General features: G+C 77.1%; 49 protein-coding genes (2 of these 49 running past the window's edge). 25 read left to right on the forward strand and 24 right to left on the reverse strand.

Features of this window, described 5'->3' with window-relative positions; genetic code table 11:
- Window positions 1-97 carry the start of a ubiquitin carboxyl-terminal hydrolase 14 gene (locus tag ACI79B_RS14210; protein WP_456928933.1) on the reverse strand. It extends 161 nt beyond the left edge of the window, so only the first 97 of its 258 coding nucleotides appear in the window; it begins with the start codon at window positions 95-97; its stop codon lies off the left edge, out of view.
- 132 nt (window positions 98-229) lie between these two features.
- On the opposite strand from ACI79B_RS14210, the gene ACI79B_RS14215 reads away from it, so the two are divergent.
- Window positions 230-1,162: a hypothetical protein gene (locus ACI79B_RS14215; protein ID WP_456928932.1), complete on the forward strand. Its 933-nt coding sequence runs from the start codon at window positions 230-232 to the stop codon at window positions 1,160-1,162.
- 54 nt (window positions 1,163-1,216) lie between these two features.
- The gene (locus ACI79B_RS14220) at window positions 1,217-2,023 is read left to right on the forward strand and encodes an SDR family oxidoreductase (protein WP_456928931.1); all 807 of its coding nucleotides are present in this window, start codon (window positions 1,217-1,219) and stop codon (window positions 2,021-2,023) included.
- Here the strand turns inward: ACI79B_RS14220 and ACI79B_RS14225 are convergent.
- From ACI79B_RS14225 to ACI79B_RS14235, 3 genes are all read right to left on the reverse strand, one after another.
- A complete protein-coding gene (locus ACI79B_RS14225; protein WP_456928930.1) occupies window positions 2,020-3,417 on the reverse strand; it encodes an NAD(P)/FAD-dependent oxidoreductase in 1,398 nt (465 codons plus the stop codon). The two genes, ACI79B_RS14220 and ACI79B_RS14225, sit on opposite strands and share 4 nt — an antisense overlap.
- Window positions 3,418-3,570: 153 nt before the next feature.
- On the reverse strand, window positions 3,571-4,506 hold the full coding sequence (locus ACI79B_RS14230) for a GGDEF domain-containing protein (protein WP_456928929.1): 936 nt from the start codon (window positions 4,504-4,506) through the stop codon (window positions 3,571-3,573).
- Window positions 4,507-4,604: 98 nt separating this feature from the next.
- On the reverse strand, window positions 4,605-5,549 hold the full coding sequence (locus ACI79B_RS14235; RefSeq protein ID WP_456928928.1) for a S1C family serine protease: 945 nt from the start codon (window positions 5,547-5,549) through the stop codon (window positions 4,605-4,607).
- Window positions 5,550-5,847: 298 nt separating this feature from the next.
- Here ACI79B_RS14235 and ACI79B_RS14240 point away from each other — a divergent pair, with 298 nt between their 5' ends.
- The 3 genes from ACI79B_RS14240 to ACI79B_RS14250 are packed head-to-tail and all read left to right on the forward strand — an operon-like array spanning window position 5,848 to window position 8,933.
- Window positions 5,848-6,984 (forward strand): carboxylate-amine ligase, encoded by a 1,137-nt coding sequence (locus tag ACI79B_RS14240; RefSeq protein WP_456928927.1) that lies wholly within the window; start codon window positions 5,848-5,850, stop codon window positions 6,982-6,984.
- Entirely contained in the window at window positions 6,985-8,265 is a 1,281-nt protein-coding gene (locus ACI79B_RS14245; RefSeq protein WP_456928926.1) for an erythromycin esterase family protein, read from the forward strand.
- Window positions 8,266-8,267: 2 nt separating this feature from the next.
- Window positions 8,268-8,933 (forward strand): alpha/beta hydrolase, encoded by a 666-nt coding sequence (locus tag ACI79B_RS14250; RefSeq protein ID WP_456928925.1) that lies wholly within the window; start codon window positions 8,268-8,270, stop codon window positions 8,931-8,933.
- Between the two features lie 80 nt (window positions 8,934-9,013).
- On the opposite strand, the gene ACI79B_RS14255 is transcribed toward ACI79B_RS14250, so the two are convergent.
- Window positions 9,014-10,459 carry an NAD(P)/FAD-dependent oxidoreductase gene (locus ACI79B_RS14255; protein WP_456928924.1) on the reverse strand — a complete coding sequence of 482 codons (1,446 nt, stop codon included), beginning with the start codon at window positions 10,457-10,459 and terminating at the stop codon, window positions 9,014-9,016.
- Between the two features lie 131 nt (window positions 10,460-10,590).
- On the opposite strand from ACI79B_RS14255, the gene ACI79B_RS14260 reads away from it, so the two are divergent.
- From ACI79B_RS14260 to ACI79B_RS14290, 7 genes are all read left to right on the forward strand, one after another.
- Window positions 10,591-11,280: an alpha/beta fold hydrolase gene (locus ACI79B_RS14260; RefSeq protein ID WP_456928923.1), complete on the forward strand. Its 690-nt coding sequence runs from the start codon at window positions 10,591-10,593 to the stop codon at window positions 11,278-11,280.
- 4 nt (window positions 11,281-11,284) lie between these two features.
- Entirely contained in the window at window positions 11,285-12,451 is a 1,167-nt protein-coding gene (locus ACI79B_RS14265; RefSeq protein WP_456928922.1) for an ROK family protein, read from the forward strand.
- Window positions 12,452-12,655: 204 nt separating this feature from the next.
- Entirely contained in the window at window positions 12,656-14,206 is a 1,551-nt protein-coding gene (locus tag ACI79B_RS14270; RefSeq protein ID WP_456928921.1) for a sugar ABC transporter ATP-binding protein, read from the forward strand.
- Window positions 14,207-14,217: 11 nt separating this feature from the next.
- Window positions 14,218-15,378, forward strand: a complete 1,161-nt coding sequence (locus ACI79B_RS14275) for an ABC transporter permease (protein WP_456928920.1) — start codon at window positions 14,218-14,220, stop codon at window positions 15,376-15,378.
- A 98-nt stretch (window positions 15,379-15,476) separates the two neighbouring features.
- Window positions 15,477-16,529, forward strand: coding sequence for a substrate-binding domain-containing protein (locus ACI79B_RS14280; RefSeq protein ID WP_456928919.1), 1,053 nt, complete (start codon window positions 15,477-15,479; stop codon window positions 16,527-16,529).
- A gap of 154 nt (window positions 16,530-16,683) precedes the next feature.
- A complete protein-coding gene (locus tag ACI79B_RS14285; protein WP_456928918.1) occupies window positions 16,684-17,865 on the forward strand; it encodes a Gfo/Idh/MocA family protein in 1,182 nt (393 codons plus the stop codon).
- A gap of 20 nt (window positions 17,866-17,885) precedes the next feature.
- Window positions 17,886-18,893 (forward strand): sugar phosphate isomerase/epimerase family protein, encoded by a 1,008-nt coding sequence (locus tag ACI79B_RS14290; protein WP_456928917.1) that lies wholly within the window; start codon window positions 17,886-17,888, stop codon window positions 18,891-18,893.
- A gap of 199 nt (window positions 18,894-19,092) precedes the next feature.
- Here the strand turns inward: ACI79B_RS14290 and ACI79B_RS14295 are convergent, their stop codons facing one another.
- Window positions 19,093-20,031 (reverse strand): alpha/beta hydrolase, encoded by a 939-nt coding sequence (locus ACI79B_RS14295; RefSeq protein WP_456928916.1) that lies wholly within the window; start codon window positions 20,029-20,031, stop codon window positions 19,093-19,095.
- Entirely contained in the window at window positions 20,028-20,366 is a 339-nt protein-coding gene (locus tag ACI79B_RS14300; protein WP_456928915.1) for a hypothetical protein, read from the reverse strand. Before ACI79B_RS14300 ends, ACI79B_RS14295 begins: the two co-directional genes overlap by 4 nt.
- 64 nt (window positions 20,367-20,430) lie before the next feature.
- Between ACI79B_RS14300 and ACI79B_RS14305 the strand changes: the two genes are divergently transcribed.
- Window positions 20,431-20,970 carry a helix-turn-helix domain-containing protein gene (locus ACI79B_RS14305; RefSeq protein WP_456928914.1) on the forward strand — a complete coding sequence of 180 codons (540 nt, stop codon included), beginning with the start codon at window positions 20,431-20,433 and terminating at the stop codon, window positions 20,968-20,970.
- A 100-nt stretch (window positions 20,971-21,070) separates the two neighbouring features.
- Here ACI79B_RS14305 and ACI79B_RS14310 read toward each other — a convergent pair whose 3' ends face one another.
- The 3 genes from ACI79B_RS14310 to ACI79B_RS14320 all read right to left on the reverse strand — a co-directional run bounded on the left by ACI79B_RS14310 (window position 21,071) and on the right by ACI79B_RS14320 (window position 24,325).
- Window positions 21,071-21,595 carry a hypothetical protein gene (locus tag ACI79B_RS14310; RefSeq protein ID WP_456928913.1) on the reverse strand — a complete coding sequence of 175 codons (525 nt, stop codon included), beginning with the start codon at window positions 21,593-21,595 and terminating at the stop codon, window positions 21,071-21,073.
- A gap of 74 nt (window positions 21,596-21,669) precedes the next feature.
- A complete protein-coding gene (locus tag ACI79B_RS14315) occupies window positions 21,670-23,259 on the reverse strand; it encodes a DEAD/DEAH box helicase (protein ID WP_456928912.1) in 1,590 nt (529 codons plus the stop codon).
- Window positions 23,260-23,494: 235 nt separating this feature from the next.
- A complete protein-coding gene (locus ACI79B_RS14320; RefSeq protein ID WP_456928911.1) occupies window positions 23,495-24,325 on the reverse strand; it encodes a GlxA family transcriptional regulator in 831 nt (276 codons plus the stop codon).
- Window positions 24,326-24,612: 287 nt separating this feature from the next.
- Here ACI79B_RS14320 and ACI79B_RS14325 point away from each other — a divergent pair, with 287 nt between their 5' ends.
- A complete protein-coding gene (locus tag ACI79B_RS14325) occupies window positions 24,613-25,935 on the forward strand; it encodes an MFS transporter (protein WP_456928910.1) in 1,323 nt (440 codons plus the stop codon).
- Window positions 25,936-25,950: 15 nt separating this feature from the next.
- On the opposite strand, the gene ACI79B_RS14330 is transcribed toward ACI79B_RS14325, so the two are convergent.
- The 4 genes from ACI79B_RS14330 to ACI79B_RS14345 all read right to left on the reverse strand — a co-directional run bounded on the left by ACI79B_RS14330 (window position 25,951) and on the right by ACI79B_RS14345 (window position 30,686).
- Complete coding sequence (locus ACI79B_RS14330) at window positions 25,951-26,787, reverse strand: DUF2182 domain-containing protein (RefSeq protein ID WP_456928909.1); 837 nt, start codon at window positions 26,785-26,787, stop codon at window positions 25,951-25,953.
- Between the two features lie 6 nt (window positions 26,788-26,793).
- Entirely contained in the window at window positions 26,794-27,429 is a 636-nt protein-coding gene (locus ACI79B_RS14335) for a DUF1326 domain-containing protein (RefSeq protein ID WP_456928908.1), read from the reverse strand.
- A gap of 111 nt (window positions 27,430-27,540) precedes the next feature.
- The gene (locus ACI79B_RS14340) at window positions 27,541-29,151 is read right to left on the reverse strand and encodes a GMC family oxidoreductase (RefSeq protein WP_456928907.1); all 1,611 of its coding nucleotides are present in this window, start codon (window positions 29,149-29,151) and stop codon (window positions 27,541-27,543) included.
- Window positions 29,148-30,686, reverse strand: a complete 1,539-nt coding sequence (locus ACI79B_RS14345) for an aldehyde dehydrogenase family protein (RefSeq protein ID WP_456928906.1) — start codon at window positions 30,684-30,686, stop codon at window positions 29,148-29,150. The genes ACI79B_RS14340 and ACI79B_RS14345 overlap by 4 nt, the downstream gene beginning before the upstream one ends.
- Before the next feature lie 87 nt (window positions 30,687-30,773).
- Between ACI79B_RS14345 and ACI79B_RS14350 the strand changes: the two genes are divergently transcribed.
- On the forward strand, window positions 30,774-33,806 hold the full coding sequence (locus ACI79B_RS14350) for a sacsin N-terminal ATP-binding-like domain-containing protein (RefSeq protein WP_456928905.1): 3,033 nt from the start codon (window positions 30,774-30,776) through the stop codon (window positions 33,804-33,806).
- Between the two features lie 429 nt (window positions 33,807-34,235).
- On the opposite strand, the gene ACI79B_RS14355 is transcribed toward ACI79B_RS14350, so the two are convergent.
- Complete coding sequence (locus tag ACI79B_RS14355) at window positions 34,236-34,550, reverse strand: hypothetical protein (protein WP_456928904.1); 315 nt, start codon at window positions 34,548-34,550, stop codon at window positions 34,236-34,238.
- Window positions 34,551-34,823: 273 nt separating this feature from the next.
- On the opposite strand from ACI79B_RS14355, the gene ACI79B_RS14360 reads away from it, so the two are divergent.
- From ACI79B_RS14360 to ACI79B_RS14370, 3 genes are all read left to right on the forward strand, one after another.
- The gene (locus ACI79B_RS14360) at window positions 34,824-35,213 is read left to right on the forward strand and encodes an STAS domain-containing protein (protein WP_456928903.1); all 390 of its coding nucleotides are present in this window, start codon (window positions 34,824-34,826) and stop codon (window positions 35,211-35,213) included.
- Window positions 35,214-35,374: 161 nt separating this feature from the next.
- Window positions 35,375-36,586, forward strand: coding sequence for an acetyl-CoA C-acetyltransferase (locus ACI79B_RS14365; protein WP_457000176.1), 1,212 nt, complete (start codon window positions 35,375-35,377; stop codon window positions 36,584-36,586).
- Between the two features lie 74 nt (window positions 36,587-36,660).
- The gene (locus ACI79B_RS14370; protein ID WP_456928901.1) at window positions 36,661-37,422 is read left to right on the forward strand and encodes an SDR family oxidoreductase; all 762 of its coding nucleotides are present in this window, start codon (window positions 36,661-36,663) and stop codon (window positions 37,420-37,422) included.
- Window positions 37,423-37,473: 51 nt separating this feature from the next.
- On the opposite strand, the gene ACI79B_RS14375 is transcribed toward ACI79B_RS14370, so the two are convergent.
- From ACI79B_RS14375 to ACI79B_RS14385, 3 genes are all read right to left on the reverse strand, one after another.
- Window positions 37,474-38,331, reverse strand: a complete 858-nt coding sequence (locus ACI79B_RS14375; RefSeq protein ID WP_456928900.1) for a DUF1206 domain-containing protein — start codon at window positions 38,329-38,331, stop codon at window positions 37,474-37,476.
- Window positions 38,328-39,158: a DUF1206 domain-containing protein gene (locus ACI79B_RS14380; protein WP_456928899.1), complete on the reverse strand. Its 831-nt coding sequence runs from the start codon at window positions 39,156-39,158 to the stop codon at window positions 38,328-38,330. Before ACI79B_RS14380 ends, ACI79B_RS14375 begins: the two co-directional genes overlap by 4 nt.
- Before the next feature lie 65 nt (window positions 39,159-39,223).
- Window positions 39,224-40,066 (reverse strand): DUF1206 domain-containing protein, encoded by an 843-nt coding sequence (locus ACI79B_RS14385; RefSeq protein WP_456928898.1) that lies wholly within the window; start codon window positions 40,064-40,066, stop codon window positions 39,224-39,226.
- A 109-nt stretch (window positions 40,067-40,175) separates the two neighbouring features.
- Here ACI79B_RS14385 and ACI79B_RS14390 point away from each other — a divergent pair, with 109 nt between their 5' ends.
- Window positions 40,176-40,832: a hypothetical protein gene (locus tag ACI79B_RS14390; protein ID WP_456928897.1), complete on the forward strand. Its 657-nt coding sequence runs from the start codon at window positions 40,176-40,178 to the stop codon at window positions 40,830-40,832.
- Here ACI79B_RS14390 and ACI79B_RS14395 read toward each other — a convergent pair.
- Window positions 40,829-41,923, reverse strand: coding sequence for a hypothetical protein (locus ACI79B_RS14395; RefSeq protein ID WP_456928896.1), 1,095 nt, complete (start codon window positions 41,921-41,923; stop codon window positions 40,829-40,831). The genes ACI79B_RS14390 and ACI79B_RS14395 overlap by 4 nt on opposite strands.
- Window positions 41,924-42,019: 96 nt before the next feature.
- Here ACI79B_RS14395 and ACI79B_RS14400 point away from each other — a divergent pair, with 96 nt between their 5' ends.
- Complete coding sequence (locus tag ACI79B_RS14400) at window positions 42,020-43,660, forward strand: SIR2 family protein (protein WP_456928895.1); 1,641 nt, start codon at window positions 42,020-42,022, stop codon at window positions 43,658-43,660.
- A 54-nt stretch (window positions 43,661-43,714) separates the two neighbouring features.
- Entirely contained in the window at window positions 43,715-44,935 is a 1,221-nt protein-coding gene (locus ACI79B_RS14405; protein ID WP_456928894.1) for a cytochrome P450, read from the forward strand.
- 68 nt (window positions 44,936-45,003) lie between these two features.
- Here the strand turns inward: ACI79B_RS14405 and ACI79B_RS14410 are convergent, their stop codons facing one another.
- The 5 genes from ACI79B_RS14410 to ACI79B_RS14430 all read right to left on the reverse strand — a co-directional run bounded on the left by ACI79B_RS14410 (window position 45,004) and on the right by ACI79B_RS14430 (window position 51,337).
- Window positions 45,004-46,206, reverse strand: coding sequence for a hypothetical protein (locus ACI79B_RS14410; RefSeq protein ID WP_456928893.1), 1,203 nt, complete (start codon window positions 46,204-46,206; stop codon window positions 45,004-45,006).
- Between the two features lie 55 nt (window positions 46,207-46,261).
- Window positions 46,262-48,592 carry a HelD family protein gene (locus ACI79B_RS14415; RefSeq protein ID WP_456928892.1) on the reverse strand — a complete coding sequence of 777 codons (2,331 nt, stop codon included), beginning with the start codon at window positions 48,590-48,592 and terminating at the stop codon, window positions 46,262-46,264.
- 107 nt (window positions 48,593-48,699) lie between these two features.
- Entirely contained in the window at window positions 48,700-49,446 is a 747-nt protein-coding gene (locus tag ACI79B_RS14420) for an alpha/beta fold hydrolase (protein ID WP_456928891.1), read from the reverse strand.
- A gap of 8 nt (window positions 49,447-49,454) precedes the next feature.
- Window positions 49,455-50,195: a hypothetical protein gene (locus tag ACI79B_RS14425; RefSeq protein ID WP_456928890.1), complete on the reverse strand. Its 741-nt coding sequence runs from the start codon at window positions 50,193-50,195 to the stop codon at window positions 49,455-49,457.
- A 416-nt stretch (window positions 50,196-50,611) separates the two neighbouring features.
- Window positions 50,612-51,337 (reverse strand): hemerythrin domain-containing protein, encoded by a 726-nt coding sequence (locus ACI79B_RS14430; RefSeq protein WP_456928889.1) that lies wholly within the window; start codon window positions 51,335-51,337, stop codon window positions 50,612-50,614.
- A 149-nt stretch (window positions 51,338-51,486) separates the two neighbouring features.
- Here ACI79B_RS14430 and ACI79B_RS14435 point away from each other — a divergent pair, with 149 nt between their 5' ends.
- The 4 genes from ACI79B_RS14435 to ACI79B_RS14450 all read left to right on the forward strand — a co-directional run.
- Window positions 51,487-52,293 carry an alpha/beta fold hydrolase gene (locus tag ACI79B_RS14435; RefSeq protein WP_456928888.1) on the forward strand — a complete coding sequence of 269 codons (807 nt, stop codon included), beginning with the start codon at window positions 51,487-51,489 and terminating at the stop codon, window positions 52,291-52,293.
- Window positions 52,290-54,932: a SpoIIE family protein phosphatase gene (locus ACI79B_RS14440; RefSeq protein ID WP_456928887.1), complete on the forward strand. Its 2,643-nt coding sequence runs from the start codon at window positions 52,290-52,292 to the stop codon at window positions 54,930-54,932. The genes ACI79B_RS14435 and ACI79B_RS14440 overlap by 4 nt, the downstream gene beginning before the upstream one ends.
- A 117-nt stretch (window positions 54,933-55,049) precedes the next feature.
- Entirely contained in the window at window positions 55,050-56,219 is a 1,170-nt protein-coding gene (locus ACI79B_RS14445) for an acyl-CoA dehydrogenase family protein (protein WP_456928886.1), read from the forward strand.
- A protein-coding gene (locus tag ACI79B_RS14450) for an acyl-CoA dehydrogenase family protein (protein WP_456928885.1) crosses the window boundary here: on the forward strand, window positions 56,216-56,823 show its 5' portion. Its footprint extends 466 nt past the window's final position; 608 of the gene's 1,074 nt are visible here — the first part of the coding sequence; the start codon lies at window positions 56,216-56,218; its stop codon lies beyond the right edge, outside the window. The genes ACI79B_RS14445 and ACI79B_RS14450 overlap by 4 nt, the downstream gene beginning before the upstream one ends.

Raw genomic sequence — 56,823 nt, forward strand, 5'->3', positions numbered from 1 at the left:
GCACCCACCGGCTGCCGATGGCCAGGCAGTCGCCGCAGCCCTCGTCCGAGTCCGGCGACACGTCGCGGATCTGGTCCAGGTGCCCGCACGTCGTCATCACGGTCCCCCTCTCGTCGCGGCCGTCGCCGGGAGTCGACCACCCGCGCGACGCGGGCGGCAACGTCCCCCGGCCGGTCCGCTCTTCCCGTGGCAGGGTCGGCGGCGATCGTCCGAGCCGGGAGGAGGCGCCGTGGACCTCGACGAGGTCGCCGAGGAGGTCTACGCGGTGCCGCCCGGGCAGTTCGTCGCCGCCCGCACCGAGGCCGCCCGCCGCGCCCGGGCCGCCGGGGACCGGGCGCTCGCGCGGGAGATCGGCGCCCTCGGCCGGCCCTCGACCGCGGCGTGGGCGTGCAACGTCCTGGTGCGCGAGCAGCCCGACGAGATCGCCGGCCTCGTGGAGCTCGGCGACCTGCTGCGCGAGGCCCAGCAGACCCTGGCCGGCGACGAGCTGCGGCAGCTGGGCACCCAGCGCTCCCGGCTGCTGGCCGCGCTCACCCGCCAGGCCCGGGCGGTGGCCGCGCGCCGCGGCACCCCGCTCAGCGACGCCGTCGCCGACCAGGTGGAGGAGACGCTGCGGGCCGCGCTGGCCGACCCGGACGCGGGGGAGGCGCTGCTGGGCGGCCGGCTGACCGCGCCGCTGTCCTCCCGCGGCCTCGGGCCCGGCTTCGGCACCCGCCCGGACCTGCGGGTGGTGCCCCCGCCGCGGACCGGGCGCACCCCGCCGGCCGCCCCGCGGGCGAGCGCCCGGGAGGACGCCGCCCGGCGCGCGGCCGAGGAGCGGCGGCGGGCCGCGCAGGAGCGGCGGGACCGCGAGCTGGCCGCCGCCCGCGAGGAGGCGGAGGCGGCCGAGCGGGACGCCGCGGAGGCGGAGGCGGCCGCCCGGGCCGCGCACGAGCGGGCCGGGCGGGCCGCCCGCCGGCAGGAGGAGCTCGCCGCCCGCGTCGAGGAGCTGGCGGCCGAGCTCGAGCGGGTGCGCGCCGACGCGGAGGCGGCCGGCGCCGAGGCCGCTCGGACCGGCCGGCGGGCGGAGGCGGCCGACCGGGCGGCGCGGCGGGCGGCGGCCGACCGCGACCGCGCCGCCGACCGCGTCAGCGAGCTGGAGCGGGCGCCGCTGGAGGCCTGACCGGTGCACCGCCGCCGCGTCGCGGGCCCCCGATCCCGCCCCCAGCATGGGGGCATGACGGAGTCAGCGGGCCGCGTCGCGGTCGTCACCGGGTCGGAGTCGGGCATCGGGCGGGCGGTCGCGGTCGCGCTGGCCGAGCAGGGGTGCGACGTCGGCATCACCTGGTACCGGGACGAGGCGCACGCCCAGGCGACCGCCGACGAGGTGCGGGCCCGCGGGCGGCGGGCCGAGGTGCGCCACGTCGACCTCACGCAGCTGCCGCAGGCCGCCGGCGTCGTCGACGACCTCGCCGAGGCCCTCGGCGGCATCGACGTCCTGGTCAACGACGCCGGCACCGGCCACTCCACGCTGATCCTGGACACCGACTACGAGACCTGGCGCGAGGTGCTGGCCACCGACCTCGACGCGGCGTTCCTCTGCCTGCAGCGCGCGGCCCGCCGCATGGTCGCCGCCGGGCGGGGCGGGCGGATCGTGAACGTCACGAGCGTGCACGAGCACCAGCCGCGGGTCGGCGCGGCCGCCTACTGCGCGGCCAAGGGCGGGCTCGGCCTGCTCACCCGGGTCGCGGCGATCGAGCTGGCCGAGCACGGCATCACCGTCAACGCCGTCGCGCCGGGGGAGATCGCCACCCCGATGACCGGCCAGGAGGACGAGGACCCGACCGCGCCCGGCCACGAGCGCCCCGGCGTCCCGGCCGGCCGGCCGGGGAACGCGCACGAGGTGGCCGCCGTCGTCGCCTTCCTCGCCTCCCCGCAGGCGTCCTACGTGACCGGCTCCTCCTACGCCGTCGACGGCGGCATGCTGCAGATGGGCCCGATGGCGGGCTCGCACCTGACCGGCGACGACTGGCGCCGTCCCTAGGCGGCCAGCAGCTCCAGCAGCCGGGCGCGGTCGGGCCCGGGGAACGGGCGCGGCGGACCGGGCACCGCCCCGGCCACCCGCTCGCGGACCAGCGGCACGGCCAGCAGGTCGGCCAGCGGCGCCATGCACAGCCGGTACTCGAGCATCGCCCGGAACACGTCGGCGTCCAGCATCGCGACCCCGAGGAAGGCCGCGAGCTCCGGGTACAGCGGCGGCTCGGCCACCCCGCGCCGGGCGGCGTCCATCTGGGCCAGCCGGGAGCGGTCCTCGGCCAGCTGGTCGGTGACCAGCGGCCCGACCCGCTGCTGCGTCGCCGCGTCGAAGGCCGCGGCGAGGGCGACGGGCCGGTCCAGGTCGCGGGCGACCGCGGCGCGCAGCAGCGCGGCGTGCGCGATGCCGATCGACAGGCCGCGGCCGGCCGACGGGTTGGTGCACGCCCACGCGTCCCCGACGGCGGCGAAGCCGGTCACCACCGGCCGGCCGTCGACGGTGAAGCGGCGGCTGCGGTCCAGGCCCCCGGCCATCGCGGCGACCCCGCCCAGCGGCCGCCCGTCCAGCCAGTGCGCCTGCAGCGGGCACGCCGCCACCACCCGGTCGAACACGGCGGGGTCGCGCAGCTCCCGCAGCGGCCGGTCACCGGTCTGCCCGAACACGGTCACCGACCAGGTGTCGTTGTCGCTCTCCACGGTGAGCACCGAGACGCTGCCCAGCGGCATGAGTCCGGGAGCACGGCGCACCGGCCGGTCGGGGCCGGTGAAGTACCGCGTGTAGTAGACGAACCCGGAGGCCTGGGCTCGCTCCTCCGGCGGCCGGGCGCCGAGGTCGGCCAGCCACCGTGCCGAGCGGGTGCGCCGGCCGGTGGCGTCGACCACGAGGTCCGCCCGCAGCTGCTCGCCCGCCGCCGTCCGCACCCCCGCCACGTGCGGGACGCCGTCGGCCGCGGGCGGCCCCGGCAGGAGGCCGGCCACCTGCACGCCGCGGCGCACCGTGACCCGCGGGGTGTCCTCGGCGGCGGCCGCCACGGTGGACTCCACCACCGGACGGCGCCCGGTGACGAAGCGCAGCCGCTCGTCGGCGACCCGGGGCGCGCGGTCGGGGATCGACCGCGGCAGCATCGTGGTGTAGTCGATCCACACGCACCCGTCGGCGACCAGCCGGTCGGTGAGGCCGGGGAGCTCGTCGTCGGCGACCGCGCGGAAGCGGGCGAAGAGGTTGTGCGGCTGCCGGAACTGCGCGACCCCGGCGCGCCGCCAGGACTCCCACGCCTCGGCGGGCGTGGCCGGGGCGCCGTCGGGATCGCCCTCGAGCACGGTGACGTCGTGCCCGTCGGCCGCGAGCATCATCGCGGCGCACAGCCCCACCACGCCGCCGCCGCAGACCACCACCGAGGCCATGACCGCCCCCTCGTGCCCGGCACGGCGCGCGCGGCCGGTCGCCGGGCCGGCCCAGGGTGGCACCGGCGGCGGCGTCGGGGCGCCTGCCGCCGGGGCGCGGCCGCGGGGTCCGTGGCGCGTCGGCACCGAGGGGCGCCGGGCCGACGCGGGAGGTCAGCCGGCGGCCGAGTGGCGGGCGCGCTTCTCCCGGTACAGCGCGGCGTCGGCGCGGGCCAGCGTCGCGGCGAGGTCCTCGCCGGGCCGGGCGCCGGCCGCCCCGGCCGACCACGCCCCGACGGAGACGGCGCGCAGCCGGTCCAGCAGCTCGGCGGCGCGGTCGGGGCCGGTGCCGGGCAGGCAGAGCACGAACTCGTCCCCGCCGAGGCGGCCGAGCAGGTCGGAGCGGCGCAGCTCCCGGCTCCAGGCCGAGGCGAGGGAGCGCAGCAGCGCGTCGCCGGCGGAGTGGCCCTCGGTGTCGTTGACGGCCTTGAACCCGTCGAGGTCGAGGACGACGACGGTCAGCGGCTCCCCGGTGCGCTGCGCGTGGGCGAGCAGCCGGGCGGACTCGGCCTCCCAGGCGCGGCGGTTGGGCACGCCGGTCAGCGCGTCGGTGCCGGCCGCGCGGCGCAGCGCCCCGGCCTGCCGGATCTGCGCCTCGGTGAGCACCGCGACCGTGGTGACGGCGGCCAGCCAGGCGGAGAGGAACCCGTCCGGCGTCGCGGCGAGCGCGCCGGCGGTGACGACGGCGACCCCGCCCGCGACGTGCAGCCGTGCCTGCGCCGGCGGGAGGACGTGGCCGGCGAGCACCCCGAGCGCGACCACCACCGGGCCGAGGCCGACGACGCCGACCGCGGTGACCGAGCGCCAGGCGAGCAGCGCGGTGAGCAGGGACAGCAGCGCGAGGGCGGCGTGCACGGCGCCCATCGGCGCGCGCTCGCGCCCGTGCCACAGCGCCGCGGAGCCGAGCCCGCCCACGGCCGCGAGCGCCGTCAGCAGGACGACCGGCGTGCGGGGGTGCATCGGCCACAGCGCACCGGCGGCACACAGGACGGCGGCGCAGCCGTAGAGCAGCGCGAGCAGGCCCAGCCCGCCCCTGCGGTCACCGTGCACGGGTCCTCCCTCGGTCGCGGACGACATCGTCACCCATCGCGCCGGTCCTGAGCGCGACGGCGGCCGTCCCCCTCGGGGGAGGGGCGTCGGGGGGAGGGTCAGCCGGTGAGCTCGGTGGGCACCGCGATGACGTCGACCATCGCCCCGAGCCGGTACACGGTGACCGGCAGCGGCCGGCCGATCGCCTCGGCGAACAGCAGCCGCTGCAGGCTCTGCGCCTCGGCCACCGGCGCCCGCCCGGCCTCCAGCACCAGGTCGCCGGCGCGCAGCCCGGCCCGGTCGGCCGGCGACCCCGGGACGACGTCGACCACCCGCAGGCCGCGGCGCCGGCCGGTGCGCTCGGCCAGCGGGGCCGGCAGCGGCGCGGGGCTGCTGACCAGGCCCAGGTAGGCGCGGCGCACCCGCCCGTCGCGGACCAGCGCGTCGACGATGCGGCGGGTGGTGGCGTTGACCGGCACGGCGAGTCCCAGGCCCCACCCGGCGACGGCGGTGTTGATGCCGACCACCCGGCTGGCCGAGTCGGCGAGCGCGCCGCCGGAGTTGCCGGGGTTGAGGGCGGCGTCGGTCTGGATGACGTCCTCGACCACCCGGGCGGTGCGCCCGTCGCGGGTGGGCAGCGAACGGCCCAGGCCGCTGACCACGCCCGCGGTCACCGACCCGGCCAGCCCGAGCGGGTTGCCGACGGCGACGACGAGCTGGCCCACCCGCAGCTGCGCGGCGTCGCCGAGTTCCGCGGGCTCCGGCGCGCCGGCGGTCGCCCGGACGACGGCGAGGTCGGACAGCGGGTCGGTGCCCACCACCTCGACCGGCGTCTCGGTGCCGTCGCCGAACACCGCGCGCCCGCTGCGCGCCCGGCCGACGACGTGCGCGTTGGTGAGCATCAGCCCGTCGCCGGGGACGACGACCGCGGAGCCGGCGCCGCCCCCGCGGCCGTCGGGCGCGGTCACCTGCAGCGCGGCGACGTGCGGGGTGAGGTCCGCGGCGACCGCGGTGACCACCTGGGAGTAGGCGTCCAGGGCCGCGTCGGTGTCGGGTCGGGCCACGGTCCACCTCCGGTCGTGATTACAGCGTTGCACCGACCAGTGGACGCCTCGCCGGACCGCGCTGCCACCCCCTCCGTTCCGCCTTCGGTGAACGGCGGGAGGCGTCCCGGGCGTGCTCGTGCTCTGCCCACACCTGTGGGCAGAGCACGAGCGTCCACGGCGGCACCTGCGGCGGCTCCCTTCGTGCTCTGCACACGTGGGTGTGCAGAGCACGAGCGTGCTGGTCCGCAGGTGCGGCGGGGCCCCGGCGGCCGTAGCGTCGGCCTGCCCGGCGTCCGGACCGGCACCGAGGAGGGGCGTGCGCACCGACGGCCTGCAGACCGAGGGCGGTGCGGTCGGGCGCACCCTCGGCGTCGAGGAGGAGTTCCACCTCGTCTCCCCGGACACCCTGGAGCTGACGCCCGGCCCGCGGGCGTCCGCGGCGGCGCTGGCCGGTCAGGCGGGGGAGCGGGTGCACCCGGAGATCGCCACCACGCAGCTGGAGATCGCCACCGGCGTGTGCACCACGCTCGAGCAGGTGCGCGCGGAGCTGGTGGCGGCCCGCACCGAGGCGGCCGCCGCGGCCGAGCGGGACGGCCTGCTGCTCCTGCCCGCCTCCACCCACCCGTGGGACTCCTGGCACACCATGCCGGTCACCCCCGGCGAGCGGTACGAGGCAATGGTCGACCGCTGGGCCGGGCTCGCGCGCCAGCAGGACATCTGCGGCTGCCACGTGCACGTCGGCGTCCCCGACCTCGACACCGCCGTCGCCGTGCTCGACCGCACCCGCCCCTACCTGCCGGTGCTGCTCGCGATGACCGGCAGCTCGCCGTTCCACGACGGCGTGGACACCGGCTACGAGTCCTGGCGGACGCTGTGGTGGACCCGCTTCCCGCACGCCGGCGCGCCCGAGCCGCTCGGCGACGCCGACGGCTACCGCCGGGTGCTCACCGCGCTGGTCGCCTCCGGCGTGGTGGCCGACGGGTCGCACCTGTACTGGGACGTCCGCCCCTCGGCCCGGCTGCCCACGATCGAGTTCCGGCTGGCCGACGTCTGCACCACCCTCGACGACACCGTCCTGCACGCCGCGCTGGTCCGCTCCCTGGTGCGGGTGCTCGCCGGACGGGCGCAGCGGGGCGAGCCGGTGCCGGAGCTGCGCCCGGAGGTGCTGCGCGCGGCGCGGTGGCGGGCGGCCCGCTCCGGGCTCACCGGCCCGCTGTTCGACCCGCTGCGCGAGGAGCTGGTCGATGCCCGCACGGCGGTGACCGGGCTGCTGGCCGAGCTGGAGGAGGACCTGACCGGCGCGGGGGAGTGGGACGAGGTCACCGCCCGGGTGCAGGACCTGCTCGGCCGGGGTACGTCGGCGGCGCGGCAGCGGAGCACCTGGCTGCGCACGGGCGACCGCCGGGCGGTCGCGGAGTGGGTCGTCCGCGAGGGGGCGGCCGGGAGGACCTGAATGGACCGCTTCGGGGAGCTGGCCCGCCCGCTGCGCGACGACGCCGACCTGGACCCGCTGCTCGAGCGGATCGGGGACGCGCGCGTGGTGGCGGTCGGCGAGGCCAGTCACGGCACGCACGAGTACTACGCCTGGCGCGCCGCGCTGACCTGCCGGCTGGTCGAGGAGCACGGGTTCGGGCTGGTCGCCGTCGAGGGCGACTGGCCCGACTGCGACCGCGTCGACCGCAGCGTGCGGCTGCGGCCCGGGGGCGCCGAGGACCCGCGGACGGCGCTGGACGCGATCGGCCGCTGGCCGACCTGGATGTGGGCCAACGACGACGTCGTCGACTTCTGCCGCCGGCTGCGGGAGTGGAACGCCGGCCGTCCCGGGGCCGAGCGGGTGCGCTTCGCCGGCCTCGACGTCTACAGCCTCTGGGACTCGATGCACGAGCTGCTGGCGTGGGTGCAGGAGCACGAGCCCGGGCACGTCGACGCGGCGAGGCGGGCCCTGCGCTGCTTCGAGCCCTTCGGCGAGGACGGCGTCGAGTACGCCTTCGCCCAGCGGTTCGCCCCGGCGGCGTGCGAGGAGACCGTCGTCGCGCTGCTGAGCCGGCTGTGCGAGCAGCGCGGCGCGGACGGCGCGGGGGACGACGCCGACGACCGGTTCGCCGCCGAGCAGAACGCCGCGGTGGTCGTCGGCGCCGAGCGCTACTACCGCGCGATGGTCGGCGGCTCGGCGGAGTCGTGGAACGTCCGGGACGTGCACATGGCCGACACCCTCGACCGGCTGGTCGACCACACCGGCGCGAAGGCCGTGGTCTGGGAGCACAACACACACGTCGGCGACGCCCGGGCCACCGACATGGCCGACGCCGGCATGACCAACCTCGGCCAGCTGCTGCGCGAGCGGCACGGCGCCGGCGACGTCGTCCTGGTGGGGTTCGCCGGCCACCGCGGCGGCGTGATCGCGGGCCGGGAGTGGGGCGCGCAGATGGAGCGGATGACCGTGCCGCCCGCGCGCGAGGGGAGCCTCGAGGACCTGCTGCACCGCGCGGTCGGGCACGACGCGCTCGTCGTCGTCCCGCCCGGGGAGCGCCCGGACTGGCTGGACCGGCGGCTGGGGCACCGGGCGATCGGCGTCGTCTACCGGCCCGAGCGGGAGCGCTGGGGCAACTACGTGCCCACCGTGACCGGCGACCGCTACGACGCCCTGCTCTACCTGGAGGAGACGACGCCGCTGCAGCCGCTGCACCTCGAGCGGCCGGACGAGCACGTGCCGCCGATGGCGCACGCCGTCTGACCGTGGCCGCCCCCGCCGCCACCGGTCGCCTCGACACCCGGCCGGGTCCGCAGCCGACCGGCCCGCCGCTGCCGCCCGGCACGACGGCGCTGGAGCTGGGCGGCCCGCAGGCGCTGGTCGCCGTCCCCGGCGGCCCGCCCGGCCCGCGGCCGCTGCTCGTGTTCTGCCACGGGGCGGGCGGGACGGCGGACCACTCGCTGGCCGCGGTGGGCGGGGTCGCCGCCGCCCGCGGGGTCGCCGTCCTCGCGACCTCCTCGGTCGCCTCGACCTGGGACCTGCTGGCCGGCGGGCTCGGCCGGGACGTGGCGGTCCTCGACGCCGCGCTGGAGCGGGTCTCCGCCGGCCTCGCGGTCTCCCGGGTCGCGCTCGGCGGCTTCTCCGACGGCGGCTCGTACGCGCTCTCGCTCGGGCTGGCCAACGGCGACCTGTTCGAGGCGCTGCTGGCCTTCTCGCCGGGCTTCGTCGCCCCGCCCGGCCGCACCGGACGGCCGCGGATCTGGATCGCACACGGCACCCGCGACCGCGTGCTGCCGGTGGCGCGCTGCGGCCGCCGGGTGTCCCGGGACCTCGCCGCGGCCGGCTACGACGTCACCTACGACGAGTTCGACGGCGGCCACCTGGTGACCCCGGACCTGGTCGCCGCGGCGCTGGACACCTGGCTGCGCTGAACACCGGGCCGGGCGTGGCCCGGACGCGCGACGGCCCGGACCCCTCGCGAGGGGTCCGGGCCGTCGGACGTCCGGTGCGGCTAGGCGGTGCGGCGGCCGACGAAGTCGTGCTGCTGCTCGCCGTTGACCTCGTCCGGGGTGTCCGGGTGGTCCTTCGGCCCGCCGGTCTTCGACGCCTCGAAGCCCGGGCCGAGCTTCTCCAGCGCCAGCCGGCCGTAGACCTGCTGCTGGGTGGCGACCCGCTGCGAGCGGCCGCGGCCGAGGAAGCTGACCATCCAGTGCAGCACCGTGGTGACCCGGCTCTTGAAGCCGATGATGTAGAAGAGGTGCACCACCAGCCAGATCACCCAGGCGATGAAGCCCTCGAACTTCATCTTCTTGATGTCGGCGACCGCGGAGAACCGCGAGATCGTCGCCATGTTGCCCTTGTCCCGGTACCGGAACGCCCCGCGCGGCGCCCGGCCGGCGAGCTTGCGCTTGATCTGGTCGGCGGAGTACCGCCCGCCCTGGATGGCCACCTGCGCGACGCCGGGCAGCCGGTCGGGGTGGTTGGCCATGTCGCCGACGACGTGGATCTCGGGGTGGCCGGGCAGCGTCAGGTCCGACTGGACGGCGATGCGCCCGGCGCGGTCGACCTCGGCACCCGTCCTGTCCCCGAGCAGCCGGCCCAGCGGCGAGGCCTGCACACCGGCCGCCCACACCTTGGTGGCCGCGGAGATCCGGCGCTGCTGGCCGTCGGCGTCCTTGACGGTCAGGCCGTCGGCGTCCATGTCGGTGACCAGCGCGCCGAGCTGCACCTCGACGCCGATCTCGTTGAGGTGCCGGCGGGCCTTCTCGCCCAGCTTGGGCCCGAACGGCGGCAGCACCTGCGGCGCACCGTCGAGCAGGATGATGCGGGCCCGCTGCGGGTCGATGTTGCGGAAGTCGCGGCGCAGCGTGCGGTGCGCGAGCTCGGCGATCTGCCCGGCCATCTCCACACCGGTCGGGCCGGCGCCGACGACCACGAAGGTCATCAGCCGGTCGACCTCGGCGGGGTCGGTGGCGAGCTCGGCCAGCTCGAACGCGCCGAAGATGCGGCCGCGCAGCTCGAGGGCGTCGTCGATGCTCTTCATGCCGGGGGCGAACTCGGCGAACCGGTCGTTGCCGAAGTACGACTGCCCCGCACCCGCGGCCACGATCAGCTCGTCGTAGGGGTGGATCGTGGTGCGGCCCAGGATGGTCGAGGTGACCGTGCGGGCGTCCACGTCGATGTCCACGACCTCGCCGAGGACCACCTTGGCGTTCTTCTGGTGGCGCAGCACCTCGCGGGTGGCCGGGGCGATCTCGCCCTCGGAGAGGATGCCGGTGGCCACCTGGTAGAGCAGCGGCTGGAAGAGGTGGTGGCCGGTCTTGGCCACCACGGTGACGTCGACGTCGGCGTTGCGCAGGGCCTTCGCGGCGAACAGCCCGCCGAAGCCGGAGCCGATGATCACCACCCGCGGCCGGCCGGTCGACGAGCTGGCGGTGGGCGCAGGTGATGTCGTCATGATGACTGTGATCCTCTCCCGTCAGGGGCTCCGCTGTCTCCCGGTGGGCCGGTCACGGGGGTGATACCCGTCACGGCTGCCCTCCGCCGGTGCACTCGCGGTGTCCGGTCCTGCCCGGTACAACCAGGTCGGTGCCCGTCGTCATCCCCCGGCTGGTGGTCGTCCCGGGTCTGGGCCTGGACGGGCGGTCGTGGTCACGGCTGTGCCGGCGGTTGCCCGCCGACGTCGTCCTCCTACCCGGGATGGGCCGGTCTGCACCTGTGCCCCCGCTGGACGTGCTGGCCGCCCGGCTGCGGGACCGGCTCGGCCCCGGTCCGGTCGTGCTGGCCGGGCACTCGCAGGGCTGCCAGGTGGTGGCCGCGGCCGCCGTCGACCCGCGGGTGGCCGGCGTCGTCCTGCTCGGCCCGACGACCGACCCGCGGCTGCGCCGGCCGCCGCGGCTGGCCGGGTGGTGGCTCCGGACGGCGCTGCGCGAGCCCTGGTGGCAGGTGCCGCTGATCCTGGCGCAGTGGCTGGGCACCGGCCCGCGGGCGATGCGGGCGCTGTGGCGGGTGGCCGCGCCCGACCGCATCGAGGCCCGGCTGCGCGCCGTCGGCGTCCCGGTGACCGTCGTCCGCGGCACGCGCGACCGGCTCTGTCGCGCCGACTGGGCGGCCGCGGTGGCCGCCGCCGCGCCGTCGGGTCGGGTGGTCGAGGTGCCCGGGGCCGCCCACATGACGGTCCAGACCCATCCGGACGCCGTCGCCGCCGTCCTCCGGCAGGTTCTCCGAACTGCCGGGATCGCGGAGGAGGGGGGACGCGCCTCCGGCGTGTCACCATGACGGCATGGCCTCCACCTCCGCCTCGGCCGGCGCACTGCTGCACCACGTGCGCACCGGCCGCGCGCGGAGCCGGGCCGAGCTGGTCGCGCTCACCGGGGCCGCGCGCAACACCGTCAGCGCCCGCGTCGACCAGCTGATCGCCAGCGGCCTGCTGCAGGAGGGCGGCCGCGGCGGCAGCACCGGCGGGCGCCCGCCGACTCTGCTGCGGTTCAACAGCGGCGCCGGCTGCGTGCTCGCCGTCGACCTGGGGGTCACCAGCGTCGACGTCGCGGTCACCGACCTGTCCGCGCAGATCCTCGCCACCGTGGGGCACCCGATCGACATCGCCGACGGCCCCGACGTGGTGCTCGCCGAGGTGGACCGGCTGGCCCAGAAGGTGCTCGCCGAGGCGGGGCTGACCCCGGCCGACGTGTGCGCCGTCGGGGTGGGCGTGCCCGGGCCGGTGGAGTTCTCGACGGGCCGGCCGTCGCACCCGCCGATCATGCCGGGCTGGCACGACCACGACATCCCCGGCGCGTTCGCCCGCTACGGCTGCCCGGTCCTGGTCGACAACGACGTCAACGTCATGGCGCTCGGGGAGATCGGCGTCGGTGGCTCGGCCGAGGACGTGCTGGTGGTCAAGGTGGGCACCGGCATCGGCTGCGGGGTGATCGTCGACGGCGAGGTGTACCGGGGAGCGCAGGGCAGCGCCGGCGACATCGGGCACATCCACGTGCCGACGCCGGACGGCCGCACCGTGCTCTGCCGGTGCGGCAACGAGAACTGCCTCGAGGCGCTGGCCGGCGGTGGTGCGCTGCTGCGCGACGCCGTCGAGGCGGGGCTGCCGGTGACCAGCACCCGGGAGGTCATCGAGCTCGCCGCGCAGGGCGACGGCCCGGCGCTGGAGCTGGTCCGGCGGGCCGGGCGCACCATCGGCACGGTGCTGGCCGCGCTGGTCAACTTCTTCAACCCGCACCGGATCGTGATGACCGGCGGGGTCGCGCAGGCCGGCGCGCCGCTGCTGGCCGGGATCCGCGAGGCGGTCTACGGCCGCTCGATGCCGCTGGCCGCCCGCGCACTGGAGATCACCGTCAGCGACGCCCCCGACCTGTCCGGCCGGGTGGGCGCCGCGCTCATGGCCATCCAGGGCTACCTCGACGAGGACTCGGTCCACCAGGCCCTGGCCCGCTGAGCCGTCCTCGCCGTCCGGGGGGCGTTCACCCCGGGTGACCGCGTCCCGCGGTCGCGGTCACGGCCGGTTCCGTCTCGCTCGACGTGCGCTAGGTCTCGGTTCGGTGACACCGCTCACGGTCCCTTGACCCCTTGTGACTCCGTTCATATGGTCACCGCTGCACAGACTAATGGTCAGCGTTGAGCAGAAGTCCGAGGTGAGGCCATGCCACCGGCAGAGGCGCCGCTGCTGGAGATGCACGGCATCGTCAAGACCTTCCCGGGCGTGCGCGCGCTCGGGGGCGTGGACCTCGACGTCCGCCCGGGGGAGGTGCACTGCCTCCTCGGCCAGAACGGCGCCGGCAAGTCGACCCTGATCAAGGTCCTCGCCGGCGCCCACCAGCCCGACGAGGGCGCCATCTACTGGCGCGGCGAGCAGGTCCGGCTGTCCACGCCGCAGGCCGCGCTCGGACTGGGCATCGCGACGATCTACCAGGAGCTCGACCTCGTCGCCGGGCTCACCGTCGCCGACAACGTCTTCCTCGGCCGGGAGCAGGCCCAGATGGGCTTCGTGCGGCCGCGCGAGCTGAACCGGCGGGCGGGGGAGCTGCTCACCCGGCTCGGCCACCCCGAGATCCGGCCGGCGGCCGAGGTCGGGTCGCTGCCCGCGGCCTCCCAGCAGATGGTGAGCATCGCGCGGGCGCTGTCCCAGGACGCGCGGCTGATCATCATGGACGAGCCCTCGGCGGTCCTCGACAACGAGGAGGTCGAGCGGCTGTTCACGGTCATCCGCGACCTCACCGCGCACGACGTCGCCGTCGTCTACATCTCCCACCGGCTGGAGGAGATCCGCGAGATCGGCGACCGGATCACCGTCCTCAAGGACGGCCGGACCGTCGCCACCGGGCTGCCCGCCCGCGAGACGCCGACCCGCGAGGTCATCACGCTGATGACCGGCCGGGACATCGAGTACGTCTTCCCCGAGCGGCACCACCGCCCCGCGCCCACCGCCGAGCCGGTGCTCGAGGTCGAGGACCTGTCGCTGCACGGCTCCTTCTCCCACGTCTCCTTCTCGGTCCGGCCGGGCGAGATCGTCGGGCTGGCCGGGCTGGTCGGCTCGGGCCGGTCGGAGATCCTCGAGACCCTCTACGGCGCCCGGCACGCGAGCGGCGGCACGGTCCGCGTGGACGGGCGCCGGCTGCGGCCCGGCGACGTCGGCGTCGCGGTGGCTGCGGGCGTGGGGCTCGCGCCGGAGGAGCGCAAGAGCCAGGCGCTGCTGCTCGGCGAGTCCGTGGCCCGCAACATCAGCATCTCCAGCCTGGCCCGCTTCGCCCGCGGCGGCTTCCTCTCCGGCGCCGCCGAGCGCGAGGCCGCCCGCGAGCAGGTCACCGCGCTGGAGGTCCGGCCGGCCGACGTCACCCGCGAGGTGCGGACGCTGTCCGGCGGCAACCAGCAGAAGGTCGTGCTCGCCCGCTGGCTGCTGCGCGACTGCCGGGTGCTGCTGCTCGACGAGCCCACCCGCGGCGTCGACGTCGGGGCGCGCTCGGAGATCTACGCACTGGTGCGCGACCTCGCCGACCGCGGCGTCGCCGTGGTCGTCGTCTCCAGCGAGATCCCGGAGGTGCTCGGTCTGGCCGACCGGGTCCTCGTCGTCGCGGAGGGCCGGGTGCTGGCGGAGGAGCCCGCCTCGGCCCTCGACGAGCACCGCGTACTCGACCTGGTCATGGAGGGGACGTCGACGCACGGCGTCCCGGTGCACGAAGGGGACGTCGCATGAGTGGGCAGGGCATGAGTGAGGGCAGCACCGCGGTGACCGCGGGCTCCGGCAAGGACGCCGGCCGGAACCGGTCGGGAGGCGGGTTCATGAGCGGACCGGTCGGCCGCAACCTGGGCCTGGTCGTCGCGCTGGTCGTCCTGTGCGTGGTCGGCGTCATCACGGCGGGGGACCGCTTCGCCGACGTCGACAACATCCTGACCATCCTGCGGCTGGCCTCGGTCATCGGCGTGGTGAGCGTCGGCATGACGTTCGTGATCATCGGCGGCGGCATCGACCTGTCGGTCGGCGCGCTGGTGGCGCTGGCGTCGGTGTGGGCCACGACGCTGGCCACCCAGCAGATGGCCGAGGACTTCCACTGGATCGTCATGGTCTTCACCGCGCTGGTCGTCGGCGCGGTGGCCGGGCTGGTCAACGGCGTGGTCATCGCCTACGGCAAGCTCGCGGCCTTCATCGCCACCCTCGCCATGCTCGCCGCCGCGCGCGGCCTGGCCGAGATCATCGCCAACCGGCGCACCCAGATCGTGCGGGACAGCGACTTCCTGTCCTTCTTCTCCGGTGACGTGCTCGGCGTCCCGACCCTGGTGATCATCTTCGCGCTGGTCGCGGTCGCCGGGTGGGTGCTGCTCAACCGGACCACGTTCGGCCGGCGCACCTTCGCCGTCGGCGGCAACGCCGAGGCCGCCCGCCTCGCCGGCATCCGGGTGCAGCGGCACACCGTCAAGCTCTACGTGCTCTCCGGCATCACCTGCGGCATCGCCGCGGTGATGATCATGGCGCGGACGACGACGGGCAGCTCGACCCACGGCACGCTCTACGAGCTCGACGCCATCGCCGCGGTCGTCATCGGCGGCACGCTGCTCATCGGCGGGCGCGGGACGATCGTCGGCACCGTCCTCGGCGTCCTCATCTTCACGACGCTCGGCAACGTCTTCACGCTCAACAACCTGTCGAGCTCGGCCCAGGCCGTCGCCCGCGGCGTGATCATCGTCCTCGCCGTCCTGCTGCAGCAGCGGCTGGCCACCGGCGGGTTCAGCTTCCGCCGGCCCACCGCGGGACCGCCGTCCGGCGGCCTGCCCGCCGCGGGCGGCCCGGCCGGCGCGGTCTCCGGCGGCTCGACCGCCGACGGCGGACCGGGCGGCACCCGCCCGGCCGCGAGCGGCAAGACCCTCTGACTCCCGGCGCGACCCGCGCCGGACCGCACCACCCACCGGACCTCCGTCCGGTGGCAGCCCACCCGCCTCCGGAGAGGGGGCGACATCGAGGAGAGAGCATGTCCGCAACGAGGCAGCGTCCGTTCCGCCGCCTGCCGTACGCCACGGTCGCCCTGCTCAGCGCGGGCGTGCTCGTGGCCGGCTGCACGAGCAACACCCCGGAGGAGTCCGGCGGCGGCGGGGGCAACCAGGCCGCCAGCGCCAACGACGAGGCCGGCGAGACCGTCACCATCGGCTTCTCGGCGCCGGCCGCCGACCACGGCTGGATGGCCGGCATCACCGAGGCCGCCCGCGCCGAGGCCGAGCAGTACGAGGACGTCGAGTTGGTGGTCGCGGAGGGCACCAACGACGTCAGCACCCAGATCAGCCAGGTCGAGACGTTCATCAACGACGGCGTCGACGCCATCGTGCTGCTGCCCTTCGACGGCGCCGCGCTGACCCCGGTCGCGCTGCAGGCGATGGAGGCCGGCATCCCGGTCATCAACGTCGACCGCGAGTTCGACAGCCCGTTCGCCGCCCGGTCCACGGTCCTCGGCGACAACTACGGCATGGGCGTCTCGGCCGGCACCTACATCTGCGAGCAGCTCGGCGACAACCCCGACGCCGTCGTCGCGGAGATCGCCGGCATCGACTCGCTGCCGCTGACCCAGGACCGCAGCCAGGGCTTCGCCGACGCGCTGGCCGACTGCGGGCTCAACGTCGACAACCGCGTGGCCGCGGACTTCACCGTCGAGGGCGGCGAGGAGGCGGCGGCCAACCTGCTGCAGGCCGCGCCGCAGATCGACGCGATCTGGAACCACGACGACGACCAGGGCGTCGGTGTCCTGGCCGCGATCCAGAACGCCGGCCGCGACGAGTTCTTCATGGTCGGCGGCGCCGGCTCGGCCAACGCCATGCGGGCGATCCAGGAGGGCAACTCGGTCCTCCAGGCGACCGTCATCTACCCGTCGACCCAGGCCGCCGACGGCATCAGCCTCGCCCGGCTGATCGCCCAGGACAAGGCCCTGTCCGACCTGGTCGAGGTCGAGATCCCGCGGCAGATCGTGCTCAACGCGCCGGTCGTGACCGCGGACAACGTCGACCAGTACATCGACAGCGCCTTCGAGTCCTGATCCACCCGGGTGGGGGGGCGCCGGGCGCCCTCGGCCGCCCCACGCCCGAACCCCCCCCTCCCCACCCACCCCCCACCCCCCCCCCCCCCCCCCCCCCCCCCCCCCCCCCCCCCCCCCCCCCCCCCCCCCCCCCCCCCCCGTTCCGGGAGCCCCCATGACCTCACCTGACCGGCCGACCCTCGGGGTGGGCCTCATCGGACACGCCTTCATGGGCGCGGCGCACTCGCAGGCCTGGCGCACCGCCCCCCACTTCTTCGACCTCCCGCTGCGTCCCGAGCTCACGGTGCTCGCCGGCCGCGACCGGGAGCGGGCCACCGACGCCGCCGCGCGCCTGGGCTGGGCCTCGGTGGAGACCGACTGGCGGCGGGTCCTCGAGCGCGACGACGTCGGCCTGGTCGACGTCTGCACCCCCGGCGACACCCACGCCGAGATCGCCATCGCGGCGCTGGAGGCCGGCAAGCACGTCCTGTGCGAGAAGCCGCTGGCCAACTCCGTCGCCGAGGCCGAGGCCATGACCGAGGCGGCCGAGCGGGCCGCCGCGCGCGGCGTCCGCTCGATGGTCGGGTTCACCTACCGCCGGGTGCCGGCGATCGGGCTGGCCCGGCAGCTGGTCGCCGAGGGCCGGATCGGTCAGGTGCGCCACGTGCGCGCCCAGTACCTGCAGGACTGGATCGCCGACCCGTCGGCGCCGATGTCGTGGCGGCTGGAGAAGGACAAGGCCGGCTCGGGGGCGCTCGGCGACATCGGCGCGCACATCGTCGACCTCACGCAGTACATCACCGGGGAGACGGTCACCGGCGTCAGCGCCCTGCTCGAGACGTTCGTCAAGGAGCGCCCGCTGCCCGCCGCGGCCGGATCGCTGTCCGGCGTCGCGGGGGAGGGCACCGGCCGGGTCACCGTCGACGACACCGCGGTGTTCCTCGGCCGGTTCTCCGGCGGCGCGGTGGCCACCTTCGAGGCGACCAGGTTCGCCCTGGGCCGCAAGAACGCCATCCGCATCGAGGTCAACGGCTCCGCCGGCAGCCTCGCCTTCGACTTCGAGGACATGAACGTCCTGCAGCTGTTCGACGGCAGCGAGCCGGACGAGGTGGCGGGCTTCCGCCGCATCCTCGTGACCGAGCCCGGGCACCCCTACGTGTCGGCCTGGTGGCCGGCCGGGCACGGGCTGGGCTACGAGCACGGCTTCACCCACCAGGTCGTCGACCTGGTCACCGCCATCGCCAAGCAGGAGGACCCCACGCCGTCCTTCGCCGACGGCCTGCAGGTGCAGCGGGTGCTCGAGGCCGTCGAGCGCAGCGCCGCGGCCGACTCCGTGTGGACCTCCGTCCCCGCCTGACCCGAGAGGACACCCCCGCCATGCCCCGTCCCGTCACCCTGTTCACCGGCCAGTGGGCCGACCTGCCGTTCGAGGAGGTGGCCCGGCTCGCGTCCGAGTGGGGCTACGACGGCCTGGAGATCGCCTGCTGGGGCGACCACCTCGACGTCGAGCGCGCCGCGAACGACGACTCCTACGTCGAGGAGCGGCTCGCGCTGCTCGACAAGTACGGCCTGAAGGTCTGGGCCATCTCCAACCACCTCAACGGCCAGGCCGTCTGCGACGACCCGATCGACGAGCGGCACCGCGACATCGTCAACAAGCGCGTCTGGGGCGACGGCGACCCCGAGGGCGTGCGGCAGCGCGCCGCCGAGGAGATGAAGCTGACCGCCCGCGCGGCGGCCAAGCTCGGTGTGAAGACCGTCGTCGGGTTCACCGGGTCGAAGATCTGGAAGGCCGTGGCGATGTTCCCGCCGGCCCCGGCCTCGATGATCGAGGACGGCTACGCCGACTTCGCCGCCCGCTGGAACCCGATCCTCGACGTGTTCGACGAGGTCGGCGTCCGGTTCGCCCACGAGGTGCACCCGTCGGAGATCGCCTACGACTACTGGACGACGGTCCGCACCCTCGAGGCGATCGGCCACCGCGAGGCGTTCGGCCTGAACTGGGACCCCAGCCACTTCGTGTGGCAGGACCTCGACCCGGTCTCGTTCATCTGGGACTTCAAGGACCGGATCTACCACGTCGACTGCAAGGACGCGAAGCGCCAGGTGGGCAACGGCCGCAACGGCCGGATGGGCTCGCACCTGCCGTGGGCCGACCCGCGGCGCGGCTGGGACTTCGTCTCCACCGGGCACGGCGACGTCCCGTGGGAGGCCTGCTTCCGGATGCTCAACACCATCGGCTACGACGGGCCGATCTCGGTGGAGTGGGAGGACGCCGGCATGGACCGCCTGGTCGGCGCCCCCGAGGCGCTCGCGTTCGTCCGCCGGCTGGCGTTCGACCCGCCGGCCGCGGCGTTCGACGCGGCGTTCTCCAGCGGCAACTGACGACGTACCCCAGGAGGGCCGGGCACCCAGCCGGGGGGCCGGCCCCCCCCGCGCCCCCCCCGGGGCCCCCCCCCCCCCCCCCCCCCACCCGCCCCCCCCCCCCCCCCCCCCCCCCCCCCCCCCCCCCCCCCCCCCCCCCCCCCCCCCCCCCCCCCCCCCCCCCCCCCCCCCCCCCCCCCCCCCCCCCCCCTCCGGCGTCTCAGGCGGGGACGCGCTCCAGGCCGGTCACCTGGCGGCACCAGCGGACGACGGCGCCGAGCACCTCGACGTCGACCGGCCGGCGCAGCTCCTCCCGGTAGGCGCGCAGCGACGCCGGCCCCGGCTGCCGGCGCAGCGTGTGGGTGAGGTCGGGGACCAGCAGCGTCTCCACCGGCCCGGGGACCGTCGCCGCGATCGTCCCCAGGTCCGCGGCGGGCACCTGCACGTCCTTGCCGCCGGTCACCGCGAGCACCGGCACGGTCAGCCGGGCGAGGTCGGTGCGCGGGTCGTGGTCGAGGAACTCCCGGGTCCAGCGCGCGTTGATCCGGGCGCCGTCGACCCGCGCGACGTCGGTGGTCGTCGCCCGGATCCGCGCGTGGTTGGCGGCCACCCGCTTCTCCAGGTCGGTGCGCAGCAGCCGGAACAGGCCGCGGACCGGCGCGGGCAGCATCGGGGCGATCCGGCGCGCCTGCCAGCGGAGCAGCTCGTCTCCCGGCGTCGCGGAGCCGGCGAGCAGGACCACCCCGGCCACCGGGACGCCCCGGGCGGCGACCGCCGCGGCGAGCAGCGCGCCCTCGCTGTGGCCGGCCAGCACGACCCGGCCGGGGTCCACCTCCGGACGGGCGGCCAGCGCGTCCCGGGCCCGGGCCAGGTCGTCGACGTTGTCGGTGAGGCCGGCGTGCCGCCAGTCCCCGCCGCCGCTGGCCCCGACGCCGCGCTTGTCGTACCGCAGCGAGGCCAGGCCGCCCTCGGCCAGCGCGTGCGCCAGCTCGCGGGTGACGCCGAACCGGGCGCGCCGGTGGTCGGAGTCGCGGTCGACCGGTCCCGAGCCGGGGGCCAGCAGCACCGCCGGCACCGGGCCGGGTGCGTCGGGGAGGGTGAGCGTGCCGGCCAGCGGGGGCTCGCCGGGCACGGTCACCGGCACCTCGCGGGAGCTCATCGCGGGGTCCCCGACAGGGCCGCGACGACGGCGGGCGCGTCGTCGACGGTCACCAGGACGGTGTCGACGCGCTGACCGGTCAGCTCCAGGCGCACGGCCGCCCCGCGCCGGACGCTCACGAACGACGTCCCGCCCCGCCGGCGCCAGGTGCCGATCTTGCGCACGCCGGGCACGCCGAGCCCGGGGGCGCGCAGGCCGCGGGCGGCGGTCAGCCCGTCGGGGACGACCTCGGCCGCGCGCACCGCGGTCAGCGGGACCTCCAGGTCGCGCAGCAGGCCGAGCGCCTTCTCGGCCGGGGTGAGGGTGATCCGCAGGGTCTCGGGTGTCGTCGTCACGGTCGCCATGGCATGATCATTCCCAATAGCGAGACCGTTGTCAATCATGAGAGAGGTCGAGCGCGTGGCGTCTGCGGACCTGCTGCTCCACCCGGTGCGCCTGCGCGTGGTGCAGGCCCTGCTGGGCGACCGGAGCCTGACCACCGGCGAGCTGCACGCCGAGCTGCCCGACGTCCCGGTGGCCACGCTCTACCGGCACGTCGGCGTGCTCGCCGAGGCCGGCGTGCTGGAGGTCGTGGGGGAGCGCCGGGTGCGGGGCAGCACCGAGCGCACCTACCGGCTGGTGACCGCCGCGGCCTCCGTCGGGCCGGAGGAGGCGGCGGGCATGACGCCCGAGCAGCACCGCCGCGCCTTCGGCACCTTCGTCGCGGCGCTGCTCGCGGACTTCGACCGGTGGGTCGACGCCGGTGCCGCCGCCCCGGACGGGCTGGATCCCGCCCGGGACGGCGTGGGCTACCGGATGACCGGGCTGTGGCTGGACGACGAGGAGTTCGCCGGCCTGCTCGACGACGTGCGCGCCGCCCTCCGCGCGCGGCTGGGGAACGCGCCGCGCGAGGGGCGCCGCCGCCGGCTGGTCGGAACGGTGTTCCTACCCGGTTCCTGACTCCAGGGGGAGGTGCGCGTCGAAGCCCGGCCATGTCCCCTCCGGCCCCGCCCAGAGGCTCGCGCCGAGTCCGCGAGGCGGGAGGGGACGGGGTCCTTCGTCAGGCGGCGGCGCGGGCGGCCTTCCGCTCGGCCCGGCGCTCGGCCTTCGACACCCGCGCGTTGGCCTTGGCCAGGGTCTTCGCGGCCTGCTGCACCCGGCGCGAGCCGCGGTCCACGGTGCCGCGGGTGAGCAGGCCGACGCCGATGCCGAGCAGCCACACGTCCTTGGCGACGGTCAGGCCCTGCTCGGTCGGGGCCAGGCTGCCCTCCTTGCGCATGCCGGGCGTGCGCAGGTAGAGGCCGAGCAGGCCGCCGGCGAACCCGGTGAGCAGGGCGCCGGCGAGGGCGGTGGGGACGAACGGCGTCAGCAGCGCGGCGCCGACCGCGATCTCCGCCGTCGACAGCGCCTGGACGAACTGCCGCGGCTCGACGTCCTTGAGGAACGGGTACGAGCCGGAGGCGAAGCCGTGCAGGCCGGCGGCGGTCTGCTCGTCGGCGCCGCGCTTGCCCAGCCCGCTGTTGAGGATGAACGCGCCGGCCGAGATCCGCGGGCCGATCTCGGACAGGGTGATGGGCAGGGCCATCGGGCACCTCACAGGGTCGTCGGGGACGGTCGGGACGACTCTTCCCGACCGTCCCCGGCGTGACACCCCCGGGGTCAGCGGCCCCCGCGCCGCGAGCGGCCGCTGAACGACGCCGCCGAGTGGGTCCCGGCGCGGGCGGCGAGCTCCGCGCGCGTGCGGGCCGGGCCCTGCGGGCTGCGGGCCTGTCCGCGGCTGCCGGTCGCCTTGCCGGCCGCCTTGGCGGGTGCCGCCGGGGTGGCCGTGGAGCCCCCGGCGGAGCGCCGGCGCCGGCCGCCGCCCTGGCCCTGCGGCTGGGGAGCCGGGGCCGGGGCGGGCTCGACGTGCGGCGCGGCCGGGCCGGTGAGCGCCGTGATCTGCTCCACGCCGGGGCGGACCTGGCTCACGACCGGGGTGATGCCGGCCTGGCGCGTGAGCGTGCGCACCTCGCCGTTCTGGTCCGGGGTGGACAGCGTCACGACCGTGCCGCCGGCGCCGGCGCGGGCGGTGCGGCCGGAGCGGTGCAGGTAGGCCTTGTGCTCGGTCGGCGGGTCGACGTGCACGACCAGCGCGACGTCGTCGACGTGGATGCCGCGCGCGGCGATGTCGGTCGCGCACAGCACCCGGGTGCCGCCGGTGCTGAACGCCTCGAGGTTGCGCTCGCGGGCGTTCTGGCTGAGGTTGCCGTGCAGGTCGACGGCGGGGATGCCGGCCGCGGTGAGCTGCCTGGCCAGCTTCTTCGCCTGGTGCTTGGTCCGGGTGAACAGCACGCTGCGGCCGAGGCCCGAGGCGAGCTGGCGCACGACCTCGGCCTTGTCGGCGGCGCTGACCTGGAACACGTGGTGGGTCATGGTGGCGACCGGCGCGACGGCGGGGTCCACCGAGTGCGTGACCGGCTGCGACAGGTAGCGCTTGACCAGCACGTCGACGCCGTTGTCCAGCGTGGCGGAGAACAGCAGCCGCTGGCCGCCCTGCGGGGTGCGGTCCAGCAGCCGCTTGACGCCGGGCAGGAAGCCGAGGTCGGCCATGTGGTCGGCCTCGTCGAGCACGGTCACCTCGACGGCGGACAGGTCGGCGTGGCCCTGGCCGATGAGGTCCTCGAGCCGGCCGGGGCAGGCGACGACGACGTCGACACCGGCGGCCAGCGCCTGCACCTGCGGGTTCTGCCCGACGCCGCCGAAGACGGTGGTGGCGCGCAGGCCGAGCGCCGTGGCCAGCGGCTCGACGGTGGCCATCACCTGGTTGGCCAGCTCGCGGGTCGGCACCAGGACCAGGGCCCGCGGCCTGCGCGGCTGCCGCTTCGTGGTCGAGGCGGCCAGGCGGGCCACCAGCGGCAGGCTGAAGGCGATGGTCTTGCCCGAGCCGGTGCGGCCGCGGCCGAGCACGTCGCGGCCGGCGAGGGAGTCGGGCAGCGTCGCGACCTGGATGGGGAACGGCGCGGTGATGCCGCTGGCGGTGAGCACCTCGACCAGCGGGGCGGGCACGCCGAGCTCGGCGAAGGTGGCGTCGGTGGGGAGCACGGTGGCGACGTCGCCGGCCGGGATCTCCTGCGGCTCCGGGGCCGTCGCGGTGGTGACCGCCGCCGAGGTGGCGGGGGCGGCGCTGCTGCCGGCGCCGCGACCGCGGCCGCCGCGGCGGCGGCGGGGCCGGGACGTGCCGGCGGGCGTGGGGGACTGCGGGGAGGTCATGGGTTCCTCGGTGGTACTCGGGTCGCCGTCCTCGGCCACCGCACGCGGGCGCACGCCGGCCCCGTCTGCGGGGCGGGTCGCGCCGTGGGCGACGTCGGACAGCCGGGCGCGCCTCCGTGGCGCTGCACCAGCCCGACGTCGAGTCCTGCAGCTCCGGATGAGCGAGGGCGGCGCCGGTATGCCCCACTCAACCAGACGCGGGGGCCGATCCTGCCGCGGGCGGGGGAGTCGCGCGTCACACCGCCGTGCGGCCGGCCCCGCGGTAGGTGCGGCGGTAGGCGCCGGGCGAGACTCCGATCGCGGCGCGCAGGTGGGCGCGCAGCGACGCCGGCGTGCCGAACCCGGCGTCGGCGGCGACCCGGTCGACGGGGACGTCGGTGGACTCCAGCAGCCGGCGGGCCAGCGCGATCCGCTGCCCGGCGAGCCACCGCTGCGGCGACACCCCCGTCTCCTCGCGGAACCGCCGGGTGAAGGTGCGCACGCTCATCCGCGCGTGCGCGGCGAGGTCGGCGAGGGTCAGCGGCTCACCCAGGCGGTCGAGCGCCCAGGCGCGGGTGGGCGCGGTCCCGGCGTCGCCGGCCTCGGGCAGCGGCCGCTCGACGAACTGCGACTGCCCGCCCTCCCGCCACGGCGCGACGACGTTGCGCCGCGCGACCCGGTTGGCCACCTCGCTGCCGTGGTCGCGTCGCACCAGGTGCAGGAGCAGGTCGATGCCCGCGGCCACGCCGGCCGAGGTGAGCACGTCGCCGTCGTCGACGAACAGGACGTCGGGGTCGAGCCGGACGGCGGGGAAGTTGCGGCGGAAGTGCTCGACGTCGCGCCAGTGCGTGGCGGCCGGCCGCCCGTCGAGCAGGCCGGCCGCGGCGAGCACCGAGGACCCGGTGCAGACCGACACCATCCGCGCCCGGCCGGCCGCCTCCCGCAGGGCGTCGCGCAGCTCGCCGGGGATCCGGCCCTCGACGACGGCCGGGCCGCCCATGATGCCCGGGACGACGACGGTGTCCGCCTCCGCGAGCACCGACCCGTCGTGGTCGGGCAGCACCGAGAAGCCGTCGGCGGTGCGCACCGGCCACCCGCACCCGGTAGAGCGGCCGGCCGCGCGCGTCCTCGGCCAGTCCGAGCAGGCGGTAGGGCAGCCCGAGCTCGAAGCCGACGACGCGGTCGACGGCTACCACGACCACCTCGTGCAGGGCCGGGGCCGGTGTCGTGGCCGGACTCGGGCCGGATGTCGTGGCCGGACTCGGGCCGGATGTCGTGGCCGGACTCGGGCCGGATGTCATGGCCGGATCTTTGCACGTGATGGCCGTCGGGCCACTGGTCCGGGAACCGGACCGTCGGTCATGCTCTCCGTTCGTGACCACCGCCGCGCCGCCGCACGCCCGCCGTGTCCACCCCGCCTGGTGGGTGGCCGCGGTGACCTTCCTGGCGCTGGTCGGAGCCGCGGCCTTCCGTGCGGTGCCCGGGGTGCTCATCGACCCGCTGCGCGAGGAGTTCGGCTGGTCGGTGTCGACCATCTCGGCCGCCGTCGCGGTGAACATGGCGCTGTACGGACTGACCGCGCCGTTCGCCGCGGCGCTCATGGAGCGGTTCGGCATCCGCCGGGTCGTCGTCGGGGCGCTGCTGCTCACCGCCCTCGGCAGCGGGCTGACCGTGTTCATGACGGCGAGCTGGCAGCTGGTCCTGCTGTGGGGGTTCGCGGTCGGGCTGGGCACCGGCTCGATGGCGCTGTCGCTGGTGGCCACGGTGACCGGCCGCTGGTTCGTCGCCCGCCGCGGGCTGGTCTCGGGGATCCTCACCGCCGGCGGCGCCACCGGGCAGCTGGTGTTCCTGCCGGTGGTCGCGGCGGTCGCGCAGACCGGCGGCGGCTGGCGGGCGGCGTCGCTCGGCACCACGGCCGCCGCGCTCGCCGTCGTCCCGCTGGTGGCCTGGCTGCTGCGCGACCGCCCGCGCGACGTCGGCGCCGTCCCCTACGGCGGGACCGCCGCCGACGACGCCGAGCCGGTGCGCACCGGTGCCGCGCGCACCGCCGTCCGCGGGCTGCTCGACGCCGCGCGCACCCGGCCGTTCTGGCTGCTCGCCGCGGGCTTCTTCATCTGCGGCGCCTCGACCAACGGGCTGGTGCAGCCGCACTTCATCCCGGCCGCGCACGACCACGGCATGCCGGTGACGACGGCGGCGTCGCTGCTCGCCGTCGTCGGGGTCTTCGACATCGCCGGGACCGTGCTGTCCGGGTGGCTCACCGACCGCACCGACCCGCGGGTGCTGCTGCTGGCCTACTACGCGCTGCGCGGGTTCTCGCTGTTCCTGCTGCCGCCCCTGTTCGGGCCGGACCTGCACGTCAGCATGATCGCGTTCATCGTCTTCTACGGGCTGGACTGGGTGGCCACCGTGCCGCCGACCCTCGCGCTGTGCCGCGAGCACTTCGGCGCGCGGGCGCCGGTCGTGTTCGGCTGGGTGTTCGCCTCGCACCAGGTGGGGTCGGCGGTGGCCGCGTTCGGCGGTGGCGTCGTCCGCGACGTCACCGGCTCCTACGACCTGGCCTGGTTCGGCGCCGGCGCGCTGTGCCTCGTGGCCGCGGCGCTGTCGATCTCCATCCGGCGTGCCCGCGTCGCGTCGCCCGACGTCGGCCTGCCGCCATCGCCTGCGCAGGCCGCGGCCGGCCAGGCGCACGGCTGAGGCGGTCCACAGCCGTCAGCCGGCAGGGCCGGGGACGGACGGCGCGGCACAGGTCCCGTGGTGGCACGGCGTCGCTGTCGGGAAGAACAGTGCCGACGAGCAGACCGCGACGCCGCAGAGCAGGAGCGCGATGCCGACCGGCCGGACCAGCCGCGCGCCCCAGCGGGTCGTCTTCTCGGCGACCATGACGGCGGTGAGGGCGAGCATCCACGCCAGGCTGCCCGCGCCGGTGACGAGCAGGAGCAGCATCAGCGCCCAACAGCAGCCCAGGCACCACAGTCCGGCCCGGACACCGAGCCGAGCGGCGCCGCCGAACCCGCGGCGGTAGTGCTGCCACAGGAACGACGCCGGGGACCGGCAGGTGGTCAGGCAGGCCTCCTTGAAGCGGCTGAACTGGTAGCCCCCGGCCAGGAGCAGGGCCGCACCCAGGACCAGCCCGTCGCGGGCCGCCAGCCACGGCCACACCCCCACCGGCCACTGCAGCACCCAGGCCGCGGCCAGGGCCACCGGCGCGACCGCGATCCAGGTCGCCAGGTAGCCGCTGTAGAGGCCGCCCCGGGTGAGGTGCGGGCGGGCCGCGCGGGCGCTGACCACCGCGAACAGCCGGGCGAGCGGCACCAGGGTGGGCAGCATCATCGCGCCGAGCATGACCGTCCAGGCGGCCAGGAAGACGGCGACCTGCACCGGCCACGGGAGGCCGGCATCCACGGGCGCGTGCGCGTGCGCGGTCCCCCACGTGAGGACCAGCGCGAGCGTGCCCGCCCAGCACGCGCCGGCCACACCCCACAGGAGCAGTGCCGGATCGTGCCGGAGGCGGACCGCGGGGGTCGCCCGCGGCGCCGTCGGCGTCATGCCGGCTCAGCCGGTGAACCGGAAGTGGCCCTGGATGGCGTTCTTGCCGGAGACGTCGATGTCGGATCGGCCGAGCATCCGCCCGGCCTGCCGGTAGACGGTGGCCTTGCCGGGGAAGGCGGGGGAGCCGGGGATGGTGCTGAACACCGTCTCGTTCAGCGTGGTCGTCCGGCCGGTGGCGCCCTGGAACGGGGCGAGGTGGGCCTCCACGACGTCCCCGACGCGCAGCGTGCCGGCACCCTTCTCGACGGTGAAGGTCAGCGGGGCCCTCTGCACGGAGACGACCTCACCGATCAGTGCGGCGAGGTCGGCGGTGGGGCCGCCGAGCTGCCCGGTGAACACGTCGAGGAGCGCCTGGTGCTGCTCGTCCGTGCAGCGGTCGTCCACGAAGAGGGCGACGCGCCAGTTCCCGGCGAGCACGTTGCCGGGGATGTGGGTGACCGCCGCCAGCGCCCGGTCGGAGACGTCGACCCCACGCACCGTGCCGGAGTCGACGTACCAGGCCAGCGACGAGTCGCAGACACCCCCGTCGGGGTCCTCGCCGACCCAGCAGGGACAGATGGCGTCACACGTGCAGACCTCCAGGAGGCGGCCCTCGAGGGTGTAGGTCGTGCCCTCTGTGGTCACGGCGGTCGCGGTCATGGGAGCCCTCCCTAGCGCGCCGGGTCTGCGGGCACCTCCATCGCAGCACCGCCGGGCCGGCGGAGGCAGGGTCGCCGGTCCCTGACCGGGAGGGACCCTGCCGCCACCGGTTCAGGCGTGGGCGGCCAGGGTCGGGTCGACGGTGCGGCCGGCCATGAGGTCGGCCGCGCGCTCGGCGATCATGATCGTCGGCGCGTTCGTGTTGCCGCGGACCAGCGTCGGCATCACCGAGGCGTCGACCACCCGCAGGCCGTCCAGCCCGTGCACCCGCAGCTGCGGGTCGACCACCGCGTCACCGTCGGTGCCCATCCGGCACGAGGACACCGGGTGGTACAGCGACTCCAGCGTCTCCCGCACCTTCGCCCGCAGCGCGTCGGCCGTGCGCACCGTGCCGCCCGGCGACCACTCCGCGGCCAGCACGGAGGCCAGCGGCCCGACCGAGGCGATCTCGCGGGCCTTCTCCACGCCGGTCACCAGCGCGTCGAGGTCGCGCTCGTCGGTGAGGTAGCCGGCGTCGATGGCCGGGGCCCACGTCGGGTCGGCCGAGCGCAGCCGCACCGACCCGCGCGAGTGCACGTGCACCAGGACGGCGGCGGCGGTGAACGCGTCGACGTCGGGGTCGACCTCCGCCTGGCGCCAGAACTTGACCGGCAGGAAGTGGTACTGCAGGTCGGGCTGGTCGAGGTCCGGCCACGAGCGGGTGAACAGCCCCGCCTCGGCCAGGTTCGACGACAGCGGCCCGCGGCGGGCGCCGAACCACTGCGCGTACCCCGACGGCGACTCCGCCCGGAGGAGCGACTTCCCGGAGCGCACGTCCCAGATGACCGGCACCAGCGGGTGGTCCTGCAGCCCGCCGCCCACGCCGGGCAGGTCGTGGACGACGTCGACGCCGACCTCGCGCAGGTGCGCGCCCGGCCCGATGCCCGACAGCATGAGCAGCTGCGGCGAGTTCACCGCGCCGCCGCACAGCACGACCTCGCCGGCCGCGTGCGCGGTGTGCGTCTGTCCGCCGCGCCGGTACTCGACGCCGGTCGCCCGCCCGCCCGAGACCAGCACCCGGGTGGTCAGCGCGCCGGTGAGCACGGTGAGGTTCGGCCGGCCCAGCGCCGGGCGCAGGTAGGCGTCGGCGGCCGACCAGCGGCGGCCCCGCTTCTGCGTCACCTGGTACTGGCCCACGCCCTCCTGGGTGGCGCCGTTGAAGTCGGCGTTGCGCGGGTAGCCGGCCGCGACCGCCGACTCGACCACCGCGCGCGTCCACGGGTGCGGCGAGCGCAGGTCCTCCACCCGCAGCGGCCCGCCGGCGCCGTGGAAGCGGTCGGCGCCGCGCGCGTTGTCCTCCATCCTCCGGAACAGCGGCAGCACCGACTCGTAGGACCACGACGGGTCACCGGTGAGCTGCGCCCACTCGTCGTAGTCGGCCGCCGCCCCGCGGACGTAGATCATCGCGTTGATCGACGACGACCCGCCCAGCAGCTTCCCGCGCGGCCAGAACAGCCCGCGCCCGCCGAGGCCCGGCTGCGGCTCGGTCGTGTAGTTCCAGTCCCGCCGGGTGCGCCAGACCTTGTACAGCGCCGCCGGGATCTGCACCTCGAGGACGTCGTCGGAGCCGCCGGCCTCCAGCAGCAGCACCCGCACCGACGGGTCCTCGGTCAGCCGCGCGGCCAGCGCACAGCCGGCCGAGCCCGCCCCGACGACGACGACGTCGTACTCGTCGGCGCTCACCGGTGCCGCCCGTGGACCATGCCCATGACCCGCGCCAGCGCGTCGGCCGCCGCCGGCGGGCGGGCGAAGGACATGAGGTTGACCGGCAGCGCGTACTTCTGGCGGGTGATCGCCTTGGCGCGGGTGAACTCCTTGAGCCCGTCCTCGCCGTGGATCCGGCCGAAGCCGCTCTCGCCCACGCCGCCGAAGGGCAGCGCCGGGATCGAGGCGAAGGTCAGCACCGAGTTGACGCTGGTCATGCCGCTGCGCATCCGGCGGGCCAGGTCCATCGCCCGCGCCTTCGACCGGGAGAACACCGCGCCGGCCAGCCCGTACGCCGTCGCGTTGGTGCGCTCCAGCGCCTCCTCGGCGTCGGCCACGCGGGTGATGGTCAGGGTCGGGCCGAAGGTCTCCTCGCGGACCGCGGCCGAGGACTCGGGCACGTCGAGCAGCACGGTCGGCGCCACGAAGCCGCCGTCCACGCTGCCGCCGAGGACGGCCCGGCCGCCGGAGGACGTCGCGTCGTCGAGGTGCCGCCGCACGACGTCGGTCTGCGACGCCATGGTCATCGGGCCGTAGGCGGCCTCGTCGTCGGAGCCGGGGCGCAGGGCGCGCACCCGCTCGGTGACCTCGGCGACGAACGCGTCGTAGACCTTCTCCGTGGCGTAGACCCGCTCGATGCCGATGCAGGTCTGCCCGGCGTTGCTCATGCCGCCCCACACGGCGGCGTCGGCGGCGGCGGCCACGTCGGCGTCGTCGTCGACGATCATCGCGTCCTTGCCGCCGAGCTCCATGAGCACCGGGGTGAGCGTCTCGGCGCAGGCGGCCATGACCTTGCGGCCGGTGGGCCCGGAGCCGGTGAAGGCGAGCTTGTCCACGCCGGCCCGGCACAGCGCGGCGCCGGTCTCGCCGAACCCGGTGACCACCTGGAAGGCGTCGGCGACGTCGGGGACGGCCGCGCGCCACGCGGCGGCCAGCCAGGCGCCGACGGCGGGGGTGAACTCCGAGGGCTTGAAGACGACGGCGTTGCCGGCGGCCAGCGCGTAGGCGATCGAGCCCATCGGCGTGAACACCGGGTAGTTCCACGGGCCGATGACGCCGACGACGCCCATCGGCTGGTACTCGAGGTGGGCGGCGTGGTTGGCCGCGAGCATCCCGGCGCGCACCCGCCGCGGGCCGAGCGTCTTCCGCGCGTGCGCCCCGGCCCAGGCCAGGTGGTCGACGGTCAGGGTGATCTCGAGGATGGCGTCGGCGTGCGGCTTGCCGTTCTCCCGGTGCACCAGGTCGGCCAGCTCGTGCATCCGCCGGGCGAGGTAGCCGCGGTAGGCGGCCAGCCGCTGCCGGCGACCGTCGAACCCGAGCCCGGCCCAGCGCGCGGCGGCCGGCCGGGCACGCTCGACGGTCCGGCGGACGGCGTCGGCGTCGTGGACCGGGAAGACGCCGACGACGGCGCCGGTGGCCGGGTTCGTCGACTCGAAGGTCTGGGTGGTGGCGTGCCGGTCGACCGTGCCCGCGGCGGCGTCGGTGACCGTGTCCATCTGCTCGGCGAGCGACATGTGGCGCAGGTTACCTCGCAAGTTACCGGCGCGTAGCTCCGGTCCGGGACCCGTCCGGGTGGTCCGCGCGCTGCCATGCTGGCGCCCGTGGCCGACCCCTTCGACACCGCGGGGCTGCGCCGCCGCGTGCTCGCCGCGTGGACCGACTCCCCGGCGCGCTTCCGCGAGGACGCCAACGCCGAGGAGGACCTGGTCCGCGGCGGCTACCGGGACCGGCTGCTGGTCGAGCTGGCGCAGAACGCCGCCGACGCCGCGGTGCGCGCGGGCGTGCCCGGGCGGCTGCGGCTGGAGCTGGCCACGGTGGGCGGCGGGGGAGAGGTGCTGCGCGCGGCGAACACCGGCGCCCCGCTGGACGCCGCCGGCGTGGGCGGCCTGGCCACGCTCCGTGCCTCCGCCAAGCGCGACGAGGTGCAGACCGTCGGCAGGTCCGTGGGTCCGGGCGGGCCGCAGCTCCACACGGTCGGCAGGTTCGGGGTCGGGTTCGCCGCCGTCCTCGCCGTCAGTGACGAACCGGCCGTCCACTCCACCACCGGCGGCGTGCGGTTCAGCGCGGCGCACACCCGCGCCGCGGTGGCCGACCTCCCGGCGCTCGCCGGCGAGCTGGCCCGCCGCGACGGCGCCGTGCCGGTGCTGCGGCTGCCGTGGCCGGCCGACGGGCCCCCGCCCGACGGCTTCGCCACCGAGGTGGTCCTGCCGCTGCGCGCCGGGTCGCGGGCCGCCGTCCGCGCCGCGCTCGAGGCGCTGGAGGCCGAGCTGCTGCTGGCGCTGCCGGGCCTCGCCGAGGTCGAGGTCGCCGTCGACGGCGCCGTCCGCACCCTGGCGTGCACGCGCACCCCGCCGCTGGCCCGGGTCCGCGACGGCGACCGCACCACCACCTGGCGGCTGGCCACCCGCGGCGGCGAGCTGCCCGCGGAGCTGCTGGCCGGCCGCCCGGTCGAGGAGCGCGCCCGCCGCGGCTACGACGTCACCTGGGCGGTGCCCCTCGACGACGACGGCCGGCCGGTGCCGCTGACCGGGCGCCAGGTGGTGCACGCCCCGACCCCGAGCGACGAGCCGCTGTCGCTGCCGGTGCGCCTGATCGCGCCGTTCCCGCTCGGCCCCGACCGCCGGCACCTGGCGCCCGGCCCGGTCACCGACGCGCTGGTCGACGTCGCCGCGGACACCTACGCCGATCTGGTCACCGGGCTCCCGGCCGACCCCGCCGTGCTGGGCCTGGTGCCGCGCATCGGCCTGGCCGCCGCCGAGCTCGACGCCGCCCTGGGCTCCGCCATCCTCGACCGGCTGCGCTCCGCCGCCTGGCTGCCGGCCGCCGACGACCCCGGCACCCGGCAGCCCCCGGACCGGGCCGCGGTCCTCACCGACGACACCGACGAGCGGGTCGCCGTCCTCGCCGGGGTCGTGCCCGGGCTGCTGCCGGCGGGCTGGTCCCGGCGCGACGGGGCACCCGCGCTGGCCGCCCTCGGCGTGCGGCGGGTCGGCCCCGCGCAGGTGGTGGAGGCCGTCTCCGGGATCGACCGGCCGGCGGACTGGTGGGCGCGGCTGTACGCCGCCCTCGACGGTGCCGACCGCGAGGAGCTGGGCGCCCTGCCGGTGCCGCTGGCCGACGGGCGGACCGCGCCCGGCCCGGCCGGGGTGCTGCTGCCCGGCGAGGACCTGCCGGTGGCGCGGCTGGGCCCGCTGCACCTGCGGGTCGCCGACCCCGGCGCCGTCGCCGACCCGGCCGCCCGGCGGCTGCTCGAGCGGCTGGGCGCGCGCCCGGCGACCGCCGCGGTCGTGCTCGCCGATCCCGCCGTGCGGGGCGCGGTGGAGGAGTCGGTCGACGCGGTCGAGGAGGGCTTCGACGACGGCGACCCCGCGGCGCTCGCCGAGGCCGTGCTCGCGCTGGTCGCCGCCGCGGGCACCGCGCCGGAGGAGCTGCCCTGGCTCGCCGAACTCGCGCTGCCCGACGCCGACGGCGCGTGGGCGCCGGCGGGGGAGCTGCTGCTGCCCGGCGCGCCGCTGGCCGCCGTCCTCCGCGACGGCGCGCTCGGGACGCTGGACCCGGACTTCGCCGCCGCGCACGACCCGGCCGTGCTGCGGGCCGCGGGCGTGCTCGCCGACTTCGCGCTGGTGCACGCGGAGGACCCCGACGACCTCGACGTCGACGGCGCCGACGCGTGGGCCGACGCCGTCCTCGACCGGCTGCCGCCCGGCGGGCCCCCGCCGGCGTGGCCGCCGCTGACCGCCGTCCGGGACCTGGAGCTGGTCGCCGACTGGGCCACCGCGCTGCCGCTGCTGGCCGCCACGCCGGAGCAGGCGTGGGCCGACGTCGTCCTCGACGGCGTCGCGGTGCCCTCCTACCTGCGCTGGTGGCTGGGCACCCACCCGGTGCTCGGCGGCCGGCGCCCCGACCGGCTGTGCGCACCCGGCAGCCGCGAGCTCCAGGGGCTGTACGACCCGGCCGAGGGGCCACCGGCGGTGCTCGGGCGGCTGCGGCTGCCGGTCACCGTCGACGACGTCCTCGCCGACGTCGACACCGCCCTCGACCTGCTCGACCGGCTCGCCGACCCCGCGCGCACGGTGCCGGCGCCGGTGCTGCGCACGGTCCACGCGCGGCTGGCGCGCGCGCTCGACGGCGTCGACGTCGACCCGCCGCGCCGCGTGCGGGTGGCGCCGGACCGGGTCGCCGACCCCGCGCGCGAGGCCGTCGCGGTGCTCGACGCCCCGTGGGTGCAGCCGCTGGTCGACGCGCTGCTCGTCCCGGCCGGCGGCGCGCCGGCGGCGGTGGCGGACCTGCTCGACCTGCCGCTGGCCGGCGAGCGGGTGCGCGCGGGGGTCACCAGCACCCCGGTGCGCCGGCAGCCGTGGGCGGCGGTGCCGGGAGCCGGCCTGGCCGCCGCCCGGCTGGGCGTGCCGGAGCTGAGCGGCGAGGTCGCCGTCCACGAGCCGCTGCTGGCCGGCGGCCGGCCGGTGCCCTGGTGGCCCGGCGACGGCGTCGACCACGTGGACGGCAGCCCCGCCGCGCTCGGCCGGGCGCTGGCCTGGCGGTCCGGCGCCTGGCCGCTGCGGCAGGCGCTGGCCGAGGCGTTCGCCGAACCCGGCCGGGCCGCCGACCTCGCCGCGGAGGACGCGGTCGGCTAGCTCGGCCGTGCCGGGTGGGCCTCCTGCAGGGGCCCGCCCCGAGCGCCAGCGAGGGGTGGGGGCAGGAGGGTCCTTCCGGAACCAGCGGGGGACGGCCCGCGCGCCCGGGGCGAGTCCGTGCGCCGAGGTCCGGCCGCCTGTCTTCCGGCCCCTCTGCAGGGGCCCGCCGCGAGCGGGCGCGGCGGCGGCCGCGGCGGGCAGGGGACGGGAGGGACGTGACACGGGGGCCTCCGGGAGGAGGTCGGACCGGCCGCAGGCAGCCGGCAGCCAGGGGGGCGTGCCCGGGAGCGCGGAGGGGAGCGGCAGCTCGACCCGCGGGCGTCCTGGTCACAGGACGCGGACGTCGCGGCGAGGCGGTCGGCTCAGGAGCGCATGCGGCGACGCTGGGGAGACCCGGCCCGGCCCGTCGAGTCCTCCTCCGGGCGGGGGCTACCGCTGCGGGCCGTCGTCGGCGCCGGCCGAGCGGGCGGCCTTGCGCGCCTGGTGGGCCTCCCACCGCTCGCGGTCGCGGGCGCGGGAGCCCGCGGTGCGCTCCCAGCGGTCCTTGCGCCGGCGCGCGCGGAGCATCTCCCGCTCCTCGAAGGAGGAGTGCGTGTCCCAGTCCCGGGCCATGAACAGCACCAGCAGCAGCACCGCGCCGAAGATGACCAGTCCCGACGCGACGATGACGTCCGGGATGGCGAGGAACGCGACGACCGATACCGCCGCCCAGATGAGGCCCGCCAGCACCAGTCGCGCGTTCACGCCTCCAGTATCCCCGCCCCCGGCGCGCGGGGGCCGTCCGCGGCGTCCCGGGTGCGGAGTCCCTGGTCACGGCCCTGCGCGCCGCGGGCGACACGCCGGTCCCGGCACGGTGGACACCCCGTGGCGGACCTTGCGCCCCATCCGCCCCGCGCCTACCGTCCGGGTTGCGGTTCAACATCCAGCCGTGCTCCGCCAATGCCGGACTCCGCGCCGTGGTGTGGCTCTCGAGCCGCTGTCCTCCGCACGGGCCTGCCCTCGACCGAGAGGCGCACCGTGACCACCATCTCCTCAGACCCCCCGACGACCTCGGGCTCCGCCGACGACCTGCTGACCATCGAGACCGCCTCCCTCGACGGGGTCACCCGACTCGTGTGCACCGGTGAGGTCGACTGCGCCAGCGCGCCGCTGCTCCGCCGGGAGCTCGACGGCGCCTTCGCCGCGGACCCGCGGGTGGTCACCGTCGACCTGGAGGCCGTGACCTTCCTGGACTCGGCCGGGCTGTCCGCGCTGGCGGTCGCGCACCGCACCGCCGAGGCGCAGGGCGCCCGGCTGCGGGTGCTGGTCGGCACGCGGGCGGTGGTCCGGGCGCTGCAGGTCACCGGCCTGTGGGACCTCCTGGGCGTCGAGCAGGTCGAGCGCGGCGCGGGAGCCGGCGCCGCGTAGTAGGAGGACCTCCTCGCCCCTCGCCCCCCGCCACTCGCAAGCTCGCGGCGGGACCCTGCGAGGGGGCCGTCTCCCCGACCTGGCTGCGCGCGGCACCGCGCCGGGGAGCACACTCGGCGGCGGTGCGGGGCCTGCCCGCCGGCCGAGTCGAGGAGGACGCCGTGCGTGACGCGGTCATCTGTGAGCCGCTGCGGACCCCGGTCGGGGGCTTCGGGGGGTCGTTGCGGGACGTGCCCGTGCAGGATCTCGCCTCCACCGTCGTCCGGGCGCTCGTGGAGCGCACCGGCCTCCCGCCGGAGTCGGTCGACGACGTCGTCCTCGGCCACTGCTATCCGACCATGGAGGCGCCGGCCATCGGCCGCGTCGCCGCCCTCGACGCCGGCCTGCCGGTGACCGCGAGCGGCATCCAGGTCGACCGCCGCTGCGGCTCGGGCCTGCAGGCGGTGCTGTACGCCGCGATGCAGGTGCAGACCGGCGCTGCTGACGTCGTGCTGGCCGGCGGTGCCGAGTCGATGAGCAATGCGCCGTTCTACTCGACCGCCATGCGCTGGGGCGTGAAGGCCGGTCCCGGCGTCCTGCTGCAGGACGGCCTGGCCCGCGGCCGCGTCACCGCCGGCGGCGTGAACCACCCGGTGCCCGGCGGCATGCTCGAGACCGCGGAGAACCTGCGCCGGGAGTACTCGATCGGCCGCGAGGAGCAGGACGAGTACTCCGTCCGCAGCCACCAGCGCGCCGCCGCCGCCACCGCGGAGGGCCGGTTCGCCGACGAGATCGTCCCGGTGACGGTCAAGGGCCGGAAGGGCGACACCGTCGTCGACCGCGACGAGCACATCCGCCCCGACTCGACCGTCGAGACCCTCGCCAAGCTCCGCCCGATCATGGGCAGGGACGACCCCGAGGCCACCGTCACCGCCGGCAACGCCAGCGGCCAGAACGACGGCGCCGCGGTCTGCGTCGTCACCTCGCCGGAGAAGGCCGCCGAGCACGGCCTGCGCCCGCTGGCCCGCGTCGTGTCCTGGGCGGTGGCCGGCGTCCCGCCGCGGACCATGGGCATCGGCCCGGTCCCGGCGACGGCGAAGGCGCTGGACCTCGCCGGCCTGAAGCTCTCCGACATCGACCTCATCGAGCTCAACGAGGCCTTCGCCAGCCAGGTGCTGGCGGTGACCCGCGAGTGGGGCTTCACCGAGTCCGACTTCGACCGGATGAACGTCAACGGCTCGGGCATCTCGCTGGGCCACCCGGTCGGTGCCACCGGCGGGCGGATCCTCGCGACGCTGACCCGCGAGATGGACCGCCGCGGCGCCCGCTACGGCCTGGAGACGATGTGCATCGGCGGCGGGCAGGGGCTGGCCGCCGTCCTCGAGAGGGTCTGACACCCCACCCGGCGTGTCCGGGGGCTGCCCGGCATGATCGGCCGGCAGCCCCCGACCCCGAGGAGAACCTCCCCATGAGCGAGTCCCCCGCCCGCGTCGCGATCGTCACGGGCGCCGCCCGCGGCATCGGTGCGGCCACCGCGCTGCGCCTGGCCGCCGACGGCTTCGCCGTCGCGGTGCTCGACCTCGACGAGTCCTCCACCACGGGCACCGTCCAGGCGATCGAGGCCGCCGGCGGGCGCGCGCTGGGGGTGGGGGCCGACGTCGGCGACGCCGAGCAGGTGCAGGCCGCCGTCGACCGGATCGCCGCGGAGCTCGGCCCGCCGGTCGTGCTGGTCAACAACGCGGGCGTCACCCGCGACAACCTGCTGTTCAAGATGACCGACGCCGACTGGGACCTGGTCATGCACGTGCACCTGCGCGGCTCGTTCCTCATGACCCGCGCCTGCCAGAAGCACATGGTCGAGGCGAAGTGGGGCCGGGTGGTCAACCTGTCCTCGACCTCGGCGCTGGGCAACCGCGGCCAGGCCAACTACGCCACCGCCAAGGCCGGGCTGCAGGGCTTCACCAAGACCCTCGCCATCGAGCTGGGCAAGTTCGGCGTCACCGCCAACGCCATCGCCCCGGGCTTCATCCAGACGGAGATGACCAAGGCGACCGCCGAGCGGATCGGCCGGAACTGGGAGGAGTACGTGGCCGAGCGCGCCGCGGCGATCCCGGTGGCCCGCGCCGGTGTGCCCGAGGACATCGCGCACACCGTCTCGTTCTTCGTCAGCGAGGGCGCGGGCTTCGTCTCCGGCCAGGTCGTCTACGTCGCCGGCGGCCCCCGGACCTGAACCCGTGCACTTCCGCGGACCTGCACGGTGCACGTCCGCGGAAGTGCGCGGTCAGGACGAGGGGTCGCGGTCGGGGTACCGGGCGCGGGCCAGGGCGTAGACGCCGAACGCCGCGAACCCGGCCGCGACGACGGTGAGCAGCCACGGGCCCGCGCCGGTGCGGCCGATCGTGGTCATCGCGCCGTCCAGGCCGGTGGCGGTGGAGACGTCGGCCGTCGTCGCCGCGCGCCACAGCAGCACCCCGACGACGCCGAACGCCACCCCCTTGGCCACGTACCCGACCCGCCCGACGGCCTCGATCACCGGCTCCCACCGGTCGGGCGCGGCGGGCAGATCGACGTCCTTCATGAAGCCGCCGGTGGCCCCGCGCCACAGCGAGTACAGCCCCACGGCGACGACGCCGGTGGCCGCGACCGCCACCGCGACCGCGCCGCCGGGCACCTCGAGGGTCTCGCCGGTCAGCTCGCGCAGCCGCTCGTCGGCCTCGTACTCGGCGCCGACGGCGAACAGCAGCGCGGTGACGCCGAGGACGGCGTACACGAACGCCTTGGCCAGGCACTTGGCGCAGACGACGGCGGTGCGGGTGCGGTGCGCGGGGTCGAGCAGCCCGCGCCACCACAGCAGCACCTCACCGCCCTGCCAGAGCGCCAGCGCCAGCAGTCCCAGGCCGATCGCCCACAGCAGCACCGACCCGCCGGGGGTGCCGGCGACCGTCTCCAGCGCCCCGGTCTGGTCGGCGTCGGTGCCGGCCGCGCCGCGGGAGAGCCGCCAGGTCAGCCAGCCGATGAGGAGGTGCACCACCCCGTAGGCGACCAGCCCGACGCGGGCGGCGGCCGCCAGCACCGGGTGGTCGGTGACCTCCCGGGCGGCGGCGACCGCCCGGTGGATGCGGTGGAACGGCCCCGTCACGTCCGCTCGGGGTAGCGCGCCCGGACGAAGCAGAAGACCCCGAACGCGGCGATGCCCACGGCCACCAGGGTCAGCAGCGCCTTCCCGAATGGGGCCTCGAGGATGGTGCGCAGCGCGCCGTCGAGGCCCGAGACCTTCGCCGGGTCGAACGTGACCGCCGCGTAGACCAGCAGCGCGCCGACCACCCCGAACGCCACGCCCTTGGCGGGGTAGCCGACCTGGCCGAGGCGGGTGACCGTGCGGCGGGCGGCCGGTGGTGCGGAGGCGAGGTCGATCTCGTCGACGAAGCTCTTCTTCACGCCCTTGAGCACCTGGTGGACGCCGATGCCGATGACCACCAGGCCGGCCACGCCGACCAGCCAGCGACCGCCGGGCCAGCCGAACACCCCGGCCGCGGTCTGCTGCTGCTGGGCCGAGCTCGACTGGCCGGCGCCGGTGGCGAACCGGAACGCGGTCACCGCCAGCACGACGTAGACGACCGCCTTGGCCACCGCCTTGACCGACCTGGTGACCGCCTCCTTGCGCAGCTCGCCCGACGCCGACCAGCCGTACCGCCAGCGCAGCACCTCGGCGGCCTGCCACAGCGCGAGGGCCACGAGCCCGATGCCGAGCACCCACAGCAGCGGCTTGCCGACCGGCGTCTCGGCGAGGGTGCCCAGCGCGCCGGACTGGTCGGCCGGCTGGTCGCCGCCGCCCCAGGCCAGCTGCAGCGCCAGCCAGGCCACGAGCAGGTGGACGATGCCGTAGGCGACCAGCCCCACGCGGGCCAGGTTCTCGAGGGCGTCGCTCCTGCCGGACCTGCCCGTCGCCGTCCCCGTTCCGGTCATGGCCGCCCTCCTCGGTCCGCTCCTGTGCGGCGATCAGCGTGGCACGGGGACGGCCGCCGCGCTGGTCAGCCGACCGGGTGCCGGGCCCGGGCCAGCAGGTAGACGGCGAAGGAGGCCAGCCCGGTGGCGACGACGACCAGCAGCCACCGGCCGTACGGCTCCCCGGCGACGGCGCGCAGCGCGCCGTCGAGACCGGTGGCGCGCGCCGGGTCGAAGGTCGCCGCGGCCCAGCCGACGATGCCGCCGACGAGGACCAGCGCCACGCCCTTGAGCACGACGCCGACCTGGGCGGAGCGGTGGGTGAGCCGGCACAGCGCCGGGGCGACGGTGCGGAGGTCGATCTCGCCGAGGAAGTCCGACCGCAGGCCCTTGCGCACGTGGTAGAGCCCGATGCCGACGACGACCGCCGCGACGCCCACCACCAGCTCCTGCCCGGCCGGCCACGACAGCACGCCCCGCACGGCCTCGCGGTCCTCGGCCGGCGCGTGCACCAGGCCGAGGGCCTGCCGGACCGCGGCCACCGCCAGGTAGCCGTAGAACGCCGCCGTCCCCACCGTCTTGACCACCTGCACCAGCGCCGCGCGGCGCTCGCGGCCCGGCGGCGGCAGCCGGTGGTGGTGGCGCAGCACCTCGACCGCCTGCCACAGGCACAGGCCGGCCAGCGCGCCGGCCAGCGCCCACAGCAGCACGTTGCCCAGCGGGGTGGCGGCGAGCAGGGCGAGCGCGCCCGCGGAGTCGGTGGACTCGGCGGGGGCGACCAGCCCGGGCGTGCCCCAGCCGAGCTGCACCGCCAGCCAGGCGACCAGCAGGTGGATGAGGGCGTAGCCGACCAGCCCGGCGCGGGCGACCTGCTCCAGCAGGCGGCTGCGGGCAGCGCGCTGCGGCGCCCGGACCCCGCCCTCGGTCACGCCGCCCCCGTCGTCCTCACCCGTGCGCCTGCTCGCGCGGGGACCCGAGCGTCGCACGCAACCGGGCCGCCGCGCCGGGTCCGGCGGCCGATGCGGGACACTGGGCGTCGTGGTCAACGCGACGACGGCACGCACGAAGACGGCACGCACGAAGACGGGCACCGCTCCTCTCCGCACCGAACGGGACGTCGCCCGCCGCGCCTGGCCGCTGCGCGCCGCCCTCGGCGTCGTGCTCGTCGTCCTCGCGGTGCTCGCCGTCGTGACCGGTGACCTCGGCGCCCGGCTGCTCCTCGGCGGGCTGGGCGGACTCGCCGCCGCCCGCGGTGCGGGGCTGCTGCGCGCGGGGTCGGTCCCGGCCGGGGCGGCCGCCGTCGCCGGCGGGGTCGCCGCGGTCGCGGTGGCCGTCGTCTCCGCCGTCGCGACCGGCTGGGTGCTGCTCGCCGGCGTCCCGCTGGTGCTGCTGGCCGGCTCGGCCGTCGCGTTCGCCCGCGGGGGCGCCGCCCGCCGCGGCGGCGCGGCGCTGCTGGTGTGGACGGTGCTGGTCGGCGCCCTGCTCGCCGGCACGCTCGCCGTCCAGGGCGCCGGGCGCGCCGCCGACGTCGCCACGGTGGTCGCCGCCCTGGCCGCCGGCCTGGCGGCGGTGCCGCTGCTGGTCGCCGCCGCCGGCCTGCGCGCGGTCGCCCACGCCCCGGCGCCGACCCGTCCGGCCGGGTGCGGGGGCTGCGCCTGCTCGGCCGGCGGCTGCGGCGTCCCGCAGGCCGGCTAGCGCTCCACCCGCCAGACCGTCGCCCGGTCGCAGGTGGTGACAGCGACCAGCGCGCCGTCGGAACCGACCCCGAGGCCGTCGGCGGTCCCGTCGGCGCACAGCTCCACCCGGCCGGTCACCGCGCCGGTCCCGGGGTCGACGCGGGTGAGCGCGACCCGGTCGTGCAGCACCCACAGCTCCCCGTCGACGACGGACAGCGCGGCCGGCGCGGCGTCGACGACGGCCACCCGGGCGGGCGCGTCCGCGCCGGGGGCCAGCGCGACCAGCGCCGCCGGGCCGGAGCCGTCCGGCGCCACGACGGTGTAGGCCGTCCCGTCCGGGCCGACCGCCAGGCCGGTCGCGGTCGACGCCGCCGCGTCCGGCAGCAGCACCACCGGCTCGCCCACCGCGGCCAGGTCCGCGCCGAGCCGGACCAGCACCGCGACCGAGGGCCCGCGGCCCTCCCGCGGCACGGACGCCGACACGACCACCCCGCCGTCGGGCGTCGGTGCGAGCGCGTCGACGGCGAGCCGGCCCGCGCCCTCCGCGAGTCCGGCCAGCGGCAGCTCGGCGGTGCCGGTCACCGCGCCGGTGGCGGGGTCGACGCGCAGCACGACCGGCACGCCGTCGGCCCGCTGCACCCCGACCAGCAGGCCGCCGTCGGGGGTCGCGGCGGCCACCGTGCCGACGGCGTCCGCGGGGAAGGGCGCGACCGGGGTGGTGGCGGTGACCAGCCCGCTGCCCGGGTCCACCGCGGCGACCGCGTAGCCCGACGGGAACTCGCCGGCGACGAGCGTCCCGCCGCCGGTGGCGAGCACGACGTCGGCCTGCGTGTCCTCGGGCAGCGGCACCTCGCCGGGGACCTCCCCGGTGGTGGGGTCGACGACGGTCAGCCCGGCGCCGCCGTAGGGGCCGGCGACCAGGAGCAGCACCTCCTCGCCGGCCACCGTCACGCCGCTGACCAGCCCGCCGGTGCTGCCGGTGAACACGGTCGACGTCAGCACGGTCAGCGGGGCCGTGCCGGAGGCGGTCCCGGGGACGGTCGTCGTGCAGGCGGTCAGCGCGGCGGCGAGGGCGAGCGGCGCGGCGGCGGTCAGGAGGCGGCGGGGCACGGGACCACCCTCGGGGCGCCCGCTCGCGCCGGGCTTGGGCGCGACTTGCACCCGGTCCCGTTCCGTCCCGGCGGTGCGGTGGGTAGGGGAGCGGGCGTGAGTGGACACGTCTTCGTCGTCGGCGCCGACCTCACCCGCCTGTCCTGCGACGACGTTCTCGTGCCCACCGGCCGCACGCTGCGCGTCGCCGCCAGCTGGCGGGCACTGCTGCCCGACGACCTGGTGAGGGACGAGGACGCCGAGGGCGTGTGCGTCGACCTGGGGTGGCACGGCGACGAGCGGGTGCTCGAGGTCCCCGGCACCGGGCCGCGGCGGGCCTGGCTGCTCGACACCGTCGACGACTGCGGCCGCGGGCTGGGCTGGCTGCTCGACGGCGCCCGCGAGGCGCTGGCCGCGGTCGCCCGCCGCGAGGTGACCGAGCCGGTGCACGGCCGGGCGCGGCGGCTGGTCGGGCTGCCGGCGCTGGGCACCGGCTGGGGCGGGGCGGCCGGGCGGCGCGGGGACCTGCTGCAGCAGCTGCTGCCGGTGCTGCGCGAGGCCGCCGACGAGCACGGCTTCGACGTCGCGCTGGTGCTGCGCGGGCCCAGCGACCTCGCCGCCGCCCAGCGGGTGCGCCGCGGCGACGACGCCGGCTGGGACCTGCCCGAGCCGCTGAGGGCGCTGGCCGAGCAGCTGGGGGAGCGCGCCCGCCGCGGCCAGCTGGCGCTGTTCATCGGCGCCGGGGTCAGCGCCGCCGCCGGCCTGCCGACGTGGGAGGAGCTGCTCGGGGAGCTGGCCGCGCGCTCGGGCCTCGACGACGACCTGCGCGAGGGGCTGTCCCGGCTGCCCCCGCAGGACGCCGCGGCGCTGCTCGCCCGGGAGCTCGGCCGCGACGAGCTCGAGCGCTTCGTCCAGGAGCGCTTCGGCCCCGGGCCGTACGCGCTGGCGCACGCGCTGATCGCCGACCTGCCGGTGCAGGAGTTCGTGACCACCAACTACGACCCGCTGGTCGAGCTCGCCGCCGCCGACGTGGGCCGGGAGCTGTCGGTGCTGCCCTACGACGAGCCCCGGCCCGGCCGGCCGTGGCTGCTCAAGCTGCACGGCGACGCCGCGCACCCGGCCGGCGTCGTGCTGACCCGCGAGGAGTACCTGCAGCTCGGCGACTCCCGCGCCGCGCTCTCCGGCGTCCTGCACTCGCTGCTGCTCACCCGGCACGTGCTGTTCGTGGGCACCTCGATGCTCGACGACGACCTGATCCGCATCGCCCACCAGGTCCGCAGCGCGGTGCAGGTGCCCGGGCGCGAGCCCCGCCGCCGCTCCGGCACGGTGCTCGCTCTCCGCGAGGACGCCGCCCGCAGCCGGCTGTGGGAGCAGGACGTGGAGACGGTGGCGATGGGCGGGGCCGACGCCTCGCCGGCGGAGGCCGCGCGCCGGCTGGAGGTGCTGCTGGACCTGCTCGGCTGCCTGTCCACGCCACCCACCGGGTACCTGCTCGACCCGGCCTACCGCGGGCTGCTCTCGGACGAGGAGCGGGTGCTGGCCGAGGCGCTGCAGGGGGTCGCCGAGGCGCTGCCGGAGGGGGCGTCGACGCGGTCGGCGTCGGGGGAGGTGGCCGCGCTGCTGCGCCGGCTGGGCGCCGGGCGCTCGGGCGGCCGCCGCGACGGGTCCGCCGGCGACGACCGGCCCGCCGACGACGGCCCCGTCGACGAGGCCACCGACGCCCGCGACGACCGGCTGCAGCAACAGCGCCCGGGCTGAGGTCGGCCCCCCGGCCGAGGTTGACCCGCTCTCGTCCGGGGAACCGCGGGACCCATGCGCCTGGAGAACTCCCTCGCCCTGCTCACCAAGGGCTACGCCTGGCTGCCCGACCTGCGCCGCGCCCGCGGCCGGCACGCCGTCGGGACGCGGCTGGGCGGCCTGCCCGCGGTCGGCATCGAGGGCCCGGAGGCGGCGCGGTTCCTCTACGACGAGGACCACGTGCACCGCGCGCACGCCATCCCCGAGCCGGTGCAGGGCACGCTGTTCGGCAAGGGCGCGGTGCACACCCTCGACGGCGAGGCGCACCGGGTGCGCAAGGCGATGTTCGTCCAGGTGCTCATGGACCCCGCCGCGATCGAGGCGCTCACCGAGCGGGCCGCCGCCGCCTGGGACGACGCCGCCCGCGAGTGGGCCACTCGCCCGCAGTTCGTGCTGTTCGACGAGTCGGCGCGGGTGATCGCCGGCGCGGTCACCCGGTGGGCGGGGATCACGGTCGCCGACGCCGAGGTGCCCGCCCTGGCCCGCGACCTGCTGGCGATGGTCGACGGCTTCGCCACCGGCGGGCCGCGGCACTGGCGCGCGCGGCGGGCCCGCGGCCGGTGGGAGGAGTGGCTGGCGGGGATCGTGCAGCGGGTGCGGTCCGGGGAGTTCGTCGTGCCGGCGGGGTCGGTGCTGCAGGTCGTGGCCGCGCACCGGGACGCCGACGGCGGGCTGCTGGACCCGCGGGTGGCCGCCGTCGAGCTGCTCAACGTCATCCGCCCGACCACGGCCGTCGCCTGGTTCCTGGCCTTCTCCGGGCACGCGCTCGCCACCTGGCCCGACTACCGCGGCAAGCTGGCCGCCGCCGACGCCCCCTTCGCCGAGGCGTGGGCGCACGAGGTGCGGCGCTTCTACCCCTTCGCGCCGTTCATCGGCGGCCGGGCGCCGCAGCGGCTGGAGTTCGCCGGGCAGACGATCCCGAGGAACGCGATGGTGCTGCTCGACCTGTACGGGCAGAACCACGACCCGGACCTGTGGGAGGAGCCCTACGCCTTCCGCCCCGAGCGGTTCCTCGGCCGCGAGATCGGCGAGTTCGAGCTGGTGCCCCAGGGCGGCGGCGACCCGCGGACCAACCACCGCTGCCCCGGCGAGCGGATCACGGTCGCGCTGCTCGCCGCGCTGGCGCCCCGGCTGGCCCGGCTGCGGGCGGACTTCGCTCCCGGCCAGGACCTGACCATCGCGCTGCACCGCATCCCCGCCCTTCCGGCCAGCCGCGTGGTGATGCAGCCGCGCTGACCGGGTCCGCGCACGCTCGTGCTCTGCCCCGCTGTGGGGGCAGAGCACGAGCGTCCGCCGAGGAGGGATCAGCGGGGGTCGAGCCACCAGAGCACGGCCTCGCCGTCGCACCGGGCGGTCACGGCGATGCGGCCGTCGTCCCCGGCGTGGAGGTACCCGACCAGCTCGTCGCACAGGCCGAGCGGCGCACCGACCTCGCCCGTCACGACGTCGACGACGACCACCGACGCCGCGGCCGGCTCCTGCTGCAGCGTCAGCCACAGCGCCGTCCCGTCGAACTCGGCGTCGGTGACCGGCGTGCCGCGGAAGGCGCCGTCGGCGGTGAGCACGGTGGGCTCCGTCGCGCCCACCGCGACGGCCACCACGTGCTCGCGGTCGGTGCGGTCGGCGTCGGCACCGCGGACGACTGCGTATGCGGTCCCGTCGCCGATGACGACCACGTCCTCGACGACGGCGCGGACGAAGCCGGGCGCGAGGTCGACCGGTGCGCTCCGCGGCAGGAGGTCCGGCGTCAGGGCCAGCAGCAGGCTGCGGGCCGGGGCCTCCGTGTCGGGCCCCAGGGTCTCCGCCACCAGGACCACGCGGGAGCCGTCGGGGGAGACCGCCACCGCCCCGACCTCCGCGGAGGTGGGCTCGACCCCGTCGATCGCGAGGTCGGCGTCGGCCGAGGTCAGGACCGAGCCCGTGGCCGGGTCCACGGCGAGCACCAGCGGGGGGCCGCCGCTGCGGGACACGGCCACGTACAGCACGCCGTCGGGGCCCACGGCCGCGGCCGAGCCGGTGAGCAGCACGTCCGCGGGCACGGCGACCGGGAGGGTGGCGGTGACCGTCCCGGTCGCCGGGTCGACGACCTGCAGCGCGTAGCCGACCGGTCCCGTGCCCGGCCACACCAGCCCGGCCACCACGGCCGCACCACCGGAGCCGAACGCGGCGTCCGGGTGGGAGCCGGGCGCGAGCTCCGCAGTCGCCTGCACCGTCGTGCCGTCCGGGCCGACGACGGCGAGCGCGGCGCCCGGCGCGGCGTCGTCCACGCCGGCGTCGGCCCCGGCGAGCAGGACGAGGGTGGTGCCGTCCGGGCCGGCGGAGACCCCGCGGGCGTCGGTGTGGTCCCCGGCCGGGCCGCTGCCGGGCACGGACACGGTGGTCCGCGAGGCCTCGGCCGCCGGCGCGGCGGACCAGGGCGCGGACGCCGGGGCCGGCGAGCACGCGGCCGTCGCGAGCAGCACGGCGGGGAGCAGGGCGGACACGGTCAGCAGACGGGAGCGGGGCACGCCGTCCACCCTCCGGACGGCGCTTGCGCCCCACTGCGCCCGCGGTTGGGCCCCGCTAGGCCGCGGCTGCCCCCAGCCGGCCGAGCACCGCGGGCAGCGGGCCGGGGGAGAGCACGGTCAGCCGCTGGGTGGCGCGGGTGAGCGCGACGTAGAGGTCGTTGAGCCCGCGCACGCCCTCGTCGAGCACGCCCTGCGGGTCGGCGACCACCACCGAGTCGAACTCCAGGCCCTTGGCCTCGCCCGGCGTGAGCACCACCGGCCCCAGCGAGGAGTCCGCGCCCGGCCCGGACTGCACGTCCGGCCGCAGCTCCCCGAGCGCCGCGACGACGCCGGCCACCCGGCTCGGCGGCGCGATCACCGCCGTCGTCCCCTCCCGGCCGGCGAGGTCCGCGGCGACCGCGGCGACCCGCCCGGCCAGCCCGGACTCCCCGGTGACCTCCGCGACCGGCGGCGTGCCGCCGGTGCGCACCGACCGCGGCGGCCGCAGCCCGGTGCCGGTCGCGGCCAGCACGTCGGCGGCCACCGCCATCACCTCGGCCGGCGTGCGGTAGTTGACGGTCAGCTCCTCCAGCCGGAACGCGTCGCCGACGTGCGGGCGCAGGACGGCGTCCCACCGCTGCGCGCCGCCCAGGCTGCCGGTCTGCGCCACGTCGCCGACGACGGTCATCGACCGGGTCGGGCAGCGGCGCACCAGCAGCCGCCAGGCCATCGGCGAGAGCTCCTGCGCCTCGTCGACGACGACGTGCCCGAAGGTCCACGTGCGGTCGGCGGCGGCCCGCTCGGCGGTGGTGCGCAGGTCCAGCTCGCGCTGCCGGTCGGCGAGGTCCTCGGCCGACAGCAGGTCGCCGGCGCTGAGCACCTCGGCCTCCAGGTGCTCGTCCTCCAGGTCCACCGACCGGGAGCCGTGCAGCACGTCGAGGGTCTCCTGGGCCCGCTGCAGCGCGCGGCGGCGGTCCCGGTCGGCGCGGGCGCGCTGCGCGCTGTCGTCGAAGCCGAGCAGCTCCTCGGCCTCCTCGAGCAGCGGCACGTCGGCCGGGGTCCACGCGCTGCCGCGCGGGCGGTGCAGCAGCGCGCGGTCGGCGTCGGACCAGCCGGGGGTGGCCGCGGCGATCCGCGCCGGGTCGGCGAACAGGTCGGTGAGCAGCCGCTCCGGGGTGAGCACCGGCCACAGCTCGGCCACCAGCGACCGCACGCCCGGGTCCTCGCTCACCTCGCGGCGCAGCGCGGCGACGTCCTCCCGGTCGAGCAGGCCCGCGCCGCCGTCCACGTCCCGGCCGAGCCGGTCGGCGTAGCGCTTGGTCAGCGTGTCGACGACGCGGCGGACGAACACCGGCCGGCCCAGGTTGTGCAGCGGGTCCGCGCGCCGCGCCGCGTTCTGCGCACGGGTGACGTCGATCGGCCGCAGCCGCAGCCGGAACCCGTCGACCTCGACCTCCCGCGGCGCGGCGGGCACCACCTGCCGGTCGGCGATCGCGGCGCGCAGCACGTCGACCATCTCCAGCCGGCCCTTGACCGCCGCGGTCTCCGGCGACTCCTCGCCGCGGGCGTCCAGGCCGGGGCGCAGCTGCCCGAGCCCGGCCAGCAGCACGCCGGTCTCGCCGAGGGAGGGCAGCACGTCGGCGATGTAGCGCAGGAACGTCGGCGTCGGGCCGACGACGAGCAGGCCGCGGCGGGCCAGCCGCTCGCGGTGCGTGTAGAGCAGGTAGGCCGCCCGGTGCAGCGCGACGGCGGTCTTGCCGGTGCCCGGCCCGCCCTGGACGACGAGCACGCCCGCGGCGTCGCTGCGGATCACCCGGTCCTGCTCGGCCTGGATGGTGCGGACGATGTCGGTCATCCGCCCGGTGCGCGAGGCGTCGAGCGCGGCCAGCAGCGCGGTCTCGCCGGTCAGGCCCGAGCCCATGACGCCGTCGGTGAGCACCTCGTCGTCGAGGCGGACGACGGTGCGCCCGCGGGTGCGGATGTGCCGCCGGCGCACGATGCCCAGCGGCTGCACCGGCGTCGCGACGTAGAACGGCCGGGCCGCGGGCGCTCGCCAGTCGACCAGCGCCGGGTCCTGCGCCGGGTCGTCGCCGGGCAGGCCGATCCGGCCGACGTAGAGGGCGCCGCCGTCGTCGACACGGTCGATGCGGCCGACGACCAGCCCGGCCTCGGCGGCGTCGAGCGCGACCACCCGCTCGCCGTGGAAGCGGACGGTGGCGTCGCGCTCCTGCAGCGCCTGCGGGTCGACGGCCGGCCAGGTGATCGCCTGGCGCCAGCGGGTGCTGGCCAGCTCGCGGGCGGCGTCCAGCCGGCGGTACAGGTCGGTGACGTACTCCTGCTCGAGGGCCAGGTCCCGCGCGGAGGCGAGATCGGGGTCGGGGACGACGTCGGACGGGCTCGCCGGCAATGCACTTCCCTCTGCTAGAATGGCCGAAGGTCTCTTCGTCGCCATTTCGAGCGCCATTTCTGGCGCGCGCGGCAATCGACCATCCTGCGCCTTTCACCCCCTCGCTGTCATCTCCCGCCCGCGTGTCGGGGCGAGGTCTGCGCCACCTGGGCGTCGAGGGCGTCCGCCAGTTCTCCCGGCCGGCTCAGCGCGCACAGGTGCCCCCCGGGGACCTCGACGATCTCCAGGCCCAGCCGCTCGCTGGCCACCCGCCGCTGCAGCGCGACCGGGAAGAAGCGGTCCTCCGCGCCGGCGAGCACCCTCGTGGGCACGTCGGGCCAGGCGGCCAGCGGCCACGGCTCGCCGAACGGGGTCCCCGACTGGCCGCCGGCGTGCTCGGCCCCGGCGGCCCACACCTCCGGCGGCACGTCGTGGGAGAAGTCGGACTCGACGTCGTCGTCCACGGGCCGGCCCTGCGCGCGGGCACACGCCGCCCGGGCCTCCGCCTGACCGACGGCGTCCCACCACTCCCCGCCGGTCTCGCCGGGCCGCGGCACCATCGCGTTGAGCAGGACCAGCAGCCGCACCGGCCGGCGGGCGGCCACCAGCGGCGCGGTGAGCCCGCCCATCGACTGCCCGACCACCACGGCGTCCCCGTCCGCGGACCGGGCGTCGAGCGCGGCCGTCGCCACCTCGGCGTACCGCCGGAGCCCGGCGGTGTCGTCGTCGGCGGGCAGGTCGACGGCGACCGCCCGGTGACCCCGGCGTTCGAGCTCGGGGACCAGGCGGTGCCAGTACCAGGCGCGCCCACCGGCGCCGGGGACGAGGAGGAAGACGGCCACCTCCTCGGGACCGGCGCCGGGCGCTGGACTCATCGGCCGGCTCAGAAGAGGCCGGCGAGCTCCCGCACCGCGGTGGCGACCGGGTCGCCGGTCCACTCGTGCGCAGGGTCCCCCGCGGCGGTGTCCCCGGCGGCGGTGTCCTCGGCGGCGGTGAACGTCCCGCCGGCCGCCGGCTCGATCCCGCTGTCGTCCCGGTCGGAGTTCAGGCCGTAGCCGTACTCGACCGACACCTCCCAGTAGGTCCAGCCGTCGGCCTCGGCGAAGACGTAGGTCACCGACGCGTAGGCGTAGGAGGTCGGGGCCATCAGCTCGGAGAAGTCGGCGTACCCGTCGTCATCGACGTCGTAGGCGGCGGCGTCCACGTAGCCGTCGAGGTCGGAGTCGGCGCCCCACACGTCGGGCAGGCCGTTGCCGGTGGTGTCGACGCCGACCTCCTCGACGTAGCCGTCCTCGTCACCGTCGAAGGCGAAGGTGTCGGCCCAGCCGTCGAGGTCGGTGTCGACGGCGACCTGCTCGACGTAGCCGTCCTCGTCCCAGTCGACCGCCCAGGTGTCCTCGTACCGGTCGCCGCTGTCGTCGAAGGCGTACAGGTCGACGTAGCCGTTGGCGTCGGTGTCGTAGGCGTTGTAGGCGACCGAGCCGGCCGACGCGATGCCGGCGCCGGCGAGCACGGCGGCGAACGCGGTCGCGGGGACGGCGGTGCGCAGCACGGTGCGGGCGGCGCGGGTGCGGGTCAGGGCGGTGCGGGTCACGGCGGTGCGGGTCACGGCGGTGCGGGTCATGGCAGTGCCTCCTCGGTGGTCGAGCCGCTGTCCGGCTCGCTGCGAGGACGCTCCCGCGCACCCCCTGTACGGGACTGGACGCCGACTGGAGGCCCGGCTTGCACCCGCGTACCAGTGCCCTGCCAGTGCGCCGTGACGGGATGGGCGGGGAGCCAGGGGAGACCGTGTCGTCCCGCAACCCGCAGGACACCTGCCCGACATCCCGGCTGCCTACCGTCGGGGGCTCCCGGAAGACAGGGGAGAACACCATGTCCACGACCACCACCGAGCGCCCCACCGAGCGGGCGTCCTGGACCTGCCCGAACTGCCACGGCGAGACCACCACGGCCAAGAAGCGCTGCCGGGACTGCGGCACGTCGCGCTACTGACCTCTCCGGGAGCGGGCTCGTCGTCGCGCCCGCTCCTCGGCCCGCCCTTCAGTGCGCCGGCGGGGCACCCCGCAGCCGCACCACCGCCGCGCGGTAGCGGGCCCGCCCGGCCAGCCGCCAGACCAGCCGGGTGCCTCGGCCCAGCCCCGCCATCAGCCGCGCCTGCTCCGCCGGTGCGGCGTCCTCGAGGGCCAGCCCCAGCACCGTCAGCCGCTCGCGGCCCGACAGCGCCGGCCGCGCGGCGTGCACGATCGCCGTCCACTCCCGCGCCGGCAGGCGCGCCTCCAGCAGCGGCAGCAGCTCCCGCTCCTCGGCCGCGGTCTGCGCGTCCACGACCGCCGCCAGGTCCAGGCAGGCCAGCGCGAAGGCGTCGCGGGCCGGCGGGGTGCCGGCGACCGCCCACTGCCGGGCGGCGGTGGACAGGTCGCGCAGCCGGTTGTCGACGGCGGCGCAGCGGGTGGTCCACGCGGCGACCCGCGCCCGCGCGGACCCCGCGGCGCCGGCCGGCACCGCGCGCTCCAGGGCCGGCCACAGCAGCTCGCGCTCCACGGCGTGGTGGCCCAGCAGCACCCGCCCGACCAGGTCGGCGTGCCGGGTCAGGGCCGCGGTGCGCGCGGCGTCGCCGGGCGGCGCCCAGGTCGCCAGCTCGGCGAGGGTCCGCAGCTCCCGGCGGACCAGCCGGTGCAGGACGCGCTGGGAGTCGCCGGCCCGGGTCGCGGCGGGCGCCTCCGCGGCGGGTGCGGGGGGACGCAGGGAGGTCGGGACGGCGGTCACGGGGCACCTCCGGTGCTGCTCAGGGGGGAGGGACCGGACCGGGTCTCGTCCGGGACGGGGGCAGGGTAGGAGCCCGCCGGGCGGAGGGACAGGGGTCCGTGCGCGGGCGGGCGGGGACAGGGACGCCCGCGTCCGTTACCGTCCCGGGCGTGACGGTGGTCACGCGGAACTGCGTGCGCGTGAGCGGGCCGGAGGGGGCCCGGCCGATGGTGCTCGCGCACGGGTACGGCTGCGACCAGACGATGTGGCGGGCCCTGGTGCCCGAGTTCGCCGTCGACCACCGGGTGGTCACCTTCGACCACGTCGGCGCCGGCGGGTCCGACGTCTCCGCCTACGACCCCGTCCGCCACGGCACCCTGCGCGGCTACGCCGAGGACCTCCTCGACGTCGTCCGGGAGCTGGACCTGACCGACGTCGTCCTGGTCGGCCACTCGGTGAGCGCGATGATCGGCGTCCTGGCGGTGCGGGCCGACCCCGGCCGGTTCGGCGCGCTGGTGATGATCGGCCCGAGCCCCCGCTACGTCGACGACGAGGACTACACCGGCGGCTTCAGCCGGGCCGACGTCGCCGCGCTGCTGGAGTCGCTCGACAGCAACCCGGCGCAGTGGGCGGCGGCGCTGGCCGCGGTGGTCGCCGGGCCGGACCACCCCGACGTCGCCGCGGAGCTGGCCGCGAGCTTCTGCCGCACCGACCCCCGCATCGCCCGCGACTTCGCCCGGGTCACGTTCCTCTCCGACAACCGCACCGACCTCCCCGCGGTCCGGGTCCCGACGCTGGTGCTGCAGTGCTCCGACGACGCGATCGCGCCCGAGCCCGTCGGCCGGTTCGTGCACGCGCAGGTCCCGGGCAGCGTCTTCAGGCGGCTGGCCGCCACCGGGCACTGCCCGCACCTGTCCGCGCCCGAGGAGACGACCGCGGCGATCCGCGCCTTCCTCGGGGGCCCGGCCGGCCCGTGACCGACCGCGCACCGCCCCCGGACCGGCTCGAGCAGCCGGAGGGTCTCGCGCGGCTGCTGGAGGAGGACCCCGCCGACCTCTACGAGAACGCCCCCTGCGGCTACCTGTCGATGGTCCCCGACGGGCGGGTGGTCAAGGTCAACCGCACCTTCTGCACCTGGACCGGCCGGGAGCCCGGCGACGTCCGCGGCCGGCGGCTGCCGGACCTGCTCAACGCCGGCGGCCGGGTGTTCTACGAGACCCACCTCGCGCCGCTGCTGCGGCTGCAGGGGGCGGTCCGCGAGGTGGCGCTCGACGTGGTCCGCGCGGACGGCTCGGTGCTGCCGTGCCTGGTCAACGCGGTCGAGGTCCGCGACGACGACGGGCAGCCGCTGCTGGTGCGCGCCACGGTGTTCGAGGCGACCTCGCGGCGGCGCTACGAGCGGGCGCTGCTCACCGCGCAGCGGGCCGCGGCCGAGTCCGAGGCGCGGGCGCGGACGCTGCAGCAGGTGGTCTCCGAGCTGGCCGCGGCGGGGTCGGCCGAGCAGGTCGCCGAGGTCGTCGTCCGCCGGGCGCGGGCGGCGGTGGAGGCCGGCGGCGCCGCGCTGTGGCTCGCCCTCCCCGGGCCGGAGGGGGCGCCGATGCCGGTCGCGCTGGCCGCCAGCGACCACGTGGCGCCGCACCTGCTCGGCGAGCTGGCCGCGGCGGCGCGGGACGGCGCGGAGCTGGTCCGCACCGGCGGCGTCCGGTCGGTGCCGGTCGGGCCGGCGCTGCGCGACCGGTGGCCGGGGCTCGCGGAGGCGATGGCCGAGGCCGGGCAGGAGGCGGTCGTCGTCGTGCCGGTGACGGCGGCCGACGACCGACACCTCGGCGCGCTGGTGCTGGTCCTCGGCGTCACCGACGACAGCGAGCTGATCAGCCTGGCCGAGCCCGGCGCCCGCGGCTCCCTGGCGCCGGCCGACGCCGACCTGCTGGCCACCCTCGGCCGGCAGGCCGGGCAGGCGCTCGAGCGGGTGCGGCTGCACGAGGAGACCGTCCGGCAGGCGGCCCGGTCGGCGTTCCTGCTCGAGGCCGCCCGGCTCATGGCCGCCGGGCACGGGGTCACCGAGACGATCGCGGAACTCGCCGAGCTGACCGTCCGCCGGCTGGCCGACGTGTGCGTCGTCGACGTGCTCACCGAGCACGGGCTGGCCGAGCCGGTGGTCGCGCACGCCGACCCGGCCCGCCGCCCGCTGGTCGAGGAGCTGCGCGACGTGCACCTGCCCCGCCGCGACGGCTCGCACCCGAGCGTGCGGGCGCTGACCCAGCACCGCACGGTCTGGCTGCGCGGCGCGGCCGACGCCGAGCTCGCCCGGGCCACCACGAGCCCGCGGCACCGGGAGGTCACCCGGGCGCTGGAGCTCGCCGACCTCGTCTGCGTGCCGCTGGTCGCGGAGAACCGGCCGCTCGGGGTGCTCTCGCTCGCCGCCGACGTGCGCCGCGGCCCGTTCACCGAGGCCGACGTCGAGACCGCCGAGCAGCTCGCGCTGCAGATGTCGCAGGGCATGGACGCCGCCCAGCGCCACGAGCTGGACGAGCACACCTCGCACACGCTGCAGGCCAGCCTGCTGCCGCCCGCGCCGCCGGAGGTCCCGGGGTACGCCGTCGCCCTCCGCTACCTGCCGGCCAGCCGCGGCGCCGACGTCGGCGGCGACTTCCACGACGTCGTCCCGCTGCCCGGCGGCGAGGTGGCGCTGGCGGTCGGCGACGTCGTCGGCCACGACGTGACGGCCGCGGCGACGATGGGGCAGCTGCGCAGCGTGCACCGCGCGCTGCTGGTGGACCGGCCGGGGCCGGCGGCCCTGGTCGACCGGCTGCACGGCAGCTGGCCGCTGCTCGGCCTGCCGCGGATGGCCACCGCGCTGTTCGCCCGGCTGCACCCGCCGACCGGCGGGCTGCGGATCGCCTCGGCAGGCCACCCGCCGCCGCTGCTGGTCGAGGGCGGGCGGGCCACACTGCTCGACGTCCGCCCGGGCCGGCTGCTCGGCGCCCCGCCGGGTCCCGCCCCCGAGTGGCGCGGCCGGCTGCGGCCCGGCGCCACGCTCGTCCTGTTCACCGACGGCCTGGTGGAGAGCCGCACCGCCGACATCGACGAGGGTCTGGACCGGCTGTGCGCCGTCGCCGCCGCGGCCCCCGGCGACACCGACCCGGACGCCCTGTGCGACCGGCTGCTCGACGCGCTGGCCGGGCCCCGCCGCGCCGACGACGTCGCCCTGCTCGTCCTCACCCGGCTGCCGGTCGGGGGTCTGGCGGGCCGGGAGGAGGAGGCGGACCATCGCAGCCACCGCCCCGTCCGCGGGGCCGGGCGCGAGGAGGCCGCCGTGGAGCAGACGCGCAGTGAGCTGACCGACGTGCTCGAGGGCGCGACCGGGGACGTCACGGTCTCCGGTGACGCCATGCGCTGGACGCCGGGGCGGGCGGAGCCGCCCGAGCCGGCTCCGGGCTTCGCGGGGATCGACGTCGCCGCGGGACTCGGCTCCGTGCTCGGGCTGGACCCCGTCGCGGTGCGCCGGCTGGTCACCGGCGCCGTCGACCGGCTCACGACGGTGGCCGGTGACGTGGCCGACGGGCTGCGCCAGCTCGCGCGGGACGCGTTCCCCGGCGGCGACGACCGCGGCTGACCGCGCCCCCGCCCGGCGGGCGGAGGCGTCCGACACACCCGGGCGCGGGTGTTGCACCCGGGCGCACGGTAGAACCGAGGGCGACAACTGCCACGCCGACGTGGGGACGTGTCCGTCATGAGCAGCAACCAGTTGACCCTGGCGCCCGCGCCGCCGTCCGAGGCGGCCGAGCGGGTCCGCCTGGAGGTCCGGGAGTTCCTCGCGCAGGAGCTCGCCGCGGGGTCCTTCACCACGCACGTCGACACCTGGCTGTCCGGCGTCGACCCGGAGTTCTCGCGCAAGCTCGGCGCCCGCGGCTGGCTGGGCATGACCTGGCCGAAGGAGTACGGCGGCCACGAGCGCACCGCGCAGGAGCGCTATGCCGTCACCGAGGAGCTGCTCGCGGCCGGCGCCCCGGTGGCCGCGCACTGGATCGCCGACCGGCAGTCCGGGCCGAACCTGCTGCGCTACGGCACCGAGGCGCAGCGCAAGGACATCCTGCCGCGCATCGCCGCGGGGGAGTGCTACTTCGTCATCGGCATGAGCGAGCCCGACAGCGGCTCCGACCTCGCCTCGATCCGCACCCGCGCCACCCGCAACGCCGACGGCGACTGGGTGGTCAACGGCGCCAAGATCTGGACGTCGAACGCGCACCACTCCCACTACGGGATCGTGCTGGTGCGCACCGGCCCGCCCGGGGAGGGCCCGCGCGGCAAGCACCAGGGGCTGACCCAGCTGCTGGTCGACCTGTCGCTGCCCGGCATCACGGTCAACCCGATCCGCATCCTCGACGGCGGCCACCACTTCAACGAGGTGGTGTTCCAGGACGTCGTCGTGCCGGGCGACATGCTGCTGGGCACCGAGGGCGCCGGCTGGCACCAGGTGACCGCGGAGCTGGCCTTCGAGCGGTCCGGCCCCGAGCGGTTCCTGTCCACCTGGCCGCTGCTGGCCGAGTTCGGCCGCCGCGCCGCGTCGTCGCTGGACCCGGCGCAGCTGGCCACGCTGGGCCGGCTGTCCGCGCGGGCGCTGGCGCTGCGCCAGTTGTCGCTGCGGATCGCCGCCGCGCTGGACCGCGGGGAGCTGCCCGACATCCCGGCCGCGCTGGTCAAGGACATGGGGACGACGTTCGAGCAGGACGTCGTCGACGAGGTGCGCCGGGTGGTCGACGTCCCGGCGTCGCTGGACAGCCCCGACCCGCTGGGCCGGGCGCTGGCCGAGGCACAGCTGCACGCGCCGGGCTACACGCTGCGCGGCGGTACCAACGAGATCCTCAAGGGGATCGTGGCGCGGGGGCTGGGGCTGCGATGAGCGATCAGGACCTGGTGGTCGAGACCGTCCGGGACATCCTCTCCGGGCACGAGCCGTTCGTCCTCACCGCCGAGCGGCCGTGGGACGAGGGCCTGTGGTCGGCGCTGGCCGAGGCCGGGCTCACCGGCGTCGGGCTGCCCGAGGAGGCCGGCGGCTCCGGCGGCGAGCTCGCCGACGCCGTCGCGATCGTGCGCACGCTGGCGGCCGGCGCCGCCGCCGTGCCGGTGGCCGAGCAGCTGCTGGTGGCGGGGCCCGCCGTGGTGGCCGCCGACCTCGACCTGCCCTCGCCGGAGGAGCCGCTGACCGTCGCCGTCGACGGGACGGTCGCCGCCGAGCCCTCCGACGACGGCGACGGGCCCGGCCGGTTCACCCTCTCCGGCACCGCCACCGACGTCGCGTGGGCGGGCGTGGCCCGGCACGTCGCGGTGCTGGCCACCGCGCCGGCCGGGATCGAGGGCGCGGTGCTGGCCGTCGTCGACGCCGCGGGGCTGACGGCGTCCCGGGCGGTGAACCTGGCCGGGGAGCCGCGCGGCTCGCTGGTGCTCGACGGCGTCGGCGCGCGCGGCGCGCTGCTGACCCCGGCCCGGGCCGCGGAGGTGCGCGC

The sequence above is a fragment of the Geodermatophilus sp. SYSU D00879 genome (genome assembly GCF_054050375.1).

What these genes read in the sequence shown, in the direction of transcription:
- ACI79B_RS14275 (WP_456928920.1), top strand. Translation starts at nt 14,218, where the DNA reads ATGAGTGAGGGCAGCACCGCGGTGACCGCGGGCTCCGGCAAGGACGCC.
- ACI79B_RS14345 (WP_456928906.1), bottom strand. Translation starts at nt 30,686, where the DNA reads ATGTCGCTCGCCGAGCAGATGGACACGGTCACCGACGCCGCCGCGGGC.
- ACI79B_RS14425 (WP_456928890.1), bottom strand. Translation starts at nt 50,195, where the DNA reads ATGACCCGCACCGCCGTGACCCGCACCGCCGTGACCCGCACCGCCCTG.
- ACI79B_RS14220 (WP_456928931.1), top strand. Translation starts at nt 1,217, where the DNA reads ATGACGGAGTCAGCGGGCCGCGTCGCGGTCGTCACCGGGTCGGAGTCG.
- ACI79B_RS14335 (WP_456928908.1), bottom strand. Translation starts at nt 27,429, where the DNA reads ATGACCGCGACCGCCGTGACCACAGAGGGCACGACCTACACCCTCGAG.
- ACI79B_RS14315 (WP_456928912.1), bottom strand. Translation starts at nt 23,259, where the DNA reads ATGACCTCCCCGCAGTCCCCCACGCCCGCCGGCACGTCCCGGCCCCGC.
- ACI79B_RS14330 (WP_456928909.1), bottom strand. Translation starts at nt 26,787, where the DNA reads ATGACGCCGACGGCGCCGCGGGCGACCCCCGCGGTCCGCCTCCGGCAC.
- ACI79B_RS14310 (WP_456928913.1), bottom strand. Translation starts at nt 21,595, where the DNA reads ATGGCCCTGCCCATCACCCTGTCCGAGATCGGCCCGCGGATCTCGGCC.
- ACI79B_RS14295 (WP_456928916.1), bottom strand. Translation starts at nt 20,031, where the DNA reads ATGAGCTCCCGCGAGGTGCCGGTGACCGTGCCCGGCGAGCCCCCGCTG.
- ACI79B_RS14255 (WP_456928924.1), bottom strand. Translation starts at nt 10,459, where the DNA reads ATGACGACATCACCTGCGCCCACCGCCAGCTCGTCGACCGGCCGGCCG.
- ACI79B_RS14270 (WP_456928921.1), top strand. Translation starts at nt 12,656, where the DNA reads ATGCCACCGGCAGAGGCGCCGCTGCTGGAGATGCACGGCATCGTCAAG.
- ACI79B_RS14380 (WP_456928899.1), bottom strand. Translation starts at nt 39,158, where the DNA reads ATGACCGGAACGGGGACGGCGACGGGCAGGTCCGGCAGGAGCGACGCC.
- ACI79B_RS14285 (WP_456928918.1), top strand. Translation starts at nt 16,684, where the DNA reads ATGACCTCACCTGACCGGCCGACCCTCGGGGTGGGCCTCATCGGACAC.
- ACI79B_RS14280 (WP_456928919.1), top strand. Translation starts at nt 15,477, where the DNA reads ATGTCCGCAACGAGGCAGCGTCCGTTCCGCCGCCTGCCGTACGCCACG.
- ACI79B_RS14405 (WP_456928894.1), top strand. Translation starts at nt 43,715, where the DNA reads ATGCGCCTGGAGAACTCCCTCGCCCTGCTCACCAAGGGCTACGCCTGG.
- ACI79B_RS14265 (WP_456928922.1), top strand. Translation starts at nt 11,285, where the DNA reads ATGGCCTCCACCTCCGCCTCGGCCGGCGCACTGCTGCACCACGTGCGC.
- ACI79B_RS14370 (WP_456928901.1), top strand. Translation starts at nt 36,661, where the DNA reads ATGAGCGAGTCCCCCGCCCGCGTCGCGATCGTCACGGGCGCCGCCCGC.
- ACI79B_RS14245 (WP_456928926.1), top strand. Translation starts at nt 6,985, where the DNA reads ATGGACCGCTTCGGGGAGCTGGCCCGCCCGCTGCGCGACGACGCCGAC.
- ACI79B_RS14420 (WP_456928891.1), bottom strand. Translation starts at nt 49,446, where the DNA reads ATGAGTCCAGCGCCCGGCGCCGGTCCCGAGGAGGTGGCCGTCTTCCTC.
- ACI79B_RS14225 (WP_456928930.1), bottom strand. Translation starts at nt 3,417, where the DNA reads ATGGCCTCGGTGGTGGTCTGCGGCGGCGGCGTGGTGGGGCTGTGCGCC.
- ACI79B_RS14445 (WP_456928886.1), top strand. Translation starts at nt 55,050, where the DNA reads ATGAGCAGCAACCAGTTGACCCTGGCGCCCGCGCCGCCGTCCGAGGCG.
- ACI79B_RS14290 (WP_456928917.1), top strand. Translation starts at nt 17,886, where the DNA reads ATGCCCCGTCCCGTCACCCTGTTCACCGGCCAGTGGGCCGACCTGCCG.